Source organism: Pararhizobium antarcticum (assembly GCF_001885585.1).
In the GTDB taxonomy this organism is placed as follows: Bacteria; Pseudomonadota; Alphaproteobacteria; order Rhizobiales; family Rhizobiaceae; genus Pararhizobium; species Pararhizobium antarcticum.
In genome coordinates, this window is the sequence record NZ_LSRP01000151.1 from 1 (window position 1) to 57,671 (window position 57,671).

Sequence of the window (57,671 nt, forward strand, 5' to 3'; positions counted from 1 at the left end):
TTCGATGGCCTGACTATAAAGCGGCCACACAGCGCTTGCGCCCTTCGTCTATCGGTTAGGACACCAGATTTTCATTCTGGGAAGAGGGGTTCGACTCCCCTAGGGCGTACCACTGTGCTTCTCAAATCCAGTCCTGGAATTGATCGCGGAGCTGCCGGAAACGGCGGCTCCGGCGAGGACTTTGCGGCTTGCGGACATTTTCATCAGAGCTTTGTTTTTACCGGAAAAAGCGTGAAAAAATGCAGATTGCCGCTTGCGGCTTTCCAACCTGCTGACTATAAGACCCCCACCTGATGCGCCCTTCGTCTATCGGTTAGGACACCAGATTTTCATTCTGGGAAGAGGGGTTCGACTCCCCTAGGGCGTACCATGGTTCCTTCTTAAAATTTGATTTGTCTGTCGTGTTCGCGTCCTGCGACAACGGCGGCTTTTGCGCGTCAGAGCGCCCTGGCGGCATCCAGAACGCGCAGTTGCACGCGGCGGGAACCTTGCCAGAGATCTGCTGAAATCGAGCCGGCCAGATGGATCGGCATGCCGCGCGAGGATAGGAGGAAATCACCGAGCGGCGTCTCCAGCGCGCGAAAGGCGATGCCTTCCAGCCGCGAGCCATCCTGGCCCTCCAGCGTCACCTTGACATGATTGGCGCCGACCTGCCGCGCATCCCGCAGCCGGTGGCCGGGCAGTGCGAAGATCGGTTGCGGATGGCCCGATCCATAGGGTCCGGCCAGTTCCAGTTGATCGATCAAAGCAAGGTTTGCGCCGGCAGCACCGAGCGCCCCATCGATCTTGAGGGTCTGGACCGAAACAAGATCGCGAATCGCAGCCTCCCCTTTTTCCTCGAAGAAGTGGCGCAACCGACCGAGATTGCCGCGTTCGACGGTCAGGCCAGCCGCCATCGCATGACCGCCGCCCTTGACCAGCAATCCGTTTTCCACGGCCGTGCGGACCAGCTTGCCCATGTCGAAACCATTGATGGAACGTCCTGAGCCGGTGCCTTTGCCGTGGCTGTCAAAGGCAATGGCAAAGGCCGGACGGCGGAATTTTTCCTTGATGCGCGCAGCCAGCAGACCAACGATGCCGGGGTGCCAGTTTTCCCTCGCCGTCACGATGACGGACGCGCCTTCGCCATTGCCATATTCGGCAAGAACCTCCGCTTCCGCCTCGGCCAGCATGATGGCTTCCATCGCCTGCCGCTCGCGGTTCAACTCGTCCAGACGCTCCGCAATCTGCTCGGCTTCCACCGGGTCCTCGAGTGTCAACAAGCGGCTGCCGAGCGCGGCATCGCCGATCCGGCCGCCGGCATTGATGCGCGGACCGATGAGGAAGCCGAAATGATAGGGCGTCACGGGACCACCCAGCCCCGCCTTGCGGAACAGGGCCGAGAGGCCGGGGTTCTGCATGTGGCGCGCAGCAACGAGACCCTTGACCACATAGGCGCGGTTCAAGGCCTTGAGCGGGACCACGTCGCAGACGGTCGCCAAGGCGACGATGTCGAGCAAGGCCAGGAGATCGAAACTGCCCGCCCGCCTGTCGCCCTTCTCGCGCAGCAGGCGGTGTGCATTGACAAGGACAAGAAACACGACACCGGCGGCGCAGAGATGCCCCTGCCCCGACAGGTCGTCCTCGCGGTTCGGATTGACCAGGGCATGGCATGGCGGCAGCGCGGTGCCGACCTGGTGATGGTCGATAACCACCACGTCGATGTTTCGCTCCGCAGCGACGGCGAGCGATTCCTGGCTGGTGGAACCGCAATCCACCGTCACGATCATCCGGGCACCATTGTCGATCAACTGGTTGATCGCAGCCGGATTGGGACCGTAGCCTTCAAAAATCCTGTCGGGAATGTAGATTTCGGCCTCGACGTCGAAATGCCGGAGAAAGCGGAACATCAGCGCCGAGGACGCGGCGCCGTCGACATCATAATCGCCGAAGATCGCTGTCTTCTCCCGGCGCTCGATCGCCAGAATCAGACGCTCGGCGGCCTTGCGGCAATCGGTCATCGTGTCCGGATCCGGCATGAGCGAGCGCAATGTCGGGTCGAGGAAAGCAACCGCTTCATCCTGGACGACGCCGCGCCCGGCCAGCACGCGGGCGATCAGGTCGGAGAAGCCGTGGACCTGGCTGATGGCAAGCGCCCGGTTCTGCCCGGCCTGATCAAGCCTGGACACCCAGCGTTGCCCGGTCACCGACGTCTCGACGCCCAGAAATGCCCGCTGGACCGGATCGACCATTTCACTCATTGCACGCGTTCCCTGATCACGGTTATTCCCTAGCGCTTTTTTGCCGACGACCAAACCGCAAAATGCCCAATCCCCGAAACGCTCGTCGCCGGAACGAAAACGGCCCCGCCGGCTGGTTCGCCGCGGGGCCATTCTTGCAGACTTTCAGGTCTGTCGCGCGTCAGGCGGCCTTCGGGCGCTCGATGCGGATCACCTGCGGCTCGCCGACGAGGTAACCCTCGGTCTTGATCGAGGCAACGGCCTTGCGGACGGCATCCTCCATCGTCGCATGAGTCACCAGAATGATCGTCTGCGGGGCGCCGCTCTCGGTGTGCGTCTTCGAGCGCTGGACGATCGATTCGAGCGAGATTTTGTTTTCCGCCATGCGCGTCGCGATGCTGGCGAAGACGCCGGCCTTGTCGATGACCGTCAGGCGGATGAAGTAGCCGCCCTCATGGCTCTGGATCTGCGCCCGCGTGTAGGGCAAAAGTGCGGTGACCGGGCGGCCGAAGGCGGGCACGGTCTGGGCGCCCGGGCGGCTCTTGGCAATATCGGCAATGTCGCCGAGGACGGCGGAAGCCGTCGCATTGCCACCGGCGCCGGGGCCGACCATCAGGAGTTCACCGAGAATGTCGGATTCAATCGCCACCGCATTGGTGACGCCGTCCACCTGGGCAATCACCGAATCGAGCGGCACCATGGTCGGATGCACGCGCTGCTCGATGCCGCTTTCGGTGCGCTGGGCAACACCCAGAAGCTTGATGCGATAGCCAAGATCGGCAGCGGCGTTGATATCATCGATCGAGATATTGGTGATGCCTTCGAGATAGATGTCATCGGCAGCGATGGCCGTTCCAAACGCAAGGCTGGTGAGGATCGACAACTTGTGGGCCGTGTCGTTGCCCTCGATGTCGAAGGCCGGATCGGCTTCGGCGTAACCAAGCCGCTGGGCCTCCTTGAGGCAGGCCTCGAAGGAAAGGCCCTCCTTCTCCATCTTCGTCAGGATGTAGTTGCAGGTGCCGTTCATGATGCCGTAGACGCGCGAAATCGTGTTTCCGGTCAGGGATTCCCGCAACGCCTTGATCACTGGAATGCCACCGGCGACGGCGGCCTCGTAGTTGAGGAGCGCGCCGTGCTCCTCCGCGATTCCGGCAAGCTCGATGCCATGAGCAGCCAGCAAGGCCTTGTTGGCGGTGACGACGTGAACGCCGCGCGACAGCGCCGCCTTGACGGCGGAATAGGCCGGATCCCCGGATCCGCCCATCAATTCGACGAAGACATCGATATCGGCATCGGCCGCAAGTGATGCCGCGTCGGCAAACCAGGTGGTCGCGGAAAGATCGATGCCGCGGTCGCGGCTCTTGTCGCGGGCGGTGACAGCCACGACTTCGATCGGCCGACCGCAGGTCGTCGCCAGCATGTCGCGGCGTTCCTGGAGGATGCGCACCAGCGCGGCACCAACAGTGCCCAAGCCCGCAATGCCGATTTTAAGGGCATCTGCCATTGTAATTTCCTAACAGTGAGAGAGCGCCCCGCAAGAGGCGGCGGAGCATTTCAGCGGAGACGACGGGAAACCCTCGTCCTAGCGATGAGCGTTCAGCGAGATGACGTTGTGCAACGTATCGTCGGCCGTCGAGAGGAACTTCTTGATGCTGCGCGCCGCCTGGCGAATGCGGTGTTCGTTCTCGACCAGAGCGATGCGGATATAGTCGTCACCCTGCTCGCCGAAACCGATGCCCGGAGCAACCGCCACATCGGCCTTCTCGACGAGCAGCTTAGAAAACTCCAGCGAGCCGAGATGACGGAATTTTTCCGGGATCTTGGCCCAGGCGAACATGGTCGCAGCCGGTGGCGGCACTTCAAAACCCGCCTTGCCGAAACTCTCGACCAGAACATCGCGGCGGCGCTTGTAGATGCTGCGGACTTCGGCAATGTCGGAGCCATCACCGTTCAGCGCATGGGTCGCGGCAACCTGGATCGGCGTGAAGGCACCATAGTCGAGATAGGACTTGACCCGCGTCAGCGCGGAGATCAGCCGCTCGTTGCCAACCGCAAAGCCCATGCGCCAGCCCGGCATCGAAAATGTCTTCGACATCGAGGTGAACTCGACCGTGTTGTCCATGGCACCCGGCACTTCCAGCACGGATGGTGGCATCACGCCGTCGAAATAGATTTCCGAATAGGCAAGATCCGACAGAATGACGATGTCGTGTTTCTTCGCGAAGGCGACGACTTCCTTGTAGAAATCGAGCGTCGCGACATGCGCCGTCGGGTTCGAAGGATAGTTGATGACAAGCGCGATCGGCTTGGGGATCGAATGCCGGATGGCGCGCTCCAGCGGCGGAAAAAACGTGTCGTCCGGTTCGACCGAAATCGAGCGGATGACGCCGCCGGTCATCAGGAAGCCGAAGGCATGGATCGGGTAGGTCGGGTTCGGGCACAGAATCACGTCGCCGGGGGCGGTGATCGCCTGCGCCATGTTGGCAAAACCTTCCTTGGAACCAAGGGTTGCCACAACCTGCGTATCGGGATTGAGCTTGACGCCGAAACGGCGGGCATAATAGGCCGCCTGCGCCCGGCGCAGACCGGGAATGCCCTTGGAAGACGAATAACGGTGGGTTCGCGGATCCTGGACGGCTTCGCACAGCTTGTCGACGATCGATTGCGGCGTCGGAAGGTCCGGATTGCCCATGCCGAGATCGATGATGTCCGCCCCGCCCGCTCGCGCGCTTGCCTTCAAACGGTTGACCTGTTCGAAAACATAAGGCGGCAGACGCCGGACTTTGTGAAACTCTTCCATCTCTAAACCTCGTCTTGCGCGGTCTCCATGCCCTCGAGAATCATGCGTGCAAGGAGAAACGCGCGGTGCAATCAGGCCCACGCGGCCACGAAACGCTTTGCGTCCAATTCAGTCGAAACGCAAGAGCTAATTCTGTATCTGCTTCAGGGTGTCGGTGCCATGATTGGCGGCCAACGCCTGCAGTTCCGTCCTGCGCCGCAGGTATTCCGCTTCCGAAATCTTGCCTGAAGCCCTGGCCGCGCCGAGCGCCGTCAGATGGGACTGGAGGCCTGCGGCCTCGTCGTTGCTCATCTGCCCTGTCGCAGCCGGTCGCTGGCCCTCGATGACGGGATAGACATCCGTGCTCACGACAGGCCGCGCCATCGTTGCCGAATAGGCTGAAGGCTGCGTTTCGACGGGCGTGGAACTGCAGCTGCTTGCGGCGAGCAGCATGCCCCCGAGGCCCGTTGCAAAAGCGATGCGGATCACCGCCGATTTACCCGTCTTGTTCATCTCGACCCCTGTTGCTCCTGCGGCACGCATGCGTCCTGTTGCGCGGCTGCAAAGCCATCGAACCAACATGCGCTGGCACTTGTAATCATTTTAAGGCAGAATGTAAAAAGACAAAACAAACAAGAGACTGTGGAGGACGCCGGGTGGCAGAAGACAGGAAGGCCGATGGCCTGACCGGCAAAACCGCGGATGGCTTTGGCAGTTTCGACCCGAAATCGGTGGACCCCTATATCGTCAAGGACCCGGAAGCCTTCGCCGTCAATCTCGCCCGCACCGTCGAGCAGCTTGGCAAGGCAGCCTCCGCCTGGCTTGCGCCGCGCGAAAGTGGCGAAAAGACCGACACCATGGCCGAGCCGGTCGTCGACATGGTCAAGACACTGTCGAAAGTGTCGGAATACTGGCTGTCGGACCCGCGCCGCACGCTGGAAGCCCAGACCTATCTGCTCGGCAGCTATTTCTCCATCTGGTCGCGCACCCTCCAGAAGATGGGTGGCGAGACGGTTGCAGAACCAGACGATATTCCGCGCAATGACAAACGGTTCTCCGACGAGGACTGGGTGAAGAACCCGTTTTTCGATTTCCTGCGCCAGGCCTATTTCGTGACCTCGAGCTGGGCCGACAAGATGGTGCGTGACGCCGAAGGCCTGGACGAGCACACCCGGCACAAGGCGACATTCTACGTCAAGCAGATCTCCAGCGCGCTTTCACCTGCCAACTTCGTCACCACCAACCCGCAACTCTACCGGGAGACCGTGGCTTCGAGCGGCGCCAATCTCGTCAAAGGCATGCAGATGCTGGCGGAGGACCTCGTCGCCGGCAAGGGTGACCTGCGGCTGCGCCAGACGGATACGAGCAAATTCGCGGTTGGCGAAAACATCGCGATCACGCCCGGCAAGGTCGTCGCGCAGAGCGATGTGTGCCAGATCATCCAGTATGATGCCGCGACCGAGACGGTTCTCAAACGGCCGCTTCTGATCTGCCCGCCTTGGATCAACAAATTCTACGTGCTCGATCTCAACCCGCAGAAATCCTTCATCAAATGGGCCGTGGACCAGGGCCAGACGGTGTTCGTGATTTCCTGGGTCAATCCCGATGAGCGGCATGCGGCGAAGGACTGGGAATCCTACGCCCGCGAAGGCATCGGCTTCGCGCTGGATAGCATCAAGGCTGCGACCGGCGAGGACGATGTCAATGCGATCGGCTATTGCGTTGGCGGCACGCTGCTCGCTGCGACGCTTGCCCTGCATGCGCAGAAGGGCGACCAGCGCATTCGCTCGGCAACCCTGTTCACCACGCAGGTGGACTTTACCTATGCCGGCGACCTCAAGGTGTTCGTCGACGAGGAGCAGATCGGCCAGATCGAAGCGCGCATGAAGGAAACGGGTTATCTCGACGGTTCGAAGATGGCGACCGCCTTCAACATGTTGCGCGCCTCGGACCTGATCTGGCCCTATTTCGTCAACAATTACCTGAAGGGTCAGGATCCGATGCCCTTCGACCTGCTCTACTGGAATTCCGATTCGACGCGCATGCCGGCGGCCAACCATTCCTTCTACCTGCGCAACTGCTATCTCGAGAACAATCTGACCAAGGGCGCTATGATGCTCGCCGGAAAGAAGATCTCGCTGAACGACGTCACCATCCCGATCTACAATCTGGCCGCCAAGGAAGACCATATTGCACCAGCGAAATCGGTGTTTGTCGGCAGCCAGTTCTTCGGAGGCGACGTCACCTATGTCATGGCCGGGTCCGGCCATATCGCCGGCGTCGTCAACCCGCCGGACAAGGGCAAGTACCAGTTCTGGACGGGCGGCAAGACCGAAGGCACATTCGAGGACTGGGTGGCAGCCGCCCATGAGACGCCGGGTTCCTGGTGGCCGCACTGGCAGGCCTGGATCGAAGGCCTCGATGAGGGCAAGCGCGTCCCGGCGCGCAAGAGCGGTGGCACCTTGAATACACTCGAGGAAGCACCGGGCTCCTACGTGCGCGCCCGCGCCTGAGAGCCGGTTCCGCATGCTCTTCCAGACGCCGCTTGTGCCGGCCATTCTCGTCCAGCGTTACAAGCGGTTCCTGTTCGATGCCGTGCTGGCGGACGGCAGCGCGATCACCGGTTTCTGCCCCAATACAGGCTCGATGCGCGGATTGACGACGCCAGGTTCGCCGATCTGGCTCTCGCTGCACGACAGCCCGACGCGCAAACACCGGCACATGCTGGAACTTGTCGAGGTCGGCGAAACGATCGTCGGCGTCAATACCGGCCTGCCGAACCATATCGCAGAGGAGGCGATCAGGCTCGGGCAAGTCGGTGATCTCGCCAGCTACCCGGTCTTGCTGCGCGAGCAGAAATATGGCCGCAATTCGCGCATCGACATGCTGCTGTCGGACCCTCAAAAGGGACTGGCCTATGTCGAGGTGAAGAACGTGCATTTCAGCCGAACGCCGGGCCTTGGCGAATTTCCCGACAGTCCGACGCTGCGCGGCGCCAAGCATCTGGAAGAACTGGGCGACATGGTCGAGGCCGGCCATCGCGGTATCATGCTCTACGTCATCCAGCGCGGCGACTGCGATCGCTTCCGCATCTGCGGCGACCTCGATCCGGTCTATGCCAGAGCCTTCCGACGGGCGATCGCGCGGGGTGTCGAGGTCTTTGCCGTGAAATGCCACCTTTCGCCGCAGCAAATTGTGCCGGACGGGTTGATCGCCATGGACGAACCGGCCTTCGCTGATCTATGACAATTCGGAAAGATAACTGAAAGTACTGCAATGGTGACCTATATCGAGGCGTCTGCCGCTCCTCTCAAGAACACCGGTGTCATCCGTCTCTACAAGCCGGAGGATTTCGAAGGCCTGCGCCGGGCCTGCCAGCTGACGGCCCGCTGCCTGGATGAGCTTGCTCCGCGTGTCCAGCCGGGGGTGACCACCGACGATATCGACCGTTTCGTTTTCGATTTCGGCATGGACCATGGTGCCCTGCCCGCGACGCTCAACTATCGCGGCTATACCAAATCGTCCTGCACATCGATCAACCACGTCGTCTGTCACGGCATTCCGGATGACAAGCCGTTGCGCGAAGGTGACATCGTCAATATCGACGTCACCTATTTCATCGATGGCTGGCATGGCGATTCCAGCCGCATGTATCCGGTCGGCACCATCAAGCGGGCGGCCGAGCGGCTGCTCGAAGTCACCCATGAATGCCTGATGCGCGGCATCGCTGCAGTCAAGCCCGGCGCCCGGACCGGCGCCATCGGCCAGGCGATCCAGACCTTTGCTGAAGCCGAGCGGTGTTCGGTTGTACGCGATTTCTGCGGTCACGGCGTCGGCCGGCTGTTTCATGACGCCCCGAACATCCTGCATTACGGCCGCGACAACGAAGGTCCCGAGATGCGCGAGGGCATGATCTTCACGATCGAACCGATGATCAATCTCGGCCGTCCGCATGTGAAGGTGCTGCAGGACGGCTGGACGGCGGTAACGCGAGACCGGTCGCTGTCGGCGCAATACGAGCACACGGTTGCCGTCACGGCCGATGGCTGCGAGATCTTCACCCTGTCTCCGGGCGGGCTCGATCGCCCCGGGCTTTCAGCTTAGGGAAATTCATGACGAAGCCCCCCTCCACTTCCGATAGCGACATTGCGCAGCCGGCGGACGAGAGGGGGTTTTTCGCAGAACAACAACCCAAGCGCCTCAATCTCGATGCCCCCGCGAAACCGGCCGACGACGCCCATTATCTCGGACACCGCGACCGTTTGCGCAGCCGCTATCGCGACCATGGCGATACGGCGCTGGCCGATTATGAAATCCTCGAACTGCTGCTCTTCCGTCTGATCCCGCGCCGCGACACCAAGCCGATCGCCAAGGCGCTGCTCGAACGGTTCGGGACGCTGGCCGGCGTTTTTGGCGCACCGCCGTCGCTTTTGCAGGAGGTCAAGGGCGTCGGCGAGACCGTGGCGCTCGATCTGAAGCTGGTATCGACCGTCGCACACCGGACGCTGAAGAGCGAACTCAAGGGCAAGCAGGTGCTGGGCTCCTGGTCCTCGGTGATCGAATACTGCCATGCCGCGATGGCGCACGAGGCGCGCGAACAGTTCCGCATCCTGTTTCTCGACAAGCGCAATGCACTGATCGCCGACGAGGTGCAGCAGACCGGCACAGTCGACCATACGCCGGTCTATCCGCGCGAGGTGGTGAAGCGGGCCCTGGAACTATCGGCGACGGCGCTGATTCTGGTCCACAATCATCCGTCCGGCGATCCCACTCCGTCGCGCGCCGATATCGAGATGACCAAGATGATCATCGACACCGCCAAGCCGCTGGGCATTACGGTTCACGACCATATCATCATCGGCAAGGACGGCCATGCCAGCCTCAAGGGGCTACGGCTGATCTGAGCCGGTTCACAGCCACTTCGCCCGGCGGAACAGGCGATAGAGCGTGCCGCAGACGAAGAAAATGAAGAAGAGTACGATGAAATAGGCATAGGGCAGCTTCAGCTCCGGCATTTCCTCGAAGTTCATCCCGTAAATGCCGGCGACGGCCGTGGGCACAGCAAGAATTGCCGCCCAGGAGGCGAGCTTGCGGGAAATTTCCGTCTGCTCCGACTGGCCGATCATCAGGCTTGCCTCGAAGGTAAATGCCAGAACCTCACGCAGCGTATCGATATCCTCCTGTACCCGGCGCACATGGTCGGTGACGTCCCGGAACATCGCATGCAGCGACGCATCCATGCCGGGTAAATCGAGATGCTCGTGCCGTCGACAGACGTCGACCAGGGGAACAACGGCATTGCGCAGGCGCAGCAGGCTGCGGCGCAGCATGTAGAGGCGCTCGATGTCCTTTTTGTCGAGCCGCTCGCGCAACAGGCGCTCTTCCAGGTCCTCGACCTCGGCATGGATGGCTTCCAGCACCGGCATGTAATTGTCGACGATGAAATCGAGAATCGAATAGAGGATATAGTTCTCGCCGAGTGCAAGAGATGCCGGCGATGCCTCGCAGCGCTGTCGCACCAGATTGTACGAGGTTGACGGCCCGTGGCGGACAGAGACGACATAACCGCGACCGACGAAAAGATGGGTTTCGCCGAAGACGATTTCGGCGCCGGCCATGTGGGCGGTGCGGGCCACAACGAAGATCGAATCGCCGTATATTTCCAGCTTCGGCCGCTGATGCGCGTGATTGGCATCCTCGATTGCCAGGTCATGAAGGCCGAATTCAACCTGGACCTCGCGCAGGAGGGCCTTGTCGGGCTCGTGCAGGCCGATCCAGACCACCGCCTTGTCGCGGCCCCTCCACGTATGGGCGTCCTTGATCTCGATATCACCGATGCGTCGACCATGGTCGTAGACGGCAGCGGCGATAACGCCGGGGCGGCTACAGGGTTTTGCCGGTGAACTCACGCCCGGTTCGCTGTCAGTCGCGGCCGGAGCGTCCTGATCGTTTTCCATCTCCCGAAAAGCCATTGCCGATCCTCCTCGAAAAACAGCTCACCTGACGTTCGAATCGGCCACAAGCGCTGCCCGATGGCTCCACGGAAGCCTCTGATCAGCGGCAGAACAGGCCGCCTTTCAACTATAATCCCTTTCGCGAAAATAAACATCCGCAAGTCATACAGCGCGCGCTAAAGGTTTATTAAACTGTAAGATTGACCTTATAGACGCTTGTGCGCGACATTTGCCGCAATGCACAACGATTCTTTCCTCTTCACCGGAAGCGTTTCATGAACCAGTACGATCTCGTCGTTGTCGGCAGCGGGCCAGCCGGTCGTCGTGGCGCCATCCAGGCGGCCAAACTTGGCAAGAAGGTTCTCGTCATCGAACAGGGCAAACGGGTGGGCGGCGTCTCCGTTCACACCGGCACCATTCCGTCAAAGACGCTGCGCGAAACCGCGCTGAACCTGACGGGATGGCGCGAGCGGGGCTTTTACGGCCGCGCCTATCGTGTGAAACAGGAAATCAGCGCGGATGACCTGCGCCGGCGCCTGCTGATCACGCTCGATCACGAGGTCGAGGTGCTCGAGCACCAGTTTTCCCGCAATCGTGTTCACAACATTCGCGGCAAGGCGAGTTTTATCGACCCGCAACGCCTGGAAATCATCAAGGACGACGGTGAACGGATCGAGGTCACCGCGACCAGCATCCTGCTTGCCGTCGGCACCAAGCCCTTTCGCCCGGACTATATTCCGTTCGACCACAAGTCCATTCTGGACAGCGACGAGCTTCTTGAGATTACGGACCTGCCGCGCTCGATGGTCGTGATCGGCGCCGGCGTCATCGGCATCGAATATGCGACAATCTTCAGCGCCCTCGACACCGCCGTGACGGTGATCGACCCGAAGGCCACCATGCTCGATTTCATCGACAGGGAGATCGTCGAGGATTTTACCTACCAGCTGCGCGACCGCAACATGAAGCTGATGCTCGGCCAGAAGGCCACGAAGGTGGAAAAGCTGCCCGACGGCAAATGCTCGGTGACGCTCGACAATGGCCGGATCATCCATTGCGAGATGGTGCTGTTTGCCGCCGGCCGTCTGGGCGCAACCGATACGCTGAACCTTTCAGCCGCCGGGCTCGAAGCCGACAGCCGTGGTCGCCTCAGCGTCAATCCGGAAACCTTCCAGACCACGGTGCCGAATATCTATGCTGCGGGCGATGTCGTCGGCTTCCCGAGCCTTGCCTCGACCTCGATGGAACAGGGCCGCATCGCTGCGCGTGTCGCTGTCGGCGTGATCGCCAAGGAACCACCGAAATATTTCCCCTACGGCATCTACGCCGTTCCGGAAATCTCGACCTGCGGCCTTACCGAAGAGGAAGTCAAGGAACGCGGCATCCCCTATGAATGCGGCATTGCCCGGTTCCGCGAAACCTCGCGCGGCCATATCATGGGGCTGGACGCCGGCCTGCTGAAGATGATCTTTTCTTTGAAGACGCGCCGCCTGCTGGGCGTCCACATTGTCGGCGAAGGCGCAACCGAACTCGTCCATATCGGCCAGGCCGTCTTGAACCTGAAGGGCACCGTCGAATATTTCGTCGAAAACACCTTCAACTACCCGACGCTGGCCGAAGCCTACAAGATCGCCGGCCTTGATGCCGGCAACCGCATGGGCGAGGTCAACGTGGAGAAGATCGAAAAGAAGGCGGCGCAATAAGCGCTCCAGCCGGGCCGGATCACTGCAATGAGAATCCTTGATATCAATATCTGGGGTGGCATGCTGCACGACCCGCTGCTCGTTTACCTCGCAGCCGTCGACGCAGATGTCCTGTGCCTCCAGGAGGTTGCGCGAGCGCCCGCCGCCCGCAATGAATGGCTGACCTATCGCGATGGCGCCGTCGAATTGCAGCAGCGTGCCCATCTCTATGAGGAGATCGCTGCGGTATTGCCGCACCATGACGGTTTTTTCTATCCGACAGCGCGCGGCCAACTTCGGGATGGAACATCCACCTGCTGGCAGGAATTCGGCCTGGCGACTTTCGTGCGCAAGGGCTTTCCAATCATCGGTCAGGCGCTGGATTTCATCCATGGCCGATATAGCCCCGATGGTTTCGGGGACCACCCGCGATCGCGCAATGCGCTTGGCTTAAAGCTGTTCGACCATGGCACCGGCACGCCGATCAGCGTGGTGCAGTTGCACGGGTTGCGCGCGCCGGATGGCAAGGGCGACAGTCCGGCAAGGCGGGCGCAGGCAGAAGCGCTGGTTTGCCTGATCCGCCGCCTCTGGGCACCGGGTGAAAGACTTGTAGTCTGCGGCGATTTCAACCTTTTACCCGGGAGCGAAACCTTCACAATCCTTCGCAGCCTGGGCCTCGTCGATCTCGTCACCGAGCGCGGCTTCACCGATACGCGCACCTCACATTACAAGAAGGATGGGCGCTATGCGGACTACATGCTGGTGACGCCCGAGGTTGCTGTGAAGGCGTTCGACGTGGTTTCCGAACCCGAGGTCTCGGACCACCGGCCACTCGTGCTGGACATCGGTTAGCTGGCCCGCCAAATGCGCGCGGCGTCTTCGGCGTCATATGTCCTACGGCATTTAGGCGGGTGCGTAATTCTCGACCTTTGGCCTGACCGAAGAGGTTGTCAAGGAAAGCGGCATCCCCTCTGAATGCGGCCCGTTTCCGCGAAACCTCGGGCGCATGTCATGGGCCTCAATGCCGGTAACCGCATGGGCGAGGCGACGTAGACTGTCATCGGAAAGACAACAGAGGCCGCCCCACCGGCGGTTTTTTTTATCAAAGCCCGCGCATGCAAAAAGGCCGCCCCGAAGGACGGCCTCAAGCAAAGCATCATATTGAAGACTTACTCGGCGTCTGCCTCGTCAGCGGCCTTCTTCTTCGAAGCCGCCTTCTTCTTCGGAGCGGCTTCTTCGCCCTCGGCGGCTTCTGCCTTGGCAGCCTTCTTTTTCGGTGCAGCCTTCTTCGACGCGGACGTGTCGTCCTCGTCGTCATTCATCAGCTCTTCCTTGGTGACCGTCTTGTCGGTGACCGAGATTTCGGCGAGCAGGTGGTCGACAACCTTTTCTTCAAACAGCGGCGCGCGCAGCGAAGCAGCGGCACCCGGGGTCTTCTGGAAATAGTCGATGATTTCCTTTTCCTGGCCCGGGAACTGGCGCAGCTGCTCATAGAGCGAACGCTGCATTTCGTCGTCAGTTACCTGGACGCCGGCCTTTTCGCCGATTTCCGAGAGTACCAGGCCGAGACGCACGCGGCGCTCAGCCAGCTTGCGGTATTCGACGCGAGCTTCGTCTTCCGTCGTGTCTTCATCGGCGAAGGTCTTGCCGGCCTGCTGCAGGTCGGTGTTGATCTGGCGCCAGATGTTTTCGAATTCGGCATCGACGAGGCGCTGCGGCGTGTCGAACTGGTAGAGTTCATCAAGCTGGTCGAGGATCTGGCGCTTGACCTTCTGGCGGGTCATCGAGCCGTACTGGCTTTCGATCTGGCCGCGGACGATTTCCTTCAGCTTGTCAGCCGATTCGAGGCCGAGCTTGGTGGCGAGTTCGTCGTTGATCTCGACTGCGGCGGCGCTGGCCACGTCCTTGACGGAGATGTCGAAGGTGGCTTCCTTGCCGGCAAGGTTTGCAGCCGGATATTCAGCCGGGAACGTCACGGTGATGACCTTCTCGTCACCAGCCTTCAGACCAACGAGCTGCTCTTCGAAGCCCGGGATGAAACGGTTCGAGCCGAGGATCAGTTCGGCATCGGAATCCTTGCCGCCGTCGAAGGCTTCGCCATCGACCTTGCCGAGGTAATCGATCGTGACGCGGTCGCCGTTTGCGGCCTTGCCCTTCTTCGTCTCGTAGGTGCGGGCGCTTTCGGCGATCTTGAGGATCTGCTCGGTGACCTCAGATTCGTCGATCTCGACGACTTCGCGTGTCACCTTGATGCCGCTGGTGTCCTTCAGCGTAATCGCCGGGATCACTTCATAGGCCAGCGTGAATTCGAAATCGGCTTCAGCGCTGAGGATCTTCTCGGCTTCAGCCTCGTCCTCGGTCATCGCGACTTCCGGCTGGGTTGCCGACTTTTCGCCACGTCCGCTGAGGATTTCAGTCGGCTTTTCGCGCACCAGCTCGTTGACAAGCTCGGCCATGATCGACTTGCCATACATCTTCTTCAGATGAGCCACAGGCACCTTGCCCGGACGAAAGCCGTTGATGCGGACCTTGTCCTTGGTTTCGGCGAGACGCTCGTTCATCCGAGCTTCCATGTCCTTGGCCGGGATAACGACCTTGAGTTCGCGCTTCAGCCCTTCAGCGAGCGTTTCGATAACCTGCATGTTCAAACCTTCATTTCACGTTGACAGGGCTCTGTCGGTGTTCTTTTTCTGAAAAGCACCTGAGCCGATCCATTTGCCGGAAGTGGCCTTACGCAATTCGGTGGCCGTTTTGCAAGCAAAATGACACGTTGTTCTCGACCGGTACCAAAGACAATACGCCTCTGGCATCCCTTTATTCTGGTGCGGGTAGAGAGACTTGAACTCCCACGCCTTGCGGCACCAGAACCTAAATCTGGCGTGTCTACCAATTTCACCATACCCGCGTTCAGAACACCGAACCGCCTGATCTCCACATGTCCGTGGCTTGGTCGCGGCATCGAAGCGCCTGCAAATCTGCCACGCACAGGGTCAAGGTCGTTCCCGAGCGCGGCGTCTCTATATCACCCGTTTTCGCCGGATCAAAGGAAAAATAAGGGCGCGACGCATGCTGGTGCGCGATCGACCTGCCGGTTTGGCCTAATAGAGTGGCTCTTCATAGAGCGGCTTGCCATCGACGGCGATCAACCGGATCTGCATGCGTCCCTCCTCATCGACCCGCGCCGTCACCGAAAGGGCGCTCGCATTGCGGGCCTCCTCAAGCACCAGCCCCTCACCCTCGGGCACATAATAGCGCTCAATGCCATAGTCGACACCGATCGCCGCATTCGGCGCATCCGGCGTCGGGTAATAGTAGAAGGGCTGCGTGTTCGCGACAATCGTTCCGGTCTTCGGCGCAAGGTCGGCAAAGGCGGCTTCCGAGACGATCCAGAAACCGTCCGGCTGTTTTTCCAGCCTCACGGACATCCGCGCATCCGTTGCTTCGGTCGGATAGCCGCCGGTGACCTTGTCGGCCGGAATGCTCGATATGTCATAGGCAAGGATGACATAATCGCCGCGCAAGAGATCGCGGGGATCGATTGGCACTGTCTTCAGCAGCACATCCGTACCGTTGCGCAGGATCGATGCGCGGCTTTCGATCATGTATCCCAGAAAGGCGGTCTGCAGAACGGCTACGAGAATGGCTGCGAACAACGGCCGGACCAGGGGTTTGCGTGTGGTGATCAGCATCTTAAATCCCCCCTGTGGCGGGTTTGCCGGACAGCCTTTTTTCCAGGCGAATGACGATCCAGGCGATCGCCGCCACAACGACACCGGAAATCAGGAAGAAACCGGAGGTGCCGAGGATCGAGCCGAGCGTTTCCGAAGCGAGATAAAGCGTCTCGCCGGCAAAGACCGCATAACCCAGATAACGGACAGCGCCGTTCATGCGCCCGGCAATGCCGATCCCAGCCAGCGACACCGCCAGCGTGACGGCGCTGATCGCGATATCAGGACCGAGGCCATCCATTTCGATATGCAGCGCGACCAGTCCGATAATAGCCAGCAGGAACGCGTAGAAGGCCGGCGAAGCCCCGGCTTCGCGGGCAAACCTGAACAGCGGCGAAGACGGCAGGCTTGAAGCGAGGAAGCATACAAAACCAACGGCGAAGTAAATGCCCGCGAGCCAAGGCTCGGTAATTTCGAGGTAGACCCAGCCGAGCCAAGCCAGCATCAGCAGATAGGCGAGATGCCGTGCGCGGCTGGTGCCGGTGTAGCGGACGAGCGCAATCACGGCAATGCAGAGCAGAGGCAGCAAATAGATGATGCCATTGCCCTCCAGGCTTATTCCGTTTTCCCGGACCAGCACACCGAACACCGCCCAGGACAGGAAGCCGGACACCACTGTCAACGCGCCGGAGCGAAAAACGATCGTGGCAACGCAGGCGGCAGCAAACCAGACAAGCATGGCGTCCACCGCATCACCCGACAGATGATACATCTGGCCGACCAGCGCGATGGCGCCGCCGAAGGTCAGCGTGCCCATGACCAAAAGTGCCGCGCCGAGGCCGTTCAGCCCGCGTCCCAGGCATAGCGCCGCCGACAGATAGAAAGTCCAGATCAGGGTGACGATGCCCACGACACGGGCGATTCGCGGCAACGCCTCCCAATTGGCAGCCACCAGAAGCAGCACCGCCGCGGATAGCAGGATGGCCGCCAGCGTCAGCAGAACCCGGCCAACGCTGAAGCTGCTTTCGCGCCCATCATATTCCGCGAGCATCGCTTCGGCTGCCGGTGCCGACAACAGCCCCTTCGATACCCAGAGCGAAAGATCTCGCTCGATTCGACCACGATACATGTCCATCCCCCGTTTTCGACCCAGAGCTAAGCCAATCTCGCGCCGAAACACAATGGGGCCACACTCCGGAACGCCCCTGTCAATCGCTGGAATCCCCCCGTCATCATTAACCATTCATGAAGACCTTCATGCGATTCTTGACTTCAAGAGAACAGAGCATACCGACGGAAACGGTCCTGCGACCGGCGCAGTCCTTCCAGAAAAGGAAAAGGCTGCAGATACCGAGACGCCTGATCCGATATCCAGACCTGACGACGGGCATTGCAAGATGCGCCGATGAAATTCGGAGCGACGCACTCCTCCTCCCAGCGCCGTTCCGACCTGATTGGCAACACTCCTCCTCCCGGTTGCCAATCGCCTTAAATGACGCCCGCTGGATCTCCTCCCCCAGCGGGCGTTATTCGTTTGAGCGATCGATCCGGCAATCCGCGCGGTCATCGTCGACCGGTTTGCGTAGATTTTAATCAGAAAAGCCCTCACGCAGATCGAGGCATGCGCTGGACGCAATGGTGCCATTCCACAAATGCGCTACACAGCCGGGCAGCCAGCCCCTATCTTCAGATCAGACATCGGGGCAGCGCGCTCCTCCTCCCAGCGCCCCCGATGAGACCGGCAACACCTCCTCCTCCCGGTTGCCGATCAGAATAAGCAACGCCCGCTGGATCTCCTCCCCCAGCGGGCGTTGTTTTTTGTCGACGGAAGCGATGCTTTCATGCTCTCAGGCGGGCGCCGACGGGAGCGTTAACAAAGAACCAATTCGCCTCCTTCGGAGACCTGCATTTCTCGCATGGGTGCGTTGCAGCATTGTCTCTGTATTTTCCAGGCCACGGGCGTATATTCCAATCATCAGATGAAGGCCAGCCAAGACAGATGCTGGCACAGTGACCCTCGAAAGGACTGGGATCATGAACCTCGCTCGCTCTTTCAACAATTGGCGCAAATACCGTCAGACCTGCAACGAACTCGGCCGCATGAGCGACCGCGAATTGAACGACCTCGGCATCGGCCGTGGCGACATCTCGCATGTAGCCCGCAAGGCCATCAAGTAAGACGATCGCGTCGCCGCCGGCCTTGCCGGTGTAGCAGCGCTTGCATCAAACGCCCTCCGGTTCATCCGGTGGGCGTTTTTTTATGCCTTCGACCTTCGATGCCCGCCTGCAGGCCATTTGGCGCTCGAAATTTGTGCTCTGTTGCAGCGCGCCGGCAATTCGGCGCTTATGGCTTCGGGGCTCCGCTATGCAGCACAAGAAAAACAATTTTATAACAGTGGTTTGCTGCCATTCTGCAGCCGATTTGAAAAGCATTAACCTATGATGTCTTTTCGAGCAGACAACCATCATGCCCAAGGAAGCATCAACACATTGCACAAACGCATAGCAGATGCATTTTCTTTGCACTCCATCTTTTCCTTGTGAAGGCGTATAACGACGTCAACGCAGCAGACAAATGATTGTCATGCTCCATCGCTTCCCAAGGACCACGACCATGAACCCGATTCGTATCGCAAAAAGCTGGATCAACTATCGCCGCACCGTTGCCGAACTTGGCAACCTGTCGAACCATGCCCTGTCGGATATCGGTATCACCCGCTTCGACATTCGCAACATCGCGTCGCGCTCGTTCCGTTAATCGGACCGGATACGCAGACCCTCAAAACGGCACCCTTGTGGTGCCGTTTCTGATTCCAGACCCCATACATAAGACGCCGGTAATCGAAACGGTTTCCTTTGCGCCTCGGTTGTTCTAAGAAACGCGGCATGACACAAGCATCGACCCCTTCCCCCATCCATGTCATCGGCGGCGGCCTCGCCGGTTCGGAAGCGGCCTGGCAGATCGCCAGCGCCGGTATTCCGGTGATCCTTCACGAAATGCGCGGCGTGCGCGGCACGGATGCGCACAAGACCGACGACCTTGCCGAACTGGTCTGCTCCAATTCCTTCCGTTCGGACGATGCCACTAGCAATGCCGTCGGCGTGCTGCACGCCGAAATGCGGCTGGCCGGTTCGCTGATCATGGCGGCGGCCGATCGCAACCAGGTACCGGCCGGCGGCGCGCTTGCCGTTGATCGCGACGGCTTTTCGCAGGCGGTGACGAAGGCAATCGCGGACAATCCGATGATCACCGTGCTGCGCGAAGAAATTTCCGGCCTGCCGCCAAGTGACTGGGATCAGGCGATTATCGCCACCGGGCCGTTGACCGCGCCTGGCCTGGCCGACGCCATCCAGGCGGAAACCGGCGCCGACGCGCTGGCCTTCTTCGATGCCATTGCGCCGATCGTGCACACCGAAAGCATCGACATGGACATCTGCTGGTTCCAGTCACGCTACGACAAGGTCGGCCCGGGCGGCACGGGCAAGGACTATATCAACTGCCCAATGGACGAAGCGCAGTACAATGCCTTCGTCGACGCCCTTGTCAGTGGCGACAAGACGGGCTTCAAGGAGTGGGAAGGCACCCCCTATTTCGACGGTTGCCTGCCGATCGAGGTCATGGCGGAACGCGGACGCGAGACGCTGCGACACGGGCCGATGAAGCCCATGGGGCTGACCAATGCGCACAATCCTGGTGTCAAGGCCTATGCCGTCGTGCAACTGCGACAGGACAATGCGCTCGGCACGCTTTATAATATGGTCGGTTTCCAGACGAAGCTGAAATATGGCGCACAGGCCGAAATGTTCCGGATGATCCCCGGCCTGCAGAATGCCGAATTCGCCAGGCTCGGCGGATTGCATCGCAACACCTACATCAATTCACCGACACTGCTTGACCCGTCGCTGACCCTGAAATCGCGGCCTGGCCTTCGGTTCGCCGGCCAGATCACCGGATGCGAAGGCTATGTCGAAAGCGCCAGCATCGGCCTTCTCGCAGGACGCTTTGCCGCCGCCGAGCGCAAGGGCGGGACACCCAGCCTGCCGCCGGCGACAACCGCCTTCGGCGCGTTGCTCAATCACATCACCGGCGGCCATATCGTCTCCAACGACGAGCCGGGCAAGCGCTCCTTCCAGCCGATGAACATCAATTTCGGGCTTTTCCCCGATCTCGAGCCGGGTGCGATCGTCAAGCCTGAGGGCGTCAAACGCTTTCGCGGCAAGGACAAGACGATCGTCAAGAAACAGCTGGTTGCGGCCCGGGCGCTGGAGCATTGCGCCGCATGGCTTGCGGCGTCCGCCTGAACCACGCGGCGGAACTGAGGTGCTACTGTGAGGCGGCAGGCACGTCGTCAAATTCCGATTGCGGATTGAAGCTGCCGAGCAGCCAGAGGGAGACCTCTGCCGCGTGCTGGGCGGTGCGAAATTCATAGACGGAATCAAGATAGTCAAAATCGGTAAAATGCACGGAGAGCCCCCGACCGCTTGGTGCATTGCTGACGCGCACATTGCCGGCCTCGATCAGGTGGCAGACATAATGCGCGCCCTGCGACTGCATGAAACCGGCTTTGCCATCGTGCAGTCGCACGAAAAACGACCGCCCGTCTGCCGTCGCGTGAATGGCCCGAATGGCTTCATCCGGAAATGCGCGGTTGAAATCGAGAATCGCAAGGCCCGTGTCCGGCGCATTTTCCTGCTTGGCAGCGCGCGCCGTCATCCGCATGTAGAAAATACCCGCGAGCAGCATGCAGATGATGACGATGGGCCAAATCATGGCGCCGTTTCCTTTCAATTCCATTCCAACAGCAAATCGGCCAAACCATAGACCGGCGGCACCATAACGCGCGAAACTTGCGCCAGTTTGCCGCCGATGGCGGAATTACAGAGATGAGAATAAAGCGCCGCCTGTTGCGGTGTCTACCATCGACCGCTGCGCGCCGCGCGCCACATCCACCATTGCCGACGCCATTGCGGCGGCAAAATAATCTGCGTGAAGATGCCCGGCCCCACCCGCTCCGCCCTGTCGAAAATTGGCTCCGCCAGCGCGAGTGGCACGAAGGCGGGCCGGTTCGCGACGGATATCGACGAGGCCGCAGCCCGCGCCTTCGCCAGATGTTCGCGGCCAAGGCCAGTAAAGGCGCGCACTGCGCGGTCCAGCCCTGCCGCATCCTTTCCAGACAGGAATGCCTGGCGGTCAAGGCCGGTGGCGGCCAGCAGATCGGCCGGCAGATAGACCTGCCCACGCGACCGCTGAAGCGGCATCAGCAGAAGGAGCGTGGCAATTGTCTGCGCAACACCGGCATGGCCGGCAGCCTCTGCTGACCGCGGCGCCGTTGCCGGATCCAGAACGAGGCACGACAGTTGCAGAAGCGCCGACGCCGTTTCGCCGGCATATCCCTCCAGCGACGACCGGCTTTCCATCGGATCGTCGTAGAGGTCGAAGACGCGCGCGTCGATCATGTCCAGCAGCACGGCAACCGGAAGCTTATAGGCAACGATGGCGCCAAGCAGTTCCCGCGCCAGTGGATGCCCGTCTCCGTCACCGCCGCTTTCCAGCACGTCGCGCCACCACTGCAGCCTGATTTCGCCTGGCAAGGGTTCGCGCACCAGATCGCGGACACGAGCGATCTCGGCGTGAAACGCGTAGAGCGCAGCCAGAGCCGGCCGTTTTTCAGCCGGCGCCAGCAAGCAGGCAAGATATCGATCCCGGTCTGTATCGCGCAGCGCGCTGAGACTGTAGCCGGCATTAGGCGTTTTCGCCGCCTTCGGGTCGTGGGATGGCTCTTCGGGGTGGTCAGACATCTAGACGGCAATCAGGGCGGCAGCCACGGCGCGCGATTCAGCCAGCATGATATTGAACGTCCGCACGGCAGCGCCTGTGCTCATCGGATCCGAGGCAATGTTGTGCGCCTTCAGCATCTCCTTCAGGGCTACAGGCAGAGGACGGATCTCCTTGCCTGTGCCGACGAGCAGGACCTCGATGTCGGCCGCGTCCTCGATGACACGGCGGAAAAGCGCCGGATCCAGCGGGTCGCCTTCCGTCATTTCCCAGCCGTAGACCCCGGACGGCAGCATCAGCACCGAGCCGCGATGCGACATATCAGCAAACCGGAAGCCGCCATTGCCGTAGGCATCCACCTGGGCCCTGCCGGGGAAGTGAGCCTTTCGGAATTCGATGCCTTTTGTCATGTCGGGCCCTTTTGCCATATCAGGCGCCCTCGCGCGCGACGGTCGGCCCGGCCTGTCCGCCATCGCGTGCGCCGGGGCGCAGTTTGAAGAGGATCAGCAGCGGCCCGGCGACATAGATTGACGAGCACGTACCAACCGCAACACCAAACAGCATGGCGATGCTGAAGGAGCGGATCATATCGCCGCCGAACAGGCAAAGCGCAAGCAGCGCCAGCATCGTCGTGACTGCAGTCAGGATGGTGCGCGACAGCGTCTGGTTGATGGCGGCGTCGATAAGGATGGGCAGCGGCATACGGGGATAGCGCCGTAGATTTTCGCGGATGCGGTCATAGACCACCACCGTATCGTTCAGCGAATAGCCGACAACGGTCAGCAGCGCTGCGATGCTGGTCAGATTGAATTCCATGCCGGTCACGACGAACAGGCCGATTGTCAGGAGCACATCATGCAGCGTTGCAACGATTGCGCCGATCGCAAACTGCCATTCGAAGCGAACCCAGATATAGACGAGGATTGCCAACAGCGAGGCTAGGACGCCAATCGTCGCCGCCCTTGTCAGTTCGCCGGAAACCGAGGGGCCGACAACTTCGACGCGTCGGAAGTCATAGGCATCCTCGAGTTCGCCGCGAATGAGGATCACCGAGCTCTGTTCGGCGTTTTCACCGCCATCACGCGAAGGCACCCGGACAAACACGCCTTGCGGCCCGCCGACACTCTCGACTTCGACAGCCCCGAGATTGAGGCCGTTCAGACGCTCCGTGATATCGGCAATATCCGCCTCGCCTTCCCGCGCCGAGAGTTCCAGCACCGAGCCGCCGGCAAAATCGATGCCGAGGTTCATGCCGATTCCCGCGAAAAGCACGGTCGACAGCACCGATAGGACTGCCAGGCCGGAAAACACATAATTGCGGATTGCCATGAACCGGAGGTCCAGCCGGTCGAACATGCCGGTGCGGATGCCATCGGGCAGATGCAGCGGCTTGCGACGGCGCACCCATTCCGACAGCATCACACGCGTCAGCGTAAAGGCGGTAAACAGGGTCGTCACGATCCCGATGGCCAGCGTCACGGCAAAGCCGCGCACCGTGCCGGTGCCGAGATAGAGCAGGATCAGCGCCGCAATCAGCGTCGTGATATTGGCGTCGACAATTGCAGCAAAGGCACGCGAGAAACCGAAATGGATTGCCTCCGACAGGGGCCGTCCGCTGCGCACCTCGTCGCGAATGCGCTCATAGATCAGAACGTTGGAATCCACCGCCATGCCGATGGTGAGGATAATGCCGGCAATGCCCGGCAGCGTCAGCGTCAGGCCCGTCGCCGACAGCACGGCTATGATCATCACGACGTTGAGAATAACCGCCAGATTGGCAACGAGACCAAAGAAACCGTAAAAGGCGAACATGAAGACAAGGACCAGAAGGGCTGCGATACAGCCGGCGGTCACCACAGCGCTGATCGAATCGCTGCCAAGCCCAATCCCGATCGTCCGCTCCTCGACGACCGTGAGGGGGACAGGCAGGGCGCCGGCGTTCAGGAGAACTGCAAGATCATTGGCACCCTCCGCACTGAAGTTTCCCGAGACCTGAACAGCACCACCGGTAATCGCCGTGCGGATCACCGGTGTCGAGATGACCTGCCCATCGAGCAGGATGGCAAGCGTCATCCCGGTATTCCGCGCCGTCACCTGTGCAAGGCGCGTCGCGCCATCGGCATCGAGCGTTACATCGACGACGGGATCGTTCGACTGGCCAAGTGCCGGTTTTGCATCCGTGATGTCGCGGCTGGAGACGATCGGTCGTCGCAACACGAGATAGCCGATCGGCGGATCATCGGCGGAATAGACGACTTCAGACGCGGCCGGGGGAGCGCCGTTTACCGCATCCTGCACACTCATCGACATGTCGATGGTGTGGAAGGAGAGATCGCCGGCCTGGCTGAGAATATCCTTGAGGCGCTGCGGGTCCTGCAACCCGGGGATCTGCACGAGAATGCGGTCGGGACCCTGCCGGCGGACGACGGGCCGGACGATACCCATTTCCTCGAGGCGACGCTGCAGGACGACAATAGAAGCGTCGACCGATAAGGACAGGCGATATGCCAGCCCTGCCTCTGTCAGGGTCAACCGAAGCAAGGGTCCGTCGGATGTATCCAGCGTCGTTTCGACGGTGTCGTTTTCTGCGCTCAAGGCAGCGGCGAGCGGCGAAAGAGCCTCTGTCGCAGCGTTCAATGCGGCGCTGTCGCGGATCCGGACCTCGATGATCGACCCCGTGCCGGAAAGGCCGCTATAGGCAATACCCGCATTTTTCAGGCGATTGCCGACATCGGCAACCAGAGCCGAAAGACGCGCCCCTGCAACATCCTCCAGCTCGGTCTTGAGCAACAATTGCGAGCCGCCCTGCAGATCAAGGCCGAGACTGACCTGCTTTTTCGGCATCCATGCGGGAAAACCGGCCAGATCCCGTTCTGACAACACGTTCGGCAGCGCAACAACCAGGCTGAACAGGACGATCAGCCAGACGAGAATGGTTTTCGAACGGGACAGATTAGGCATGGAGCTCCCGGCGTTTTATCAATCAAAGTCGACCGGCCCATGCCGATCGGCGGATCGCCAACCGGCTATAGCGCCGGGCGCCGGTACGGGCGCGAAAACGACGCTATAGCACTTTGAATCGCCGCACAATTTCTCCTGACGCGAACCGCTTCAGGAGAGGGTCGAGCAAGAGACGATGCTCTATTCCTTGACCGGCTCGCCCTTGACGCGCACTTCAGATACGCCACCACGCAGAACGCGGATCTTGATGCCATCAGCGATTTCGACTTCGAGTTCGGTATCGTCGACCACTTTCGTGACCTTGCCGATAATGCCACCGCCGGTGACGACCTGGTCGCCGCGACGGATGTTCTTCAGGAGCTCTTCACGGCGCTTCATGTTGGCGCGCTGCGGACGGATGATCAGGAAGTACATTACAACGAAGATCAACAGGAACGGCAGGATCGACATGAGAATGTCTGCGGCGCCGCCACCGGCGGCAGGAGCCGTTTGCGCGAAGGCCTCGGTAATGAACATTGATCACTCCTTGAATGCTTTTGGATGCGGGCATGCGCCCATGTTTCGGATCGCCGGAATATAGGAAAGCCTGTTGCAAATGCAACAACGCCCGCTTCCGGATCGGTTCTTCTGCCTCTTACACCAAATCTCCTGCCATAGAAGTCTTTTCTGGCCTGTTGCCAGCCTTTTCCCTTGGGAACGGCCATGCTACCGCACAGCTGCGGGCGACCGTCAGAGCCCGTGCCATGCCAAGGAACAGCCCATGCAGGAATCCAAGATCGACATCCTCATTGCCGAAATGCAGAAACTGTCCAGCGCCATCGAGCGGATGGCCGGCCCGGCCCCTGTCGTCAACGACTGGGACGCTGCCGAATGCTTCGTCTGGTCGCCCCAGCGCCAGCACCTGCAACCCGTCGCGCACCCGAACCGGGTCGAACTCGACCTGATCCGCAGCGTCGATCATGTGCGCGACATTCTTTTCGACAACACACTGCGGTTTGCCAAGGGGTATCCGGCCAACAACGTGCTTCTCTGGGGCGCGCGCGGCATGGGAAAGTCTTCCCTCGTCAAGGCCGTCCACGCCCGGGTCAGCAGGGACAGCGGCGTTGCCGTGAAGCTGGTCGAGGTTCACCGCGAGGATATTGCGACACTGCCGCTTCTGATGGAGATCCTGAAATCGGCGCCCGCCCCCATCATCGTTTTCTGCGACGACCTGTCCTTCGACCATGACGACACGTCCTACAAGTCACTGAAGGCGGTGCTGGATGGCGGCATCGAGGGGCGTCCCGGCAATGTCCTGCTCTATGCAACCTCCAACCGGCGTCATCTCCTGCCGCGCGACATGATGGAGAACGAGCAGTCAACCGCCATCAACCCATCGGAAGCGGTCGAGGAAAAAGTCTCGCTGTCGGATCGATTCGGGCTGTGGCTGGGGTTCTACAAATGCAGCCAGGCCGACTATCTGTCGATGATCGACAGCTATGCCCGCCATTTCGAGCTGGAAACCGATGTAGCCGCCCTGCATGCCGACGCGCTGGAATGGAGCACCACCCGTGGCGCGCGGTCCGGCCGCGTCGCCTGGCAGTTCATCCAGGATCTGGCTGGCCGCAAGCAGAAGCACATCGACACGAATTGAGACGCAAAAAAGTCCCGGCGGAACCGGGACTTTGACTTTCCTTCCGGCGACCAAACCGATCGCCCTTCGCAGATTACTCCAGGAAGGAGCAGGCTATTCCAGGAAGGTTGCAGGATTGACGGCGGTGGCGTTCTTGCGCACTTCGAAGTGCACCTGCGGCTGCGCTGCCGTGCCGCTCATGCCGGAGGCTGCAAGGGTCTGGCCACGCTGGATCTTCTGGCCACGCTGGACCTTCAGTTCCGAGGCATTGCCGTAGACCGTGACCGTGCCATCGTCGTGGCGGACCAGAACTGCGTTGCCGAGTTCCTTGAGGCTGCTGCCGGAGTAGATGACAACACCGTTTTCGGCGGCCTTGATCGGCGTGCCCTCGGGAACCGAAATGTTGATACCGTCATTGCGGTTGCCGTCAACATTGGCGCCGTAACCCGCGATAACCGCGCCGCGCACCGGCCAGCGATATTTGCTGATCCCGGTCGCCTTGGGTGATTCTTCCGTGACATCTCCCTTCGAGGCAACTTCCGTCACCGTCTGCTTGGCCACTGGCGGCTTGTATTCCGCCGGCTGGTTTTCCGTCTTGTTTGTCACCTTGTTGGTCTGGGCCTTCTGTGACGGAACCGACGCCGTTACAACCTGATCGGGCGCAGATGTCGAAGCACCCGGGATCTTCAGCTGCTGGCCGATACGGATGGCGGCCGTCGTCAGCCCGTTGGCGCGTTTCAGTTCCTCGACCGGGACATTGTTGAGCTTGGCGATCCGGTTGAGCGAATCGCCTGCCTTGACCGTGTAGGTCCCCTTGCCACCGCCCTCGCCGGGTGTTCCGAGCTTGCCGGATGCCAGATCGGTCTTGGCATTGGCCTTGTCACGTGACTGCGACTGACCAGGCAGGATCGCCACATCGCGATTGTCGGACTGGCCGGGCGTCTTCTTCTTGCCATCGATATCCAGAGCGGCCGTCTCGGTGGCCGCGGCCTTCGCCGCACTGCCGCCGACGCCGAAGGTCGGGATCAGAATGCGCTGGCCTGGCTCGGCATCCGACGCAGACGTCATACCATTGGCCTTGAGGATTTCCTTCTCCGGCACACCAAAGCGCTTGGACAGCGTTGCCACCGTATCACCCTGGCGCATCAGCACCGCCGGTGCATTTGCCGTCGACCAGCCACCCTTGTTGGTACCTGTCGTCACCGGGTCAGGAATCGTTTTCTGCGTGGCAGCACTGGCTGTTTCACGGGCAGTCGGAAATGCCTGCTCCAGCGGCTTTTCCTCAGCCCGCGCCGTCGGCGTCGCAAGGGCTGTGCGCTGGACGTTCATCGGGGTCGCCGCCGCACGTGCCTGGGAAACCGGCGTCGAAGCGGTGTTGACGTTATCGTAGGATGGATCCGGGAAAGGCTGGCTCATTGCCTGATCCCGCGAATTGCCGCCGCCATCCGGCATTGCCGCCATCTGGCCACCCTGCAGGTCGCCGGCCGGAATCGGAATGCTGTTGGATGGAATGGAGTTGGTGGTGATGCCGTCGGACTTGGAGAACAAGCCTCCGAAGCGCGTCGCATCCGAGCTGCAACCTGTTGCAGCGCTGGCCAGCAGAACCGCCACAAAGAGACGGACAGCTGATTTTCCTACACTCGGCGATACTCTAAGACGCATGACGCTAAACCTACTTGGGACGCAACTCACTGTAGGATGATTAGAACGCATTAGAGTTACCGCGCGGTTAAAACCGGCGAGTCAGGTCGTGCTTTTTGAGAGATTGATAACCATGATCGATGTTGCCGCGCATACACCGAAAGGCCCGGTCAGCTGGGGCTGGCGCAAGCAATGCGTTTTCGCCGGCAGCCTCAGAACGTTTCCTGGTAGAATCTTTCGATCTCGGAAATGTCGGCACGAACCTGAGAAACATCCTCGTAACTGATGTTTGCCGTATCCCATCCGAACATGTCTCCGGACACGCCGAAAACCGCGACTTCAGCCTCGGCCGTCTCGGTATCCGCCTTGTTTTCATCCAGCAGGACGCTCACCAGCGTCTGGAACGGCATTTCGCTGTCCGTGCCTGTTTCATCGCTGTATTCCTGCGAGCGCAGGCCTGCAAGGGCGACATCACGGGTGCCGAAATACCGCAGGCTGTTCTGGTCTTCCAGACGCAGGGTGTCGTAATACTCGATGAAGGCGCGGTAATAGGCCTTGTGGTCACCGCTTTCGCCGAATTTCCCGAAAGCCTGATATTCGCGGGCGGCGAGTTGCGGCGAGAGCTTGTTGCTCCACTCTTCCTGCGTCAGCGATGGCTGTTTTTCCGGCACGCGGCGCGTCTTGCTCAGGAACAGCAGGGCTTCTGCCGAAAGCGACACGCGCATGGCCGGATCGTAGCCGCCGGCATAGGGAGATTGTGTGCTCTTGTCTTCGCGGCCGGCGCTCGGCCCCTGTACGACAGCGCGTCCGGCAAGATTGCTCAAGCTGTCGCCGGTGGCCGCTCCAGTCAGTCTGCTTTCGATCTGCATTTGCCGTCTCCGCCGCCATATGGCTTCGTTTTCGAGCTGACAAACGTGGCTTCAAATCAAGGGCCAGCTCAATGTAGGATTTGTTCCTACATATTCGCTTATGCCTCGAGGCTTGCGCGAGGCTGACCAGCGTTAACTGAAAATTAACGATTTGATTTCGCGACAGAAAATCCGGCATGGCTGGAGAACATGGCGAAATGGCACGCTGCAGTGCAGCATAAATCGGGCATCAGAATCAGCGTTGCACCATGGGAATGGGGAAATTCGGTCGAAAACTTGCGCGACCACCGACACTAAAGGAAGGATGCAACCTGCGGCACGATCGGCAGGTACGGCGCCGTGAAAAGGTCTTCGCGATCAAAACGGCTTCCGGTGCGGGTGAGCCGCACGATCCGACACTCCGTTTCGCTGGTCATGATCGGGACGATCAGGATGCCGCCGGAGACGAGGTGATCCGAATAGATGCGCGGCAGGGCAGTGAACGCGGTCGTCACCAGGATGCGGTCAAAGGTCCCCTCGCCGGCCAGTCCAACGCTGCCATCCGCCTGGCGCACGATGACATTGCGGATCGCCGATTTTTCCAGGTTCTTCTGGGCATTGACGACAAGCGTCTTGTAGCGGTCGATGGTCATGACGCGCTCGGCGATCCGGCCCATGACTGCCGCTGTAAAGCCGCTGCCGGTGCCGACCTCGAGAATCCGCTGCCCGGGCTTGACCGCCAGGCAATGCAAAAGCCGCACGGCAAAGTCGAACCCTTCCATGAAGGCGCCGCAGTCAAGCGGAATGAGGCGTTGCGAATAGGCGTCGTTCTCATAGGGGGACGGTGCAAACAGCGTGCGCGGCGTCAGTTCGACAGCGTTCAACAGCTCCTTGCTGGTAATGCCCTCTGCCCGCAGACGCAGAACGAGCGCTGCAAATCCTTCCTGCTCGTTCTGTCGGGCGTTCAATCGTCATCTCCGTCGAGCAGCGCGCGGGCAACACGATCTTGAACCGCGTAATCCGTCAGGTCGAGCTTCAGCGGCGTCACGGAAATCTTGTGTTCGCGGATGGCATGGATGTCCGTGCCGGCGCGGAAATCGCCAAAGCGCTCGCCGAAGCGCAGCCAGTAATAGGGATGGCCGCGACCATCCGAACGTTCATCGATGGTCAGGCCGAAATCGAGTTTGCCCTGGGACGTCACCTCGGTGCCGGTCACCGCGGTCGCCGCGCAATTGGGGAAATTCAGGTTCAGGAACGTGCCATCGGGCAGGTCAAGCCGCATCAGCCTTTTCAGGAGCTGCGGTGCATGCGTTTCCACCACCTCCCAGGGCACGGGGCTACCGGATGCGTGGCTGAATGCCTGGCTGAGCGCAAACGAGCGAACGCCCTGCAGCGTGCCTTCGATCGCACCGGCAATCGTCCCGGAATAGGTGACGTCGTCGGCCATGTTGGACCCGATATTGACACCCGACAGGATGAGATCCGGCTTGACGTCCAGCACCTTGCGGACGGCCATGATCACGCAATCCGTCGGCGTTCCGCGCAGGGCGAAGTGTTTTTCGGAAATCTGGCGCAAGCGCAAAGGTTCCGACAAGCTCAGAGAATGGGCAAGCCCACTCTGGTCGGTTTCCGGCGCCACCACCCAGACATCGTCCGAGATCGTGCGCGCGATGCGTTCCAGCACAGCCAGCCCCTCGGCATGAATGCCGTCGTCATTCGTCAGTAGAATCCGCATTGCTTCCCCCGCCGGCCGGAAGGTCTCAGCCGGCTTTCTCGATTTTCGTCAGTCCGCCCATATAGGGCAAAAGCACGTCCGGAACAGTGATCGAACCATCTTCGTTCAGATAGTTCTCAATGACCGCAATCAATGTACGGCCAACCGCAGTGCCCGAACCGTTCAGCGTGTGGACGAATTTCAGCGCCTTGTCGTCCTTGACGCGGTAACGCGCATTCATGCGCCTTCCCTGGAAGTCGCCGCAGACCGAGCAGGAGGAGATCTCGCGGAAACTGTCCTGCCCCGGCAGCCAGACCTCCAGATCATAGGTCTTGCGGGCTCCAAACCCCATGTCGCCGGTGCACAGCGTCATGACGCGATAGTGCAACCCGAGGCGCTTCAACACAGCCTCGGCGCAGGCAGTCATCCGCTCATGCTCGTCGATCGAACTTTCGGCATCGGTGATCGACACCAGCTCGACCTTGTTGAACTGGTGCTGGCGCAGCATACCGCGTGTATCGCGACCGGCAGAGCCAGCCTCCGAGCGGAAACACGGCGTCAACGCCGTGAACCGCAGCGGCAGCTTTTCGGCTTCGAGAATCTGCTCGCGGACCATGTTGGTCAGCGGTACCTCGGCGGTCGGGATCAACCAGCGGTCGTCGGTCGTGCGGAAAAGATCCTCGGCAAACTTCGGCAGCTGGCCGGTGCCATACATCGCATCGTCGCGCACCATCAGCGGCGGCTGGACCTCGAGGTAACCGTGTTCCGTCGTGTGCAGATCGAGCATGAACTGGCCGAGCGCCCGCTCCATGCGCGCCAGCTGTCCCTTGACGATGGTAAAGCGCGAGCCGGCAATTTTCGCGGCGCCTTCGAAATCGAGCCAGCCAAGCGCTTCGCCGATTTCGAAATGTTCCTTGGGCGTGTGGTTCCAGCCGGGCTTCTGGCCGTGGACCAGCTTGACGACATTGCCGCTTTCGTCGCGACCAACGGGCACGTCCTCCAGCGGGATGTTGGGAATGCGTGACAGCGCATCGGCCAGTTCGGCGTCCGCCTTGCGGCTGTCGTCCTCGACGGTGGTCATCGCAGTCTTGAGCTCGGCGACTTCCGCCTTCAGGCTTTCGGCCAGCGCGCCATCCTTGGCGGCCATCGCAGCACCGATCTCCTTGGAGGCCGCATTGCGGCGCGACTGCATGTCCTGCAAGGCCTGCACCAGCGAACGGCGACGCTCGTCGAGGGCTATGAGCGATGCAGCCAGCGGTTCGGCGCTGCGCTTTGCAAGGGCGGCATCAAGTGCCTCGGCATTGTCGCGAATCCATCGGATATCAAGCATGTTCGTTCCAGCGTTGGTTTCAGAGCGCCGCCGGCCGAAGCAATGCCGGTCAATCAGCCGGCATTTTTTTCCGCATCGGCCGCTTCGCGAGCCAGCGTGTCGCGGGCCCGCTGACGCTCAATGAGTCGGGCGGTATAGATGGAAATCTCGTAGAGAAGGATGGCCGGCAGGGCAAGACCGATCTGGGAGATCGGATCCGGCGGTGTCAGGATTGCCGCCGCGACAAAGGCGATGACGATCGCATATTTGCGCTTTTCCTTGAGACCTTCCGAGGTGACGAACCCTACCCTGGCGAGCAGCGTTGTAATCACCGGCAGCTGGAACACCAGGCCGAAGGCGAAGATCAGCGACATGATCAGGCTCAGATATTCGGAGACCTTCGGCAGGAGCTGGATCGAGACCTGCCCATCACCGCCATCCTGCTGCATGGCGAGGAAGAACCACATGACCATGGGGGTGAAAAAGAAATAGACGAGGCAGCCGCCCAGAATGAACAGAAGCGGCGAGGCAATCAGGAACGGCAGGAAAGCTGCGCGCTCGTTCTTGTAGAGACCGGGTGCCACAAACTTGTAGACCTGCGCGGCAATCATCGGAAAGGCGATGACCAGCGCGCTGAACATCGCCACCTTGACCTGCGTGAAGAAGAACTCCTGCGGCGCGGTATAGATCAGCTCGACGGATTTATCGGCAAGACCAGCCCAGTCGACGGCCCATTTGAAGGGCTGAACGAGAATATTGAAGATGCCCTTGGCGAAATAGAAGCAGACGAGGAAAGCCACAAAAAACGCACCAACCGCCCACATAAGGCGGGCGCGAAGCTCGATCAGATGCGCCATCAGGGGCTGCGGCTTGTCTTCGATTTCGCCGCTCATGCGTCACCCTTGCTCTTGGTCTTGACCGCAGCCTTGCGGACTTTCGGCTTTTCGTCTGCAACAACAACAGTATCCGCCGTTTTGACTGCGGCTTTCGTTGTCCTTGGCGTTTTGACGACGACAGGTTCGATCGGAAGCACCGGCGCCGCTACAGTCTTTGCCTTGGAAACACGTTTTGGCGTTTCGACGGCGGCCTCAGCCTCTGCAGCGCGTGTCGACTGGCGTGTCGCCGACGCGATTGCTGCGGCAGCGACGGTATCAGCAACAGGAGCCGATGCTGCAGTCTCGACGACAGGTTCCGGTGATGGCTCGCCCGCAACGGCGGACGGCTCAGTCGCCGCCACAACCGGCTTGGCCGGTGTGCTGGTCGCCCTCTGCAGGTCGGATTTTATGTCGTTGCCCATCTGGCGAAGCGGGTTCATGGCTTCGCGAAGGCTGTGCGCAGGGTTGAGCTTCTGCGCATCGCTCAGCGTTTTGCGGACATCGTCGAGATCCGCCTCCTTCAGGGCCTCGTCAAACTGCTGGCGAAAATCCGATGCGACGCCCCGGAACTTCGTCATCATCTTGCCGAATGTGCGGAGCATCGGCGGCAGGTCTTTCGGACCCACCACCACGATCAGAATGATGGCGATAACGACAAGTTCGGTCCAGCCGATATCAAGCATGCTCTAAGCCCCAAAAAATCGAAGATAGGCCTCGGCTGCTCACGACAAACATCCCGCGCCCCGACGCGCCATCAGCGGACTTCGTCTGACTTGTGCTCGACCGTCTTGCCGTCAACGCCCTTTTCGGCCGAAGCAGCTTCGTCGTCTGTCATGCCCTTCTTGAAGCTCTTGATGCCCTTGGCAACATCGCCCATCAATTCCGGGATCTTGCCGCGGCCGAACAGCAGCAGAACGACGACCAGAACAATCAGCCAATGCCAGATACTAAAAGAACCCATGTCCTAACTCCCTTGAAGCTCGTTACCCCGATGTAAGATGTTCATTCATCTTTTTCAAACAGCAATATATCTCGCTCGTTAACGGAAAGCGTAACGTCACGCAATCCTTGCGGCAAGAGATCAGCGCGGATCCGGGCGCGGACAGGCAGATCGCTGCCCGGAACGGCAAGGCTGAGCAGTTCAACGACCCCCAGAAATCGCCGCGCCAGGATGCGTGCCGGCAGATCGCCGCCGGTTTCGGCCACCATGACCTGCGAAAGCCTGACAACAGCAGAGAGCGGCCGTCCATCCGGATATTTACCGGCGGGCACCGTACCCAGCGGCGTTTCGACGCGCCCGCCGCTCGCAACCGCCGCAAACTCGTTGATCTCCGAAAAGAAGCCTGCGGCGAACAGATTGCGCGGTTCGCGATACAACGTATCGGCGGTGCCCACCTGCACAAGACGACCATCCTTCAGCAGGGCGATCCTGTCGGCCATGCGCATCGCCTCTTCAGCATCATGGGTGACGACTATGGCCGTTGCACGGCTTTCCCGCAGGATCGCAAGCGTATCGGCGCGAATTGTATCCTTGAGCCGTGAATCGAGGCCGGAAAACGGCTCGTCCATCAGGAGCACGGCTGGACGCGGTGCCAAAGCGCGGGCGAGTGCAACCCGCTGCTGCTCGCCGCCGGACAGGACATGCGGGTATTGATCAGCATAGTGCGACAACCCGACACGCTCCAGGGCCAGATCAGCCTCGGCGACGGCCTGGTTTTTCGGCAGCGCTGTCAGCCCGAAACGGACATTGTCGCGGATCGTCATATGCGGGAACAGCGCGAAATCTTGAAACATCAGGCCGACGCCGCGTCGTTCCGGCGGCACGAACACGGAAGGGCCGGATATTTCGCGATCGTTCAGCATCAGGCGGCCGGATTTCTGCGCCTCGATGCCGGCGGCGATCCGCAGAAGCGTTGTCTTGCCCGAACCGGAGGGGCCGAGAAGACAGAGAACCTCGCCGGCTTCCGCGGTCAGCGTGATGCCCTTGATGGTTTCCTTCTCATGATAGCAGTGATGAATATCCTCGAACACGAGACGCGCCGCGAATGTCACGCCTGCGGTCCGCCGTGCCTTGGTCACCGGGGAACCTTGCAGATCAGAAGTCATGCCAGCGGCTATCCTTGAACACCGTCACTCATCGAAAGGGCGCACCATCAAAGACGACGGCGGCGCTCAGGATTTCTATTCGGCCTCTTCGCCCCTTGGTGTCAAGAGGCCGAGCTCCTCGAGATCCAGTTGCGTGATCGGATCCTCGTCCTCATCCAGACCATCGTCGCCGAGTGGAATAGGGATCTGGAAGTTCGACGGGACGCGGCCGGCAAGCAGCCCTGCGCCCTTCAACTCCTCCATGCCGGGAAGATCGCGGATATCCTCAAGCCCGAAATGATCGAGGAAATCCCGCGTGGTGCCGATCGTCACCGGACGGCCTGGCGTGCGGCGGCGGCCCCGAAACCGCACCCAGCCGGCCTCCATCAGCACGTCCAGCGTGCCGCGCGATGTCTGGACGCCGCGAATATCCTCGATCTCGGCGCGGGTGACAGGCTGGTGATAGGCAATGATCGCCAGCACCTCGAGTGCGGCCCGTGAGAGCTTCTTGACCTCGTTCTCGTCGGTCTGCACCACGAAGGAAAGATCGGCAGCCGTGCGGAACGCCCAGTGAGCTTCGATCTGCAAAAGATTGACACCACGGCCGGCATAGGCTGCCTTCAGCCGCGGCAGGATGCGGGCGAGGTCCGTACCCTTCGGCAGGCGCTGCGCCATGTAGGCCTCGGAGACCGGCTGCGCCGAGGCGAAGATCAGGGCCTCGACGATGCGCTCGGCTTCCGACTCCAGCCGTGCGTCCTTTTCGGCCTGCGGCCGTTCTGTCGTCTCCTCTGCCATACCGGGCAGATCGTCCTGCGTATCAACCACGCGCCGCCTCCAGTTCCGCAAGCGTTTCGGCGCTCATCGGATTCGGCCCCTGACGCAGATAGATCGGTGCAAACGCGCCATCCTGGCGCATTTCCAGCCTGCCTTCGCGCACCATTTCCAGCGACGCTGCAAACGAACTGGCGATGGCCGTGGCCCGTTCCTTCGGGCTTGTCATGTAGCGCAGCAGGAAATGATCGAGCGCCGTCCAGTCGACCATGTCGCCGAGCAGGCGGGCAAGGATCAGGCGGGCATCGGACAGCGACCAGACTGTGCGTTTTTCGATGGTGACCTGCATCACGGCCTGCCGTTGCCGCAGCGACGCATAGGCCGACAGGAGATCATAGAGGGAGGCGTCATAGCCCGACTGTTTTTCGACGGGAATATGCTCCGGCGCGCCGCGCGCGAAAACGTCCCGGCCCAGCCGGTTGCGATTGATCAGCCGGGTTGCGGCTTCGCGCATAGCCTCGAGCCGCTTGAGGCGAAAGGCCAGCGACGACGCCATTTCCTCGCCCGAGGGGCCTTCGTCCTTGGGCTGCTGCGGGATCAAGAGGCGCGATTTCAGGAAGGCGAGCCAGGCCGCCATGACCAGATAATCGGCTGCAAGCTCGATGCGGATAGTGCGGGCGCGTTCAATGAAGGCGATGTACTGCTCGGCCAGCGCCAGAACGGAAATCCGCGACAGGTCGACTTTCTGGGTCCGGGCAAGATGCAGAAGCAGGTCGAGCGGCCCCTCGAAGCCGGCGATATCGATCACCAGCGCTTCCTCATGCAGCGCCCGATCGCCACTCTCGTCGTGCCACAGCTGTTCCATGGGCGCGCGGGCGGACGGTTTTTTCGGCGTTTCACTGTTGCTGTTCACGAAATCCCTGCCCCGCTGTCCACACTCAACTTCCAGGCGTCAAGCTTCAGGAAATGGCCAGCATCCCGCTGAATTCTTCGCGCAGGGCCGCCTCGTCGGAGGCATCGGCTGGCGCAAACGCGGCGCGGACCGCCTCGGCGCGCCGCAAGCCATCGCCCCCCATGACCGGCGCCACGCGCGCCACAGCCAGCATTTCCTCCATGATACCATGACAATGCAGGATCATGTCGAGACCGGCTGCGACAATCCCCCTTGCCCTCGTCTCGATGTCACCTTGCAGCGCATTCATCGAAACGTCGTCCGACATCAGCAGGCCATCGAAACCGATATAACCCCGAATGATCTCGCGCACCACCTTTTCGGATGTGGTTGCCGGGCTGACAGGATCAATGGCCGGATAGACGACATGGGCCGACATGGCCATGGCCTCGTCCTTCATCGCGACAAACGGCACGAAGTCGCTGGCCTTGAGAGCGTCGAGCGAGACGTCGACGATCGGGAGATTGTGATGCGAATCGGCAAAGGCGCGGCCATGGCCCGGCATGTGCTTCATGATCGGCAGCATGCCGCCGGCCTTCAGCCCATCCGCAGCGGCTTTGCCGATCGCGGCCACCGCTTGCGGATCATAGCCATAGGCCCGGTTGCCGATGACGTCATGGCTGCCCTCGACGGGCACGTCGAGCACCGGCAGGCAATCGACGGTGATGCCGAGCCGCAGGAGGTCGAAGGCGTGAAGGCGCGACATCAGCCAGGCCGCACGCAGCCCCTGCGCCGGGTCTCTTCGGTAGATTTCGCCTATCGCCGCGCCGGTCGGATAGCTGGCGACCAGCGGCGGACGGATGCGCTGGACACGGCCGCCTTCCTGGTCGATCAGAACAGGCGCGTCCGGATCATCGATGCTGTCGCGCAGCGACGCCACGAGATCGGTAATCTGTGCCGTTTCGCCGATGTTGCGGCCAAACAGGATAAAGCCCCAGGGGCGTTCACCGGCGAAGAAGGCCTTTTCTTCATCGGTGAGCACGAGGCCCTTGCAGCCGGAGATAAATGCTTTTGATTCGCTCATAGCCGAATCATAGTGACTGCAGCGACCGACGCGAATGGTTTGGCATCGGCTTTCGGGCTCATTCACAGCTATTGCGCACGAAAAAAGGCGCGAGCCTGAGCCGCGCCTCATTCAACACCGTCGATCGCGTGATTATCGCGTCACAAGGCAACTGCCGCCGGCGCTCTTGTAGCGCGAGCACAGCGCATTGGCTTCGTCGCGCGAACCAGCCGGGATGCGGACACGGTAATACGTCCCCTTGCCGGCAATTTCAGCCTTGCGGATATCCGAACCCCGACCACCGATGACCGATGCAAACTTGCCCGACAAGTTTGTGTAGGAACGCTGCGCCTCGGCTTCCGATGGCAGGGACGCAATCTGGATCACATAGCTGCCAGCCGGAACGCTGGCCGTCTGGACCGGTGTCGTCTCGGCAGCGGCAACCGTTGTCGTTGCAGCCGGGGCCGGCTGGACATTGCCCTGATCCGTGACCGTTCCGACCACGTTGACCGGCTGTTCGGCCGGCCGTGTCTGCGGAACCGGTGCCTGTTCGCTGACCGTCGTGGTTCTGACGGTGCGGACCGGTGCTGTTTCATCAACCGTCGCGCTTGCAGCTTCCGCCAGTGCACTCTGTTCCGTTGCCGGCTGTTCCTGCGGCCGAAGATCCGTCAGCGGTGCAGCCGCCGTTTCAAGCTCTGTCTGCGCAGGCACAACAGTCGTCTTCACCGTATTGACCTGCGGGTCCACACCATTGGCCGAGACAGGCGTTTCGTTCGACGCCAGTTCGGTTACAGGTTCGGCAACAGGATCTTCGCGCGCTACCAGCGTGCCGTCCGGCTTGACGATCATCGTGCGAACCTTGCGCGGCGAAACTGCCGTTGCGCGATCTTCGTCGTCTGCCCTTGCCTGCAGTTCTTCACCATCCGGCAAAAGGCGCGCACTGTCATCGCCGTCGATCGGCGTGATATCGGCGCCGTCGAACTCGTCACGGCCTTCGAGCGGTAGGCTCTCGGGCGTCAGCGTCCGCTGGACGACGTCGATCGGCTCCTCGGTCGAGGAAACGAGCGTGCCCTGCTGCAGCGTCTCTGCCGGGGCGCCGGCAACGCGGTCGTAGACGGCCTTGTCCTGATTGGGAACGGTCTTGCCGCCCTTCTCGACGGGCACCATCTTGACCGGAGACTTGTCAGCGAGAATGATCTTTGGATCGGAACTGTTGAGGCTCGTGCCGTCGCCGCCCATCCAGGCATAGGCACCAACGCCACCCAGAATGAGCAAACCACCGACTGCGGCCGCCATCAGGCCGGTTCGCCGTCCACTCGCGCTGCGGTCCGCCACCTGGAAATCATCAGCCCCGTAATCGCCGCCGACCGCCAGGCGATCATTGACCGGATCGCTGTCCTGACGCTGGTTGATCGAGCGCCGGAAATCCTCTTCCATCGCCTTTTCGAACTCGTCGAATTCCGTGTCGGCGCGAACGTTGCTCGGCTGTGCCGCAGCATGCGTGACCGCAAGCGAATGGGCAGCGGCGGCAAAGACCTGGCTGTCCTGGCGATCTTCCGGCCGCACGGCAGACTTGCCCGCTCCATTTCCGAAAAGCTGGGCAATTTCGGCATCGATATCAAGATCATAGTCCGGCTGGTAAGCGCCCGGCTTTTCCTGCTCGACAACCGGCAGATGCGGGACTTCCAGATCAGAGATCGCCGTCACGCTTTCTTCCGTTTCCGAAATCATCGACGGATCGAACGGCAGAACAAAATCGGCGACATCGTCGCTCTCGTAGGGTGCGTCTTGCGTTTCAACGACCGGGGTTGCCGACAGAGCAACCGGCTCCTGGAACACGGGATCGTTTGTGATGGCCGGCTCGCCAGTCGAAAAAGACGCGGTCTCCATGACGAATTCAGCAGGATCCAGATCGAGATCGATGTCGGACAGATCGATTTCAAAATTATCCAGATCGAAATCCGGTTCCGGCTCGCTCTGAACCGGTTGGGCTGCAGTTGTGACGACCGCAGGCTCGAAGCCTTCAGGCGGCAGGTCCGTTGCATCATTGGGCGCGGAAGCGACAATGGTGGGTGCTACGGCCAATGGGACCGGCGCAACGGCCAAGGGCGTCGCAAAGGCCTTCTGCGAGGAGGCACCGCTGGACGACGCGGTCGGCGTAGCGCGGCTGAAGGTCGGCGTGAACGGATAGTTGTTCTTGCGGACCGTTTCCGGCTGGCTCACGCTCACAGGCAAGGCCAAGGCGGCGGCTTTTGCAGCCACCGGGAAGCGCTCGATATCCGCGAGAAGGGCATCCATGCTGTTGGCGTCATGCACCACCGCTGGCGCCTCAACCACAGCTTTTGTCCCATCCCAATGCTCCATGGAAAACGGATGCGCGGTCGGTTCTTCGGGCGCGGCAGGCTGTTCCTCCACGTCCGCCGCAACACCAACATCCTGCTGTTGGTGAATGGCGTCGAATGCGGGCTCAGGCGGCTGTGTGTCGTGCTGTTCAACAGACGGCGGATCGAGCGGCGCATCGTCCCAGACGGTGCTTTGCACAGGCAGCGTCCCGACCGGTTCGACCGCAACGTCGTCATAGCCGATCGACATCTCAAGCTCCCGCTCGAGATCCATGGCCAGAAAATCGCCATCGTCCGCGAGAACCTCTTCGGATTCCGGCTCCGGTACCCAACTGTCTACGACTGGCGCCGGTTCCGGGGCAGTTATGGCAAGGCCTGCTTGTTCGACGCCCTGATCAACGAGAAGACCCTCGGGCGAATCGTTGATTTCGGCAACAGGCTCTTCGTTAAAGAGCGCCGGCTCCACGGTCTCGGCGACATGCTCAACCTGCTCATAAACAGGGATCTGATCGTCAACGGTGGGTTGCTCGTAAACGGGGAGCTGATCGTCGAGCGCGCGGAATTCGGATGCGGCAGGGGCCGCGTCTGTGGGCTCGAAACTGTCTTCAGCGCCGGCCTCGGAGACCGTGATCTCATCCGACGACGCCCTATCGAACACAGGTTCATCGACAGGCGCCAGCGCGGGCGCCTGTTCGACGTCGTTCCGGGGCTCGAGCGACGGCGTGTCGTCGACGCTGAACCGCGATGGCTCCGCTTCGACAGAGGCTGGCGCGTCATAGAGTTCGAACTCGCGGGACAGTTCGTCCTCGAGATCGAACACGGGTTCGCGCCGAACCAGACGCTGCTGCTTTTCGATTTCCTGCAACTGCTGAACCGCCGGGCGACTGTCATAGCCAACAATGCGGGCGAGTTCGCTCAGCGGATCATCATCCGCCAAGATGTCGAAATCTCCAGTCCCGCTTCGTGCGAAATGTTTGTCTGCCATGCGCTCCACTCACAATACTAGCCAGTTCCTGCCAGTGCATTGTGGGTAAATGGTGACAATACTATCGCATTTCATCCGGTGCATCGGTCCCTGTAATCGACAGGCCCGATCTCAAAACGGAGGCGACAGCACGCACCAGTCCAAGCCTGGCAATGGTCAATTCTCTGTTTTTATCGTTAACAAACCGTAATTGTGGAGAATCTTTACCTTTATTCCAGTGTCCATGGAAGGCACTTGCCAGATCATAGAGGTAAAAAGCGATCCTGTGCGGCTCCTGAGCAAGGGCTGCGGCCTCAATGACGCGCGGATATTCTGCAAGCTTGGCGACCAGTTGCAGCTCGTTCGGGTCGTCGATGTGGCCCGCGACAGAAGCGGCAAAGTCTATCGATTCGGGATCAAAGCCCGGGAAAGCCTCCCTGGCCTGGCGGAAAATCGACATGCAGCGTGCATGGGCATACTGCACATAAAACACCGGATTGTCCTTCGACTGCTCCGTGACCTTGGCGAAGTCGAAGTCCAGTGGCTCTGAATTCTTGCGGTAGATCATCATGAACCGGACGGAATCGCGACCGACCTCATCGACCACTTCGCGCAGCGTCACGAAATCGCCAGAGCGTTTCGACATCTTGACGGGCTCACCCTCGCGAAAGAGCTTGACGAGCTGGCACAGCAGCACGGTGAGCTTCGACGTTCCGCCGGATACCGCACGCGCGACAGCCTCGAGGCGCTTGACATAGCCGCCGTGATCGGCGCCCAGCACATAGATCATCTCGCTGAAGCCGCGATCGTACTTGTCCTTGAAATAGGCAACGTCGGCGGCAAAATAGGTATAGGTGCCGTCCGACTTGATCAGGGGGCGATCGATGTCATCACCGACCTCGGTGGAGCGAAACAGCGTCTGCTCACGGTCTTCCCAGTCTTCCAGCACCTGGCCCTTGGGCGGCGGCAGCGCGCCCTTGTAGACATGCCCCTTGAAGGTCAGGTCGTTGATCGCGTTGCGGATCGGGCCCGCACCATTGGCGTGCAGCGTCCGCTCGGAATAGAAGACGTCATGGATGACGTTGAGCGCCGCCAGGTCTTCGCGGATCATCGCCATCATCGCATCGATGGCGCGGTCCTTGACCAGCGGCAACCACGATTCTTCCGGCATCAGCCGGAGGCTGGAGCCGAATTCGGCGACCAGCGCGACACCCACAGGCACGAGATAATCGCCCGGATAAAGGCCTGGCGGAATTTCGCCGATCTCATCGCCAAGCGCCTCGCGGTAGCGCAGGAATGCGGAGCGGGCCAGGACATCGATCTGCGACCCGGCATCGTTGATGTAATATTCCTTGGTGACGGCATAGCCGGCAAAGGCGAGGAGGTTGGCCAGCGTGTCGCCGACGACGGCGCCACGGCAATGGCCGACATGCATCGGGCCGGTCGGATTGGCCGAGACGTATTCGACATTGACCTTGCGACCGGCGCCGGTCTGGCTGCGGCCATAGTCCTCCCCGGAGGCGATCATCACCGCCAGCAGCCTCTGCCAGTAGGCGACGGACAGCCGGACGTTGATGAAGCCCGGACCGGCGACCGTGACGTCGATTACATCAGGTTCGTCCTTGAGCTTGGCAACGATGAGATCGGCCAGCGCCCGCGGATTTGTGCCAAGCGGCTTGGCCAGAACCATGGCGGCATTGGTGGCGACATCGCCGTGGCTGGCATCGCGCGGCGGCTCGACGCTGACACGGTCAAAATCTATGCTGGAACGATTTTGACGAATGATATCAATCGTTTCCAATATCTTCTTAATTCTTGCATCAAAGTCCGTGAAAAGATTCATGTCATCCATCCGCTCTTTTCCGGCCGGAACCGGAAATCCGCGTCAATTGTCCAAAAGGCCGCTGCGCGCAGGCGCGCGTCCGGCGGGTGACTAGCGCAATTCCGGTGTATGGTCAAACAATCGCCTGTGGGTTGCGATCGCATAGGTATCGGTCATCCCGGCCAGGTAATCGCCGACATGGCGCGCCTTTGCCGGTTCGGCCATGCCGGCGATCTGATCGATCCAGTAGTGCTTCTGCATCTGCAGCGGATCCGACATGAAAGCCCTGTAGAGATCGACGACGATCGACGCTGCCCCCTCGCGCACCCGCATCACATCGGGGTGACGGTAGATACGCTTCATCAGCATGGCCTTGATGTCGCGATCAGTGACGAACATCTGATCGGAAAAAGTCGCGATTGCCTGTCCGGCCTGGCGCACGTCGACCACACTTTCGGGCCGAACCTGCTTCAGCCGTGTCTGGGCCACGGTAATCACGTCCTCGACCATGGCCGTGATCTGCCGACGCATGATCTCATGGGTGAAGCGGCCGCTTTCGAGATTGGGATATCGATCCCGGACCTCACGCATCAATCCGGCCAGAAACGGGATCTCCTCCAGCATGTCGAAGGTCAGGTAGCCGGACCGCAACCCGTCGTCGATGTCATGGGTGTTGTAGGCGATATCGTCGGCAATCGCCGCAACCTGCGCCTCGAGGCTGGCAAAGCTTCCAATCTCCAGATCATGCAGGGCGCAGTAGTCGAGGATCGGCTGCGGTACGGGGCCGTGCGCGCCCTGCCCGCCCTTTCCCATCAGCGGGCCATTGTGCTTAACTAGGCCCTCGAGGCTTTCCCATGTCAGGTTGAGCCCGTCGAATTCGGCATAACGGCGTTCGAGCTTGGTGACGATGCGCAGCGACTGGGCATTGTGATCGAAGCCGCCATAGGGCTTCAGCATCTCGTGCAGCGCGTCTTCGCCGGTATGACCAAACGGCGTGTGGCCAAAATCATGGACGAGCGCCACGCCCTCGGCCAGATCCTCATCAAGTTTCAAGGCCCGGGCGAGTGCACGCGCGATCTGCGCCACTTCGATCGTATGCGTCAGGCGCGTGCGATAATGATCACCATCGGCGGCAATGAAAACCTGCGTCTTGTGCTTCAGACGGCGAAAGGCTGTGGTGTGGACGATACGGTCGCGGTCCCGCTGAAAATCCGATCGGGTCGCGCTCGACGTCTCCGGATAGAGGCGTCCACGGCTGTTCCACGGATCGGAGGCGAAAATCGCGCGATCACCGGAGCCGAAACCTAGCGCATGTCTGTCCAAAGTCATTTCCCACCTTGCATCCCATTGACGGTGCCTTAAAGCGTTCATACCTATAGTGTGATTTGCAGGAAAGCGGTGAACAGCGCAGCCTTTCTGACAATCGAAAAGCGGCTTTTCCGATGGTTTCGTCGAAAAACACCGGTTTTCTTGTAAAATACAGCGAAAACGCACCCCAATCTCTCCGGGTCTTGACCCCGGCTGGAGGTCCAAATGACAACAGACACAGTCACACTTTCCGATTCGGCGGCCAAGCGCATTGCCGCGATTCTCAAGACCGATGCCGACAAGAAGGCCATGCGCGTCTCCGTCGAAGGGGGCGGCTGCTCGGGCTTTTCCTACAAGTTCGATCTTGTCGATGGTCAGCAAGACGATGATTTGATCCTGGAAAAGGGTGAGGCGAAGGTGCTGATCGACAGCCTGTCGCTCGTCTATATGGGCGGCTCGGAGATCGATTTCGTCGACAACCTGCTCGGCCAGTCCTTCCAGATCAAGAACCCCAACGCCGTCGCCAGTTGCGGCTGCGGAACCAGTTTCTCGGTCTGACGCGCAGCGCCTCTTGGCCATCGTTTACAGATAGGGCGATCCCAGCCAGAAGATCTTGTTGATCAGCCTTTTCAGGAAGGACTGGGCGCGCAGATCCGCGAGCGTGACCGGCTTTGCCGTTGACCGGATCGCGTCGATGCGCTCGCCAAGTCCTTCCGCGAAAGCCGTATCCAGAATCTCGATATCGATCTCGAAATTCAGGCGCAGAGAGCGCGGATCGAGATTGGACGAACCAACAAAACTCCAGCGTTCATCCACCGTCAAAAGCTTCGAGTGATTGAACGCGCCGTCAGACCGCCAGATGCGGCAATGGCCATTCAGCAACTGGTCGAACTGTGCCGTCATGGCCCGATCGACGATCTTGAGGTTGTTGACGGACGGCACGATGATATCGACTTCCACGCCGCGCATCGCCGCGGTGACCAGCGCGCTGATCAGTTCGCGATCCGGCAGGAAATAGGGCGACATGATGCGGATCGATTTGCGGGCAATCGAGAAGGCGCCGACCAGCATCCTGTGATTGGCTTCGTTTGTCTTGTCCGGCCCCGTTGGCACGACGCGCATGAGGACGGAGGACTTGCGGCTTTCGCTCGGTGCAACGACCTGCCAGGCCGGGCCATCCAGCATCTCGCGCGATACGAACTGCCAGTCTTCGGACGCCACCTGGAAGAGATCGGCGACGGCCGGACCGGAGAGCTTGAAATGGGTATCGCGCGCCCGGGTGGGTCCGGCAACGTCCTGCGTGAAGCCGGCGCGGATATTCATGCCACCGGTAAAGGCCGTGGCACCATCGACAATAAGGATCTTGCGGTGGGTCCGCAGGTTCGCATAGGGCAACCGAAGGCCCATGATGATATTGCCGTTGAAGACGTTTACGGGCACGCTGCCGTCCTTGAGATAACCGACAATGCTCGGAACCGAGTAACGGGCGCCGACGGCATCGATCAGAACACGGACCTCGACGCCCCGTTTGACGGCGGCGATCAGCGCATCGGCAAAACGCAAGCCGATCGGGTCGCGATCGAAAATGTAGGTTTCGAGAAGAATGCTGCGTCTGGCCTCGCCGATGGCGCGCAGCATGGCAGTATAGGCGGTGTCGCCGCCTTCAAGCATGGTGACGCTGTTGCCGGCGCTCATCCGGTGACGGCTGACGCGGTCGCCCAGCATTTTCATGGAGGCAAAGCGCTGACCGAACCGGTCGGACACCATGGCGCCGGAGACATCGAAACGGCCGAACTGGTCAAAACCACGGTCCCGCAGAAGCGAGCGCTGCAGGCCGATTGACGAACGCCGCATGCGGTTGATGCCTGCGACGCCGTAGATCAGCGCCCCCAGCACCGGCGACAGCACGATGATGCCGACCCAGCCAATGGCCGAACGCACGTCTTCCTTGGTCATCGTGGCGTGGACGGCGGCCACCACGCCCAGCAAGAACGACAGCGCCACGAAAATATGCGGCCAATAGCCCATGAACACTTCAACCATGATAGGAGTATAGGGGTGCCGGGACCGGAATCAAACCGCATGACGTCGCCATGGCCTGCTTTCACCGACACTATCACGGGGATGATCGCCACGCTTGCCCGGGCATAAATTGTCAAAGGCGCAGGGCGATGCTACTGCATGATGCCTTGAATCGTCATCGATTTGAGGTTGCCATTCCGGATCAGATTGCAGGTGCGACAGCGGCCCTTGCCTTTCATGCCTGACGCGCTGCGCTGCTCACATAGGCAGACGGGCCGAAACCGCCCACACGAGGGACGTCGACACAGATGAAGATAGCCACCTGGAACATCAATGGCGTCAAGGCCCGCATCGATACCCTGCTTGCCTGGCTGAAGGAATCGAACCCGGATGTCGTCTGCCTCCAGGAGATCAAATCGGTCGACGAGGGATTTCTCAGGGCCGATATCGAGGCCATGGGCTATCATGTCGAAACCCATGGGCAGAAGGGCTTCAATGGCGTGGCGATCCTGTCAAAGATCCGCCCGGACGAAATCAACCGCGGCCTGCCGGGGGACGAGACCGACCTTCAGTCTCGGTTCATAGAGGCGGTGTTTTCGGTTCGCGGCGGCGTGGTGCGGGTCTGCTCGCTCTATTTGCCCAACGGCAACCCGGTCGATACCGAGAAATACCCCTACAAGCTGTCCTGGATGGAGCGCCTGCACGCCTTTGCCGAGAGCCGACTGGCGCTCGAGGAGCCGCTGATCCTCGCCGGCGACTACAACGTCATCCCGCAGCCACATGATTGCTGGGACGTCAAAGTCTGGCAGAACGACGCCCTCTATCTGCCGCAGACACGGCAGGCCTACCGGCGGCTGAACAACCTCGGTTTCACCGATGCAATCCGCGCCACTTCGGATGGACAGGACTATACGTTCTGGGACTATCAGGCCGGGTGCTGGCCAAAAAACTTCGGCATTCGCATCGATCACCTGATGCTGTCGCCGGAGGCCGCGGACAGGCTTGTCTCAACCGGTATCGAAAAACACGTGCGGGGCTGGGAAAAACCATCAGACCACGTTCCTGTCGCCGCAGAATTTGCGTTCGCCGTCTAAGACGGCGCACCGCAGCAGCATCAGTCGCTATCGCCGTCGAGATGGATATTGCGGGACATGTCGATTGCAACGCGGCGATCGTCTTCATTGGCCAGCGAGAAAGCCTGCTCCTGCATCGACTGCAGCCAGGGGCGATCCTTCGGGTTGCACTGGTCGAGCGCCGCCGTCATATAGGCAAGGCCCCGCGCCGTCTGGCCTTCCTGGAAGATGACATCGCCGAACACACCCATGGCGCCAGCATGGCCGTTCTTGCGGGCGCGGTTGAGCCATTTCTTGGCCTGCTGCACGTTGACGCTGCCGCCATCGCCCGACAAAAGCATGCGGGCCAGCTGGAATTGTGCTTCCGCGACGCCAAAGGTCGAGGCGGCCTGGAAATAAAGCTGGCGCGCCTGATTGAGATCGGTACGGATCGGACTGTTCGGGATTCCGCGACGATAGTAATTGGCAAGAGAAATCAGCGCATTGGCGAAGTATCCGGTGTCTTCCGACCCCGGCTCGACGCCCTGCCGGGCAATTTCGCTATAGATCTTGAAGGCTTCCAGATCATCTTCTGCAACACCGTCGCCATAGGCATACATATTGGCCAATGCCCAGCGGGAGCCGGTATGGCCTTTTTCAGCCGCATAACGATAGGCCTCGACGGCCTCTTCCTTGCGGCCATTCTTGTAGGCGGAAAATCCGAACTTGAAGAGGGCGAACGGCCCGGACTCCTTGTTGACCCCGGCATTCGGATCAAATGCCGTCGCGACGTGCGCAGTGCCGGTGCCAAGCACCAGCGAGACCCCGAGCAGGGCAACCTTCAGTGACCTATATCCACCTGTCAGCATGGCAGTCTGTTTCTTCCATTCCGCTCGATCGGCCCGGCAACCCTATGGTCGCCGATCAGCCGCACTATCCTGTTCCGTCCGTCCAGCGTTTGCCAAAGCGCCGCACCATAAAAATTCCGGGATACAGCACCCCGGCCCGCATGGCGCCCCGCATGGCGCAAAGCGTAGGGTGCCATTTCGGCAAGACTGCGGCTTCCGGCAAGCAAAGCCCCGCCAAGGCGTGCACCACCTCTCCCGGACAACTGGAAAACGTCATCCGAGACGGCTGTAACGCCATGTATAGCGAGATTTTCTAAAGAATCGCGATCCGTCATTTCACCCCAAACGCTGCATGCTCTGAACTCTGTTGCACGTTTGCCTGCGGTCATCAGGTGCTCTCTGTTTGTGGCGGGAAATGGACATAATCCATCGCGCTCTGGTCATAACAAACTATAGAAAAAAATGTGTTGCTGAATCGTCACATTTTCAGGAACAAGCATGAGAAGCGCTGCTATGCTTCATACCTCGTTTACCAAGCTGCGCCCGGAGACGCAAAAACCCGGCACCAAGGCCGGGTTTTCGAATGTTGGACAGTGGATGTAAAACGATCAGAACTTGATTTTGACAGAAGTCGAGATGGCCGTGACCAGATCATTGTCAAAGTCGTATGTCGCCCTGTTACCCACAGTGACACCTTCAATTGTGATCGGACCGGATGATCCGCTCGTCAAAATTCCGACTGCACCGGCTAGACGAAACTCAACGTTCTCTGTCGGGTTGTAGGAAACACCTGTTCCGAGAGTCCACGTGTCTGTCTGGGTTCCATATCCTTTAGACGTTCCACGATCCCAAGTGACGCTTAAAGCACCGCTTAACTTTTCCGAAAATTTGTGACCTACACCACCTGTAATGGTCCATCCGTCTCTGTATCCCAGATCAAGAGACGTAATTTCCACGCCGCCGTTGTAGAATGGGATGCGCTGAAGCTGGCTCCAATCGACCCACTTCACCGAACCGAAAGCGAGCCAATCCGGCGCAATGCCTGACTGAACTTTCAACTCAATAGAGTCTGGCATTGCCGTGGCACCCGAAACGGGAATTATGCCCCCCCCTCCTAGCAGCGCAGGAACTTGAGTAAGGTCAACGGCACCTGTTACTTCATCGAGTCTAACCTCACTGTAGTAGACGAGACTTGCTCTGAAGGCATATTCCGGAACTTCATAGGCAGCGCCAGCACGCCATCCCCATCCTTCCCCTGCAAGATCGAGGCGACCGATGCCCGTTCCTGTCAGGCCGAGGTTTGCAATCGCGAATGGATTGACAACCAAACGCTCCTTGAAGCCGTCCATTTCCAAGTAAGATCCACCACCAATAACGCGGAACTGCCCCGGTCCCATGTCGAAACTATACGAGCATGTTACTGCATAGTTATCGCTGTTGACTTTCGTCTCGACGTTGTCGTTGGCACCAGCCCAGTTTGCACCCGGATTAGTGTGCGCGCCGAAAGGTTGAGAATAGTCCGCGATACAATCGACGGCATCGCCGATCCCTGCCTTCACCCCAACACGCGGTACCCAGTAACCTTCCGTCTCGTCGGCGCTACTGGAATAGCCGAGGTCGTTCAAATCGCCGTCCACCCCGGGCATGTCATTGACATTGTTCAACTCACGCTGCGGATTGACATAGGTCGCGGCGGCTTCGGCTGCATAGGTCGACGGATCGAACAAGAGGTCGATATTGTATCCGCCGCGCTCCAGGCCTCCGGCATGCGCCGCAGATGCAAGCAATGTGGTAGCAAGCGCCGCCACGAGCGTTGCCTTGATTTTAAGATGTGCCATCCGTTCCTCCCCTGAACACAGACAGACAGCCGAAAAACACCCGGCCGTTCGTGTCTGGGAGTATCTGTATGAAAGAGACGGTTGGCAAATACCTATATCTAGGGAGTCCGCAGCGTCGGTGCCTAAAATTTTACGTAAGAAATCCACAGAAACGACATAATTAAGAAAAATCGGGAAAATTTTGCGCCATTAACGAACGCTATACAGGTTTTGCAGAAATCCATTCCGCGAAAGCCAGCATGTGTCACCATTCAACAACATTGATCTTTTTTGGAAATAATCCATCAGGCGCGCATGTAAGTTGAAACTAACATATTGATTTGACGAAAATTTCTCCGGAATGGAGCGATTTTAACCCGGCTACCGAGAATCAGCTGTGGACGCTGCGCGCGACAAAGACGCGAGAGGTCCGCGACGCTGAAAACGCCGCGGACCTGTCGCGATACCAATCTTGGGCCTGGACTTCGCTCAGCCGGCCTCTGCCAGGCGCGCTAGGGCAACGTCGACGGACCCCTTCTGCAGGTCGAGTTCCGCCAGTCGCTCGCGCTCGGCCTCGACAACCTCGGGCTTGGCATTGGCGACGAACTTCTCGTTTGCCAGCTTGCCGAGAATACGGCTGCGTTCCGCCTCGATCTTGCCGATCGATTTTTCCAGGCGCGCTCTTTCCGCGTCAAGATCGATCAGGCTGCCCAGCGGCAGGCAGGCGGTTGCCTCGCCGACAATGACCTGGGCGCTCCCTTTGGGCGCCACGTCGGAAAGCGTGATGCCGTCGAGGCGTGCCAGCCGCCGGAGCGCAGAATCATGGCGCGCGATGCGCTCCTGCGTCAGGGCGTTGGCGCCGACAACGACGAGCGGCGCCATGGCGCCCGGCGGCACGTTCATTTCCGAACGCACCGAACGAATGCCGGAAACCACATCGATCAGCCAGTTGATCTCGTTGGCCGCGAGATCGTCGGCAAAGGAGGCGGCGGGCCATTGCGCGTGGCAGATCAGGCTGTCGCGGGCGATACCCTCGCCGGCCGTCTGGGCCCACAGCTCCTCCGTCATGAACGGCATGAACGGATGCAAGAGCTTGTAGGTCTCGTCGAGCACATAGGCGACGCAGGCCTGCGCCTCGGCCTTGGCGACCTCGTCCTCGCCGCTGAACACGGGCTTGAGCAATTCGAGATACCAGTCGCAGAATTGGTTCCAGACAAAGCGGTAAAGGCTGCCGGCGGCTTCGTTGAAGCGGTAGGTCTCGATCGATTCGGTGACGTCGCGGATGGTCCGCGACAGTTCTGTCAGGATCCAGCGGTTGATTGTGACGACGCAGGCGTCCGGCAGGAAGGATGGATCGGCCTTGACGCCGTTCATGCCGGCAAAACGCGTGGCGTTCCACAGCTTGGTGCCGAAATTGCGGTAGCCGGCGATGCGCGCCGGATCAAGCTTCACGTCCCTGCCCTGCGCTGCCATGATGGCCAGCGTGAAGCGCAGCGCGTCGGCGCCATATTCGTCGATCAGGTCAAGCGGGTCGATGACGTTGCCCTTCGACTTCGACATCTTCTGGCCGTTCTTGTCGCGAACGAGCGCGTGCACATAGACCGTATGGAAGGGCTCGATCGGTGCGCCGCTCTTATCCTTCATGAAGTGAAGGCCCATCATCATCATCCGGGCGACCCAGAAGAAGATGATGTCGAAGCCGGTGACCAGCACATCGGTCTGGTAATAGCGCGCGAGTTCCGGCGTGTTGTCGGGCCAGCCGAGCGTCGAGAAGGGCCAGAGCGCCGAGGAGAACCAGGTGTCGAGAACGTCTTCATCACGCGTCAGGATTTCGCCCGGACGGAAATTCTCAAGCAGGTCCTCGACATAGGCCTTCATCGGTCCTTCATGCGACAGGTAATGCTGAATGGCGGCATGCAGGGCTTCTTCCTCGGTCTTTTCGACGAAGACCTGTCCATCCGGACCATACCAGGCCGGGATCTGATGGCCCCACCAGAGTTGACGCGAGACGCACCAGGGCTGGATGTTTTCCATCCAGTCGAAATAGGTCTTTTCCCAGTTCTTCGGAACGAAATTGGTGCGGCCTTCCTTGACGGAAGCGATCGCCGGCTTGGCGAGCGTTGCGGCATCGACATACCATTGTTCGGTCAGCCGCGGCTCGATCGGAACGCCGCCACGGTCGCCATGCGGCACTGTGTGCTTGTGTGGTTCGATCTTGTCCAGCAGGCCGGCTTCTTCGAAAATGCTGACGATCAGTTCCCGCGCCTTGAAGCGGTCCATGCCCTCGAGCTGCTGCCAGACACCGCGCTGCAAGTCGCTCGGGGTCAAGCCCTCCAGGAAATCCTCGTTTTCGACGATTTCGATCTTGGCCTCGACGGTCAGGATGTTGATCGCTCTCAGGCCGGCGCGACGGCCGACCTCGAAATCGTTGAAATCATGGGCAGGCGTCATCTTCACCGCGCCGGTGCCGGCGGTCGGATCCGGGTACTCGTCGGCCACGATCGGGATCAGACGACCGACGATCGGCAGCACCACATGCTTGCCGACGATATCCGTGTACCTGATGTCATCGGGATGGACGGCGATGCCGGTGTCACCCAGCATGGTTTCCGGCCGGGTGGTGGCAACGACGAGGTAATCGCGCGTTTCCCATTCGGTTGCCTTGCCGTCCTCATCGAAGACGATCGGATGCTGATAGGTCACGCCCTTTTCCAAGGGGTAACGCAGATGCCAGAGATGGCCGCTCATCTCGATCGGTTCGACCTCGAGGTCGGAAATCGCCGTCAGCAGTTTCGGATCCCAGTTGACGAGGCGGTTGTCCTTGTAGATCAGGCCTTCCTTGTAGAGCGAGACGAAGACCTCGAGCACGGCCTTGGACAGGCCCTCATCCATGGTGAAGCGTTCCCGTGACCAGTCGCAGGACGCGCCGAGACGCTTCAGCTGGTTGAAGATCAGGCCGCCGGATTCTGCCTTCCATTCCCAGACCTTGTCGATGAAGGCTTCGCGGCCCATGACCCGGCGATGCTGCTGGACTTCCATCAGCTTGCGTTCGACAACCATCTGGGTGGCGATACCTGCATGGTCCATGCCGGGCTGCCAGAGTACGTCCTTGCCGCGCATGCGCTCGAAACGGACCATGATGTCCTGCAGCGTGTTGTTCAGCGCGTGGCCCATGTGCAGCGAACCGGTGACGTTCGGCGGCGGAATGACGATGCAGAAGCTTTCGGCGCCCGGCTTTGCGCCCGCGCCGGCGCGAAACGCATCCTCATCGTCCCATTGCTTGGCGATGCGGGGCTCGATCGCGGCGGAATCATAGGTTTTTTCAAGCATTTTGAAGCCAGACCTGGAGAATGGAAGATTGGAGGGTTGGTAAATCGGAACGCTGCTGCCGAGTCAACATCGACGACAAAAAAGCCGCCAGTGTGACCACCGGCGGCTTCGTTTTCAGCGATACAGCTGAATTAGCGGCGTGGTCCGCGGGCGACGCGCTCGATTTCCTCGCGCACCAGCCGCTCGACCAGCGTCGGAAGGTTGTCGTCGAGCCAGTCCTGCAGCATCGGTCGCAGCATGTCCTCGGCAATTTCGTCGAAGGAGCGCCGGGCGCTGCTGTCCAGCGCAAAGGCCAGATTGTCAAAGGATTTCGCCACCTGCTGGCCGACGGCCGGCGAGACAAGACCGGAATTATCCTTGTCGGCAAACATTGCGCCAGGCGTCGATGGGGTTTCGGCAGGGTCCATTGCCGGCTGCAGCTTCTTCTCCTGCTCTGCCGCCTTGGTCTCTGTCACCGTGGCCTGTGCTGCCGGCACGGATGCTGCGGGTACCGTTTCAGTCGGTTGGGCAATGACGGCGCGTTCGAACGGTTCGACCAAGCCTTTGATGACGGACGGCGCCATGCGCGACGTCACCATGGGGCTGTCGGTGGTCTGCTCTGCAACAGCCGACGCCACCTGCGGTTCGCGCGTCATATAGGTGTTGCGCTCGGACGCCGCGCGGACACGGGCAGCCACATCGGCAAGCGACAGAGGCGGCGTCTGCATCGGTGCGGCGGCCTTCGGCATATCGGCCGGCAGATCACGGGCCGGGGCATCGAAGGACCGCGCTTGCTCACCGAGCTCCGCGTCGAACTCCGCCACCAGCACATCGTCATCGATCGTCAGGTGAATTTCGTCCGCCGGTTCATCGTCATAGCTGTTGCCTGCACCAAAGCTGCCGGTGCTGCCGCGTTCGCTGTCATTGGCGGCAAACCCTGGAATACCCGGTTCGTTGCTTTCGATGATCTTGCGGATCGACGCCAGGATTTCGTCCATCGACGGTTCACGCGCTACATTGGACTGTGCCATTTCTATCCCCGTTTCTGCCGCAGCGTTGGCATTCATGGCCACGCAGTCATTCGGCGAGACTGTATGTGACTTCACACGCGAACAACATGCCGCGAATCACCATCCGGGAATCATGCACAGATTTGTTCGCTGCGTCACGTATCAGGCTTCGCTATAGGCTTGCGGGCATTGCCTAGGGGCGGTCGTCGACGGTCCGAAGGCCGAACCATTTGTCCTTGACGGCCTCGTAGTGCTCTTCGGCGCGATACTCCGCCACCTCCAGCCCCTGGCTCTTGACTGTCAGGCGGCCGATCGAGGCCAGCAGCGCATAACTTGCAACCACGGCGTTGCGCTGCGCTGCAACAAGACCTTCCTTGGCGCTGAGCACCGATTGCTGGGCATCGAGAACGTCGAGCGTCGTGCGCTGGCCAACCTTGCGCTCCTCGATCACGCCGGCAAGTGCCATGTTGGCGGCCCGGATCTGCAGTTTGGTCGCTGCGATCGTGGCCTGTGCGGCTTCCAGCTGCGCATGGGCCGCAACAATGGTCTGGCGCACATCGACGCGCGCCGAATCAACCAGGATGCGCCTCTGCCCCAGCCGTTCCTTGGCCTGGCGGATCTGCCCATATTCCGCACCACCCTGGTAGAGAGGCACTTCCAGCCTGGCCGTAATCGAACCATTGGTGCTGTCGAACCCACCCGTACTTTCACGATCCGTGGTGTTGCGTGTCAGGGACCCCTGAACGACAACGCCCGGCAGCATGGATCCTTCGGCCGATTTCACCTGATAACCGGCAGCATCGACGTTGTATTCCGCAGCGGCTATGGACGGGTGATCCCGCAGTCCTGTGGTCACGGCATCGTCGAGCGTGCGCGGCAGTGCCTTGCTTGCTGCTGACGGCTGCTTGATCCCCGTCGGGGTGTCGCCGACAACCTGGACATAGACCGATTCGCTTTGCTTCAACTGCGCAACCGCACCGACCAGAAGCGCCTGGGCATTGGCCAGTTGCGCCTCGGCAATGCTCACATCCGTGCGTGTCCCCTCACCGACCTCGAGGCGTGCGTTGGCGGCGTTCAGCTGCTCTTTCAGAAACGCCAGGTTCTGCTTGCGAATGGCGACGATCTGCTGGTCGCGGGCAATATCGGCATAGGACTGGGCCGCGGCCAGAAGAATGCTGATTTCGTTGGCCTTCAGGGTTTCGCGACTGGAAAACACGATGGACTCGGCGGCCCTGACATTGTTCAGGGTCTGGAAACCATCAAAAACCTGCTGGGTGATGGTGATACCCGCAGAACCGGTGCGAAAGTCTTCCTGCAGAAGCGGTGTGCCGCGACGGCCAAGCGATTCCTGTCCCAGCCTGATGCGGCTGCCGGTCGCGGTCGCCGAGATCTGCGGCCGATAGCCGGACTTTGCGATCGGAACACCCTCGTCGGTCGCCCTCAGGCCGGCGCGAACCGCGTTGAGATCGGGATTATTCTCATAGGCTTTTGCCATAGCACCGAAGATCGTTTCGGCAGAAACAGGAGTAGCGAGCACGGACAGTCCCGAGGAAAGCAGCGCCATCCTGGCCAATTTTCCGATATCCAACACGATCACACTCCGTACGCGGTTCATCTGCAATAAGACGAACCGGGCGACTGTCCGACGAGCCGGGCTCCGATATGCGGTGACCCTCCGGCTGCGTCTCAATTGCAGCATTCAATCACACGGCCGCAGGCTCATCCTTTGAAGCGTGGATTTCACGCATTCACAATAACCCTTGCGACGATGCGGCCCGCTTCGGAGCAACTGTCGGACAGCCCGTTGCTATTTCGCAACATGCTGACATGCCGGTCACAGAACAGCTTCCGGAGGCCTTCAGAAAACGAAGTCGCGGGCCTTCTTGAAACCCGGCAGGGGCTTCACCGCGGTGTTGAACGCCAGCCGTTCCGAAGTCTTGCCATTTTCATGGATGAAAAGCTTGGCGCGGGATGCATTGCCAAAACCATGGACGACGACCAGGCGACCGCCGTCGTTCAACTGCTCGAACAGTGCCGGCGGCAGGGTTTCGATCGAACCATGGATGAAGATCACATCGAAAGGCGCCTTGCCGGCGCAGCCTTTCTCCAGTTCGCCCGTCACCACCGTGACGTTGTCATACGAGAGCAGGCCCTGCGTGGCGGTTGCCGCCAGCGCCTCATTGCTTTCCAGCGCGACGACGCTTTCGGCGAGGATGGACAGGATGGCCGATGCGTAGCCGGTTGAACAGCCGATCTCGAGCACCGTGTCGGTCTTCGTGATCGTTGCGAGCTGCAGCAGCTTGGCCAGCGGCGACGGCTCCATCAGGTAGCGCCCCCCCGGTGTCTGGGCGGGCGACGCAACTTCGATATCGCTGTCGATATAGGCAAGCGGCTTCATCCGCTCCGGAACGAAATTTTCGCGCGGGACCGACAGGAAGGCCGCCAACACGGTATGGGACGTCACATCGGTCGGACGAATCTGGTTGTCCACCATCTTGATGCGTGCTGCTTCGAAATCCATCTGCCTGCCCTCGTGGTCCGGATCAACTGCCGGAATGTGCGCCTGGTGGTGCGCCTTGGAATATAAAACCGTGCCACCGGCGCATCCCGGTCGTCCTAAGCTCTTAAATCCGCACTGGCGGCGTTTCAAGCTATGGAATGCAGTTCCCTCAAAAAAGCAAGCCTGGCGAAAGTTCGGCGCCCTAGTTTGACATATCCGGATTGCGTCAAAAAAATTTCAAAGTCCATTTGCCGGCGAGAGGCTTTATCAATGCGAAAATTCCATAACTGGCAGCAGTTGAGGAGAGCGTCTGCCCTGTACCTGACTGCTGTTTCGCTGGTCTGCCTCACAGGTGCTCCTGCCATGGCCAATGATACGGTTTTTGACGAGGTCCGCTTCGGCACAAGCGCGTCCATCAGCAACGGCAATGGTCACGAGAGCGGTCTCGCACCGTCACTCACGGTGTTCTTCGATCCGTTTTCAGAGACCCAGGCCAAAGGCTGGACGGAAAGCATACTCGAACCGAGACTCTATCTCGGCGCTTCTGTCGGAACCGGCGATGCCGTCAGCCAGGTCTATAGTGGCGTCAGCTTCGATTTTTCGGTGACTGAAAAATTCTTCCTGGAACTCGGTTTTGGTGGAACGGTCCATGACGGCAATCTCAAGGATGGCCGCAGTAGCGGTCCAAGCCTCGGCTGCCGCCTGCTGTTTCGCGAATATGCCGCGGCGGGCTACCGCTTCGATGACAACTGGCAGGTGCTCGCAACTGTCGATCATTCCTCCCACGCCAACCTTTGCGACGGCCCGAATGACGGCCTGACCCATGCG

48 protein-coding genes, 3 tRNA genes and 1 pseudogene (1 of these 52 running past the window's edge) are annotated in these 57,671 nt (G+C 60.4%); 16 read left to right on the forward strand and 36 right to left on the reverse strand.

Annotated elements, in window-relative coordinates; genetic code table 11:
• Positions 1-37: 37 nt before the first annotated feature.
• Positions 38-112 (forward strand) — tRNA-Glu (locus AX760_RS25140).
• A 183-nt stretch (positions 113-295) separates the two neighbouring features.
• Positions 296-370: transfer RNA gene (locus AX760_RS25145), tRNA-Glu, on the forward strand.
• Between the two features lie 67 nt (positions 371-437).
• On the opposite strand, the gene recJ is transcribed toward AX760_RS25145, so the two are convergent.
• From recJ to AX760_RS25165, 4 genes are all read right to left on the reverse strand, one after another.
• On the reverse strand, positions 438-2,240 hold the full coding sequence (gene recJ / locus AX760_RS25150; protein ID WP_071835760.1) for a single-stranded-DNA-specific exonuclease RecJ: 1,803 nt from the start codon (positions 2,238-2,240) through the stop codon (positions 438-440).
• 160 nt (positions 2,241-2,400) lie between these two features.
• Entirely contained in the window at positions 2,401-3,723 is a 1,323-nt protein-coding gene (locus tag AX760_RS25155; RefSeq protein ID WP_071835761.1) for a homoserine dehydrogenase, read from the reverse strand.
• Positions 3,724-3,801: 78 nt separating this feature from the next.
• On the reverse strand, positions 3,802-5,019 hold the full coding sequence (locus tag AX760_RS25160) for an LL-diaminopimelate aminotransferase (protein ID WP_071835762.1): 1,218 nt from the start codon (positions 5,017-5,019) through the stop codon (positions 3,802-3,804).
• Between the two features lie 126 nt (positions 5,020-5,145).
• Positions 5,146-5,511 carry a hypothetical protein gene (locus AX760_RS25165; protein WP_083531348.1) on the reverse strand — a complete coding sequence of 122 codons (366 nt, stop codon included), beginning with the start codon at positions 5,509-5,511 and terminating at the stop codon, positions 5,146-5,148.
• Positions 5,512-5,681: 170 nt separating this feature from the next.
• Between AX760_RS25165 and phaC the strand changes: the two genes are divergently transcribed.
• Genes phaC through radC form a run of 4 tightly spaced genes read left to right on the forward strand, consistent with a single transcriptional unit; the run spans position 5,682 to position 9,902 of the window.
• Positions 5,682-7,511 (forward strand): poly(3-hydroxyalkanoate) polymerase subunit PhaC, encoded by a 1,830-nt coding sequence (gene phaC / locus AX760_RS25170; protein WP_087149363.1) that lies wholly within the window; start codon positions 5,682-5,684, stop codon positions 7,509-7,511.
• A gap of 13 nt (positions 7,512-7,524) precedes the next feature.
• A complete protein-coding gene (sfsA, locus tag AX760_RS25175) occupies positions 7,525-8,244 on the forward strand; it encodes a DNA/RNA nuclease SfsA (RefSeq protein ID WP_071835764.1) in 720 nt (239 codons plus the stop codon).
• A gap of 30 nt (positions 8,245-8,274) precedes the next feature.
• The gene (gene map, locus AX760_RS25180; RefSeq protein ID WP_071835765.1) at positions 8,275-9,102 is read left to right on the forward strand and encodes a type I methionyl aminopeptidase; all 828 of its coding nucleotides are present in this window, start codon (positions 8,275-8,277) and stop codon (positions 9,100-9,102) included.
• An 8-nt stretch (positions 9,103-9,110) separates the two neighbouring features.
• A complete protein-coding gene (gene radC, locus AX760_RS25185; RefSeq protein ID WP_071835766.1) occupies positions 9,111-9,902 on the forward strand; it encodes a RadC family protein in 792 nt (263 codons plus the stop codon).
• Between the two features lie 6 nt (positions 9,903-9,908).
• On the opposite strand, the gene AX760_RS25190 is transcribed toward radC, so the two are convergent.
• On the reverse strand, positions 9,909-10,970 hold the full coding sequence (locus AX760_RS25190; RefSeq protein WP_087149358.1) for a magnesium and cobalt transport protein CorA: 1,062 nt from the start codon (positions 10,968-10,970) through the stop codon (positions 9,909-9,911).
• Positions 10,971-11,227: 257 nt separating this feature from the next.
• Between AX760_RS25190 and sthA the strand changes: the two genes are divergently transcribed.
• Together sthA and AX760_RS25200 are read left to right on the forward strand one after the other, a co-directional pair.
• On the forward strand, positions 11,228-12,655 hold the full coding sequence (gene sthA, locus AX760_RS25195) for a Si-specific NAD(P)(+) transhydrogenase (RefSeq protein WP_071835767.1): 1,428 nt from the start codon (positions 11,228-11,230) through the stop codon (positions 12,653-12,655).
• Positions 12,656-12,682: 27 nt separating this feature from the next.
• On the forward strand, positions 12,683-13,486 hold the full coding sequence (locus AX760_RS25200) for an endonuclease/exonuclease/phosphatase family protein (protein WP_071835768.1): 804 nt from the start codon (positions 12,683-12,685) through the stop codon (positions 13,484-13,486).
• A 317-nt stretch (positions 13,487-13,803) separates the two neighbouring features.
• Here AX760_RS25200 and tig read toward each other — a convergent pair whose 3' ends face one another.
• The 4 genes from tig to AX760_RS25220 form a co-directional block, all read right to left on the reverse strand.
• The gene (gene tig / locus AX760_RS25205) at positions 13,804-15,276 is read right to left on the reverse strand and encodes a trigger factor (protein WP_071835769.1); all 1,473 of its coding nucleotides are present in this window, start codon (positions 15,274-15,276) and stop codon (positions 13,804-13,806) included.
• Positions 15,277-15,454: 178 nt separating this feature from the next.
• Positions 15,455-15,539: transfer RNA gene (locus tag AX760_RS25210), tRNA-Leu, on the reverse strand.
• 193 nt (positions 15,540-15,732) lie between these two features.
• Positions 15,733-16,323 (reverse strand): GDYXXLXY domain-containing protein, encoded by a 591-nt coding sequence (locus AX760_RS25215; protein ID WP_071835770.1) that lies wholly within the window; start codon positions 16,321-16,323, stop codon positions 15,733-15,735.
• Position 16,324: 1 nt separating this feature from the next.
• A complete protein-coding gene (locus AX760_RS25220; protein WP_071835872.1) occupies positions 16,325-17,431 on the reverse strand; it encodes a DUF2157 domain-containing protein in 1,107 nt (368 codons plus the stop codon).
• Positions 17,432-18,336: 905 nt separating this feature from the next.
• Here AX760_RS25220 and AX760_RS25225 point away from each other — a divergent pair.
• The 3 genes from AX760_RS25225 (at position 18,337) to trmFO (ending at position 20,604) form a co-directional block, all read left to right on the forward strand.
• Positions 18,337-18,480 carry a DUF1127 domain-containing protein gene (locus AX760_RS25225; protein WP_071835771.1) on the forward strand — a complete coding sequence of 48 codons (144 nt, stop codon included), beginning with the start codon at positions 18,337-18,339 and terminating at the stop codon, positions 18,478-18,480.
• Positions 18,481-18,916: 436 nt separating this feature from the next.
• On the forward strand, positions 18,917-19,060 hold the full coding sequence (locus AX760_RS25230) for a DUF1127 domain-containing protein (RefSeq protein ID WP_068955543.1): 144 nt from the start codon (positions 18,917-18,919) through the stop codon (positions 19,058-19,060).
• Positions 19,061-19,188: 128 nt separating this feature from the next.
• Entirely contained in the window at positions 19,189-20,604 is a 1,416-nt protein-coding gene (trmFO, locus tag AX760_RS25235; protein WP_071835772.1) for a methylenetetrahydrofolate--tRNA-(uracil(54)-C(5))-methyltransferase (FADH(2)-oxidizing) TrmFO, read from the forward strand.
• Positions 20,605-20,626: 22 nt separating this feature from the next.
• Here trmFO and AX760_RS25240 read toward each other — a convergent pair whose 3' ends face one another.
• From AX760_RS25240 to yajC, 5 genes are all read right to left on the reverse strand, one after another.
• The gene (locus AX760_RS25240) at positions 20,627-21,073 is read right to left on the reverse strand and encodes a DUF1349 domain-containing protein (protein ID WP_071835773.1); all 447 of its coding nucleotides are present in this window, start codon (positions 21,071-21,073) and stop codon (positions 20,627-20,629) included.
• Positions 21,074-21,216: 143 nt separating this feature from the next.
• Positions 21,217-22,101 (reverse strand): phytoene/squalene synthase family protein, encoded by an 885-nt coding sequence (locus AX760_RS25245; RefSeq protein WP_083531349.1) that lies wholly within the window; start codon positions 22,099-22,101, stop codon positions 21,217-21,219.
• Positions 22,102-22,488 (reverse strand): Mth938-like domain-containing protein, encoded by a 387-nt coding sequence (locus AX760_RS25250; protein ID WP_071835874.1) that lies wholly within the window; start codon positions 22,486-22,488, stop codon positions 22,102-22,104. It abuts the gene before it with no gap.
• Positions 22,489-22,507: 19 nt separating this feature from the next.
• Positions 22,508-25,039 carry a protein translocase subunit SecDF gene (gene secDF / locus AX760_RS25255; protein ID WP_071835774.1) on the reverse strand — a complete coding sequence of 844 codons (2,532 nt, stop codon included), beginning with the start codon at positions 25,037-25,039 and terminating at the stop codon, positions 22,508-22,510.
• A 180-nt stretch (positions 25,040-25,219) separates the two neighbouring features.
• The gene (gene yajC, locus AX760_RS25260) at positions 25,220-25,555 is read right to left on the reverse strand and encodes a preprotein translocase subunit YajC (RefSeq protein ID WP_071835775.1); all 336 of its coding nucleotides are present in this window, start codon (positions 25,553-25,555) and stop codon (positions 25,220-25,222) included.
• Between the two features lie 244 nt (positions 25,556-25,799).
• Between yajC and AX760_RS25265 the strand changes: the two genes are divergently transcribed.
• Positions 25,800-26,672: an ATP-binding protein gene (locus tag AX760_RS25265; RefSeq protein WP_071835776.1), complete on the forward strand. Its 873-nt coding sequence runs from the start codon at positions 25,800-25,802 to the stop codon at positions 26,670-26,672.
• Positions 26,673-26,765: 93 nt separating this feature from the next.
• Here AX760_RS25265 and AX760_RS25270 read toward each other — a convergent pair whose 3' ends face one another.
• From AX760_RS25270 to AX760_RS25340, 15 genes are all read right to left on the reverse strand, one after another.
• On the reverse strand, positions 26,766-28,313 hold the full coding sequence (locus AX760_RS25270; RefSeq protein WP_071835777.1) for a LysM peptidoglycan-binding domain-containing M23 family metallopeptidase: 1,548 nt from the start codon (positions 28,311-28,313) through the stop codon (positions 26,766-26,768).
• A 191-nt stretch (positions 28,314-28,504) separates the two neighbouring features.
• Positions 28,505-29,161 (reverse strand): biotin biosynthesis protein BioC, encoded by a 657-nt coding sequence (locus AX760_RS25275; protein ID WP_071835778.1) that lies wholly within the window; start codon positions 29,159-29,161, stop codon positions 28,505-28,507.
• A 293-nt stretch (positions 29,162-29,454) separates the two neighbouring features.
• Positions 29,455-30,108: a protein-L-isoaspartate(D-aspartate) O-methyltransferase gene (locus AX760_RS25280; protein WP_071835779.1), complete on the reverse strand. Its 654-nt coding sequence runs from the start codon at positions 30,106-30,108 to the stop codon at positions 29,455-29,457.
• Positions 30,105-30,875, reverse strand: coding sequence for a 5'/3'-nucleotidase SurE (surE, locus tag AX760_RS25285; protein WP_071835780.1), 771 nt, complete (start codon positions 30,873-30,875; stop codon positions 30,105-30,107). The genes AX760_RS25280 and surE overlap by 4 nt, the downstream gene beginning before the upstream one ends.
• A gap of 25 nt (positions 30,876-30,900) precedes the next feature.
• Entirely contained in the window at positions 30,901-32,184 is a 1,284-nt protein-coding gene (gene serS / locus AX760_RS25290) for a serine--tRNA ligase (protein WP_071835781.1), read from the reverse strand.
• Positions 32,185-32,237: 53 nt separating this feature from the next.
• Entirely contained in the window at positions 32,238-33,056 is an 819-nt protein-coding gene (gene tatC, locus AX760_RS25295; RefSeq protein ID WP_071835782.1) for a twin-arginine translocase subunit TatC, read from the reverse strand.
• Positions 33,053-33,721 (reverse strand): Sec-independent protein translocase protein TatB, encoded by a 669-nt coding sequence (tatB, locus tag AX760_RS25300; RefSeq protein WP_071835783.1) that lies wholly within the window; start codon positions 33,719-33,721, stop codon positions 33,053-33,055. Before tatB ends, tatC begins: the two co-directional genes overlap by 4 nt.
• A gap of 71 nt (positions 33,722-33,792) precedes the next feature.
• Positions 33,793-33,999, reverse strand: coding sequence for a twin-arginine translocase TatA/TatE family subunit (locus AX760_RS25305; protein WP_071835784.1), 207 nt, complete (start codon positions 33,997-33,999; stop codon positions 33,793-33,795).
• Between the two features lie 41 nt (positions 34,000-34,040).
• Positions 34,041-35,144 (reverse strand): ABC transporter ATP-binding protein, encoded by a 1,104-nt coding sequence (locus tag AX760_RS25310; RefSeq protein WP_071835785.1) that lies wholly within the window; start codon positions 35,142-35,144, stop codon positions 34,041-34,043.
• Between the two features lie 75 nt (positions 35,145-35,219).
• Entirely contained in the window at positions 35,220-35,918 is a 699-nt protein-coding gene (gene scpB / locus AX760_RS25315; RefSeq protein WP_071835875.1) for an SMC-Scp complex subunit ScpB, read from the reverse strand.
• Between the two features lie 22 nt (positions 35,919-35,940).
• On the reverse strand, positions 35,941-36,759 hold the full coding sequence (locus tag AX760_RS25320; protein ID WP_087149359.1) for a segregation and condensation protein A: 819 nt from the start codon (positions 36,757-36,759) through the stop codon (positions 35,941-35,943).
• A gap of 94 nt (positions 36,760-36,853) precedes the next feature.
• Positions 36,854-37,870 (reverse strand): beta-N-acetylhexosaminidase, encoded by a 1,017-nt coding sequence (gene nagZ / locus AX760_RS25325; protein WP_071835787.1) that lies wholly within the window; start codon positions 37,868-37,870, stop codon positions 36,854-36,856.
• A gap of 132 nt (positions 37,871-38,002) precedes the next feature.
• On the reverse strand, positions 38,003-41,128 hold the full coding sequence (locus AX760_RS25330) for an SPOR domain-containing protein (protein ID WP_175552136.1): 3,126 nt from the start codon (positions 41,126-41,128) through the stop codon (positions 38,003-38,005).
• A 109-nt stretch (positions 41,129-41,237) separates the two neighbouring features.
• Positions 41,238-42,998 carry an arginine--tRNA ligase gene (gene argS / locus AX760_RS25335; RefSeq protein ID WP_071835877.1) on the reverse strand — a complete coding sequence of 587 codons (1,761 nt, stop codon included), beginning with the start codon at positions 42,996-42,998 and terminating at the stop codon, positions 41,238-41,240.
• Positions 42,999-43,088: 90 nt separating this feature from the next.
• Positions 43,089-44,306, reverse strand: coding sequence for a deoxyguanosinetriphosphate triphosphohydrolase (locus tag AX760_RS25340; RefSeq protein ID WP_071835788.1), 1,218 nt, complete (start codon positions 44,304-44,306; stop codon positions 43,089-43,091).
• Positions 44,307-44,510: 204 nt separating this feature from the next.
• Between AX760_RS25340 and erpA the strand changes: the two genes are divergently transcribed.
• Positions 44,511-44,843 carry an iron-sulfur cluster insertion protein ErpA gene (gene erpA / locus AX760_RS25345; RefSeq protein ID WP_071835789.1) on the forward strand — a complete coding sequence of 111 codons (333 nt, stop codon included), beginning with the start codon at positions 44,511-44,513 and terminating at the stop codon, positions 44,841-44,843.
• Between the two features lie 24 nt (positions 44,844-44,867).
• Here erpA and AX760_RS25350 read toward each other — a convergent pair whose 3' ends face one another.
• Entirely contained in the window at positions 44,868-46,328 is a 1,461-nt protein-coding gene (locus AX760_RS25350) for a phospholipase D-like domain-containing protein (protein ID WP_071835790.1), read from the reverse strand.
• A 287-nt stretch (positions 46,329-46,615) separates the two neighbouring features.
• On the opposite strand from AX760_RS25350, the gene xth reads away from it, so the two are divergent.
• A complete protein-coding gene (xth, locus tag AX760_RS25355; protein WP_071835791.1) occupies positions 46,616-47,401 on the forward strand; it encodes an exodeoxyribonuclease III in 786 nt (261 codons plus the stop codon).
• 20 nt (positions 47,402-47,421) lie between these two features.
• On the opposite strand, the gene exoR is transcribed toward xth, so the two are convergent.
• Entirely contained in the window at positions 47,422-48,228 is an 807-nt protein-coding gene (gene exoR, locus AX760_RS25360; RefSeq protein ID WP_071835792.1) for an exopolysaccharide production regulator ExoR, read from the reverse strand.
• Between exoR and AX760_RS26945 the strand changes: the two genes are divergently transcribed.
• The gene (locus AX760_RS26945; RefSeq protein ID WP_139276143.1) at positions 48,204-48,524 is read left to right on the forward strand and encodes a hypothetical protein; all 321 of its coding nucleotides are present in this window, start codon (positions 48,204-48,206) and stop codon (positions 48,522-48,524) included. The two genes, exoR and AX760_RS26945, sit on opposite strands and share 25 nt — an antisense overlap.
• 291 nt (positions 48,525-48,815) lie before the next feature.
• Here AX760_RS26945 and AX760_RS25365 read toward each other — a convergent pair whose 3' ends face one another.
• The 5 genes and pseudogenes from AX760_RS25365 to AX760_RS25385 form a co-directional block, all read right to left on the reverse strand.
• Positions 48,816-50,045, reverse strand: coding sequence for an OmpP1/FadL family transporter (locus tag AX760_RS25365; RefSeq protein WP_071835793.1), 1,230 nt, complete (start codon positions 50,043-50,045; stop codon positions 48,816-48,818).
• Positions 50,046-50,513: 468 nt separating this feature from the next.
• A complete protein-coding gene (locus AX760_RS25370) occupies positions 50,514-53,354 on the reverse strand; it encodes a valine--tRNA ligase (RefSeq protein WP_071835794.1) in 2,841 nt (946 codons plus the stop codon).
• Between the two features lie 131 nt (positions 53,355-53,485).
• Entirely contained in the window at positions 53,486-54,364 is an 879-nt protein-coding gene (locus AX760_RS25375; RefSeq protein WP_071835878.1) for a PopZ family protein, read from the reverse strand.
• A gap of 172 nt (positions 54,365-54,536) precedes the next feature.
• A pseudogene (locus tag AX760_RS25380) lies at positions 54,537-55,865 on the reverse strand (TolC family outer membrane protein); the annotation flags it as partial.
• A gap of 336 nt (positions 55,866-56,201) precedes the next feature.
• Entirely contained in the window at positions 56,202-56,864 is a 663-nt protein-coding gene (locus tag AX760_RS25385; RefSeq protein ID WP_071835795.1) for a protein-L-isoaspartate O-methyltransferase family protein, read from the reverse strand.
• Between the two features lie 249 nt (positions 56,865-57,113).
• Here AX760_RS25385 and AX760_RS25390 point away from each other — a divergent pair, with 249 nt between their 5' ends.
• On the forward strand, positions 57,114-57,671 hold the 5' portion of the coding sequence (locus AX760_RS25390) for an acyloxyacyl hydrolase (protein ID WP_071835796.1). It continues 27 nt past the right edge of the window; only the first 558 of its 585 coding nucleotides appear in the window; its start codon is at positions 57,114-57,116; its stop codon lies beyond the right edge, outside the window.

Coding starts and splice junctions, on each gene's coding strand:
- recJ (WP_071835760.1), bottom strand. CDS start 2,240: ATGAGTGAAATGGTCGATCCGGTCCAGCGGGCATTTCTGGGCGTCGAG.
- AX760_RS25155 (WP_071835761.1), bottom strand. CDS start 3,723: ATGGCAGATGCCCTTAAAATCGGCATTGCGGGCTTGGGCACTGTTGGT.
- AX760_RS25160 (WP_071835762.1), bottom strand. CDS start 5,019: ATGGAAGAGTTTCACAAAGTCCGGCGTCTGCCGCCTTATGTTTTCGAA.
- AX760_RS25165 (WP_083531348.1), bottom strand. CDS start 5,511: ATGAACAAGACGGGTAAATCGGCGGTGATCCGCATCGCTTTTGCAACG.
- sfsA (WP_071835764.1), top strand. CDS start 7,525: ATGCTCTTCCAGACGCCGCTTGTGCCGGCCATTCTCGTCCAGCGTTAC.
- map (WP_071835765.1), top strand. CDS start 8,275: ATGGTGACCTATATCGAGGCGTCTGCCGCTCCTCTCAAGAACACCGGT.
- radC (WP_071835766.1), top strand. CDS start 9,111: ATGACGAAGCCCCCCTCCACTTCCGATAGCGACATTGCGCAGCCGGCG.
- AX760_RS25190 (WP_087149358.1), bottom strand. CDS start 10,970: ATGGCTTTTCGGGAGATGGAAAACGATCAGGACGCTCCGGCCGCGACT.
- sthA (WP_071835767.1), top strand. CDS start 11,228: ATGAACCAGTACGATCTCGTCGTTGTCGGCAGCGGGCCAGCCGGTCGT.
- AX760_RS25200 (WP_071835768.1), top strand. CDS start 12,683: ATGAGAATCCTTGATATCAATATCTGGGGTGGCATGCTGCACGACCCG.
- tig (WP_071835769.1), bottom strand. CDS start 15,276: ATGCAGGTTATCGAAACGCTCGCTGAAGGGCTGAAGCGCGAACTCAAG.
- AX760_RS25215 (WP_071835770.1), bottom strand. CDS start 16,323: ATGCTGATCACCACACGCAAACCCCTGGTCCGGCCGTTGTTCGCAGCC.
- AX760_RS25220 (WP_071835872.1), bottom strand. CDS start 17,431: ATGTATCGTGGTCGAATCGAGCGAGATCTTTCGCTCTGGGTATCGAAG.
- AX760_RS25225 (WP_071835771.1), top strand. CDS start 18,337: ATGAACCTCGCTCGCTCTTTCAACAATTGGCGCAAATACCGTCAGACC.
- AX760_RS25230 (WP_068955543.1), top strand. CDS start 18,917: ATGAACCCGATTCGTATCGCAAAAAGCTGGATCAACTATCGCCGCACC.
- trmFO (WP_071835772.1), top strand. CDS start 19,189: ATGACACAAGCATCGACCCCTTCCCCCATCCATGTCATCGGCGGCGGC.
- AX760_RS25240 (WP_071835773.1), bottom strand. CDS start 21,073: ATGATTTGGCCCATCGTCATCATCTGCATGCTGCTCGCGGGTATTTTC.
- AX760_RS25245 (WP_083531349.1), bottom strand. CDS start 22,101: ATGTCTGACCACCCCGAAGAGCCATCCCACGACCCGAAGGCGGCGAAA.
- AX760_RS25250 (WP_071835874.1), bottom strand. CDS start 22,488: ATGACAAAAGGCATCGAATTCCGAAAGGCTCACTTCCCCGGCAGGGCC.
- secDF (WP_071835774.1), bottom strand. CDS start 25,039: ATGCCTAATCTGTCCCGTTCGAAAACCATTCTCGTCTGGCTGATCGTC.
- yajC (WP_071835775.1), bottom strand. CDS start 25,555: ATGTTCATTACCGAGGCCTTCGCGCAAACGGCTCCTGCCGCCGGTGGC.
- AX760_RS25265 (WP_071835776.1), top strand. CDS start 25,800: ATGCAGGAATCCAAGATCGACATCCTCATTGCCGAAATGCAGAAACTG.
- AX760_RS25270 (WP_071835777.1), bottom strand. CDS start 28,313: ATGCGTCTTAGAGTATCGCCGAGTGTAGGAAAATCAGCTGTCCGTCTC.
- AX760_RS25275 (WP_071835778.1), bottom strand. CDS start 29,161: ATGCAGATCGAAAGCAGACTGACTGGAGCGGCCACCGGCGACAGCTTG.
- surE (WP_071835780.1), bottom strand. CDS start 30,875: ATGCGGATTCTACTGACGAATGACGACGGCATTCATGCCGAGGGGCTG.
- serS (WP_071835781.1), bottom strand. CDS start 32,184: ATGCTTGATATCCGATGGATTCGCGACAATGCCGAGGCACTTGATGCC.
- tatC (WP_071835782.1), bottom strand. CDS start 33,056: ATGAGCGGCGAAATCGAAGACAAGCCGCAGCCCCTGATGGCGCATCTG.
- tatB (WP_071835783.1), bottom strand. CDS start 33,721: ATGCTTGATATCGGCTGGACCGAACTTGTCGTTATCGCCATCATTCTG.
- AX760_RS25305 (WP_071835784.1), bottom strand. CDS start 33,999: ATGGGTTCTTTTAGTATCTGGCATTGGCTGATTGTTCTGGTCGTCGTT.
- AX760_RS25310 (WP_071835785.1), bottom strand. CDS start 35,144: ATGACTTCTGATCTGCAAGGTTCCCCGGTGACCAAGGCACGGCGGACC.
- scpB (WP_071835875.1), bottom strand. CDS start 35,918: ATGGCAGAGGAGACGACAGAACGGCCGCAGGCCGAAAAGGACGCACGG.
- AX760_RS25320 (WP_087149359.1), bottom strand. CDS start 36,759: ATGGAACAGCTGTGGCACGACGAGAGTGGCGATCGGGCGCTGCATGAG.
- nagZ (WP_071835787.1), bottom strand. CDS start 37,870: ATGAGCGAATCAAAAGCATTTATCTCCGGCTGCAAGGGCCTCGTGCTC.
- argS (WP_071835877.1), bottom strand. CDS start 42,998: ATGAATCTTTTCACGGACTTTGATGCAAGAATTAAGAAGATATTGGAA.
- AX760_RS25340 (WP_071835788.1), bottom strand. CDS start 44,306: ATGACTTTGGACAGACATGCGCTAGGTTTCGGCTCCGGTGATCGCGCG.
- erpA (WP_071835789.1), top strand. CDS start 44,511: ATGACAACAGACACAGTCACACTTTCCGATTCGGCGGCCAAGCGCATT.
- AX760_RS25350 (WP_071835790.1), bottom strand. CDS start 46,328: ATGGTTGAAGTGTTCATGGGCTATTGGCCGCATATTTTCGTGGCGCTG.
- xth (WP_071835791.1), top strand. CDS start 46,616: ATGAAGATAGCCACCTGGAACATCAATGGCGTCAAGGCCCGCATCGAT.
- exoR (WP_071835792.1), bottom strand. CDS start 48,228: ATGCTGACAGGTGGATATAGGTCACTGAAGGTTGCCCTGCTCGGGGTC.
- AX760_RS25365 (WP_071835793.1), bottom strand. CDS start 50,045: ATGGCACATCTTAAAATCAAGGCAACGCTCGTGGCGGCGCTTGCTACC.
- AX760_RS25370 (WP_071835794.1), bottom strand. CDS start 53,354: ATGCTTGAAAAAACCTATGATTCCGCCGCGATCGAGCCCCGCATCGCC.
- AX760_RS25375 (WP_071835878.1), bottom strand. CDS start 54,364: ATGGCACAGTCCAATGTAGCGCGTGAACCGTCGATGGACGAAATCCTG.
- AX760_RS25385 (WP_071835795.1), bottom strand. CDS start 56,864: ATGGATTTCGAAGCAGCACGCATCAAGATGGTGGACAACCAGATTCGT.